Annotated in this window: 53 protein-coding genes, 1 tRNA gene and 1 pseudogene (1 of these 55 only partly in view); 27 read left to right on the top strand and 28 right to left on the bottom strand. The window is 70.5% G+C overall.

The window, feature by feature from the left end; all coding sequences use genetic code 11:
- The first annotated feature begins 115 nt into the window (after positions 1 to 115).
- Together SGFS_RS04175 and SGFS_RS04170 are read left to right on the top strand one after the other, a co-directional pair.
- Positions 116 to 733, top strand: coding sequence for a CGNR zinc finger domain-containing protein (locus SGFS_RS04175; protein WP_286247712.1), 618 nt, complete (start codon positions 116 to 118; stop codon positions 731 to 733).
- Positions 734 to 809: 76 nt separating this feature from the next.
- Positions 810 to 1307, top strand: coding sequence for a hypothetical protein (locus SGFS_RS04170; RefSeq protein WP_286247710.1), 498 nt, complete (start codon positions 810 to 812; stop codon positions 1305 to 1307).
- 60 nt (positions 1308 to 1367) lie between these two features.
- Here the strand turns inward: SGFS_RS04170 and SGFS_RS04165 are convergent, their stop codons facing one another.
- Together SGFS_RS04165 and SGFS_RS04160 are read right to left on the bottom strand one after the other, a co-directional pair.
- Positions 1368 to 3314: an N-acetylmuramoyl-L-alanine amidase gene (locus SGFS_RS04165; protein WP_434026180.1), complete on the bottom strand. Its 1947-nt coding sequence runs from the start codon at positions 3312 to 3314 to the stop codon at positions 1368 to 1370.
- A gap of 230 nt (positions 3315 to 3544) precedes the next feature.
- Positions 3545 to 4687, bottom strand: coding sequence for an aminoglycoside phosphotransferase family protein (locus tag SGFS_RS04160; RefSeq protein WP_286247706.1), 1143 nt, complete (start codon positions 4685 to 4687; stop codon positions 3545 to 3547).
- 234 nt (positions 4688 to 4921) lie between these two features.
- On the opposite strand from SGFS_RS04160, the gene SGFS_RS04155 reads away from it, so the two are divergent.
- A complete protein-coding gene (locus SGFS_RS04155; RefSeq protein ID WP_286247705.1) occupies positions 4922 to 6415 on the top strand; it encodes a DNA-binding protein NsdB in 1494 nt (497 codons plus the stop codon).
- A gap of 18 nt (positions 6416 to 6433) precedes the next feature.
- On the opposite strand, the gene SGFS_RS04150 is transcribed toward SGFS_RS04155, so the two are convergent.
- Entirely contained in the window at positions 6434 to 7870 is a 1437-nt protein-coding gene (locus SGFS_RS04150) for a PP2C family protein-serine/threonine phosphatase (RefSeq protein WP_286247704.1), read from the bottom strand.
- Positions 7871 to 8283: 413 nt separating this feature from the next.
- Between SGFS_RS04150 and SGFS_RS04145 the strand changes: the two genes are divergently transcribed.
- Positions 8284 to 8697: an SsgA family sporulation/cell division regulator gene (locus SGFS_RS04145; protein ID WP_286247703.1), complete on the top strand. Its 414-nt coding sequence runs from the start codon at positions 8284 to 8286 to the stop codon at positions 8695 to 8697.
- 38 nt (positions 8698 to 8735) lie between these two features.
- Here SGFS_RS04145 and SGFS_RS04140 read toward each other — a convergent pair whose 3' ends face one another.
- The 3 genes from SGFS_RS04140 to SGFS_RS04130 form a co-directional block, all read right to left on the bottom strand.
- On the bottom strand, positions 8736 to 9833 hold the full coding sequence (locus SGFS_RS04140; RefSeq protein ID WP_286247701.1) for a baeRF3 domain-containing protein: 1098 nt from the start codon (positions 9831 to 9833) through the stop codon (positions 8736 to 8738).
- A 241-nt stretch (positions 9834 to 10074) separates the two neighbouring features.
- Positions 10075 to 10614, bottom strand: coding sequence for a DUF4232 domain-containing protein (locus SGFS_RS04135; protein WP_286247699.1), 540 nt, complete (start codon positions 10612 to 10614; stop codon positions 10075 to 10077).
- 124 nt (positions 10615 to 10738) lie between these two features.
- Positions 10739 to 12340, bottom strand: coding sequence for an alpha/beta hydrolase (locus tag SGFS_RS04130; RefSeq protein WP_286247697.1), 1602 nt, complete (start codon positions 12338 to 12340; stop codon positions 10739 to 10741).
- Positions 12341 to 12757: 417 nt separating this feature from the next.
- On the opposite strand from SGFS_RS04130, the gene SGFS_RS04125 reads away from it, so the two are divergent.
- Positions 12758 to 13606 (top strand): GNAT family N-acetyltransferase, encoded by an 849-nt coding sequence (locus SGFS_RS04125; protein ID WP_286247695.1) that lies wholly within the window; start codon positions 12758 to 12760, stop codon positions 13604 to 13606.
- A 540-nt stretch (positions 13607 to 14146) separates the two neighbouring features.
- Here the strand turns inward: SGFS_RS04125 and SGFS_RS04120 are convergent.
- Complete coding sequence (locus SGFS_RS04120) at positions 14147 to 15328, bottom strand: MFS transporter (RefSeq protein WP_286247693.1); 1182 nt, start codon at positions 15326 to 15328, stop codon at positions 14147 to 14149.
- 60 nt (positions 15329 to 15388) lie between these two features.
- On the opposite strand from SGFS_RS04120, the gene SGFS_RS04115 reads away from it, so the two are divergent.
- Together SGFS_RS04115 and SGFS_RS04110 are read left to right on the top strand one after the other, a co-directional pair.
- Complete coding sequence (locus SGFS_RS04115) at positions 15389 to 15838, top strand: MerR family transcriptional regulator (protein ID WP_286247692.1); 450 nt, start codon at positions 15389 to 15391, stop codon at positions 15836 to 15838.
- A gap of 52 nt (positions 15839 to 15890) precedes the next feature.
- Positions 15891 to 16685, top strand: coding sequence for a GNAT family N-acetyltransferase (locus SGFS_RS04110; protein WP_286247690.1), 795 nt, complete (start codon positions 15891 to 15893; stop codon positions 16683 to 16685).
- Positions 16686 to 16700: 15 nt separating this feature from the next.
- Here the strand turns inward: SGFS_RS04110 and SGFS_RS04105 are convergent, their stop codons facing one another.
- The 6 genes from SGFS_RS04105 to SGFS_RS04080 form a co-directional block, all read right to left on the bottom strand.
- Positions 16701 to 17600 carry a GNAT family N-acetyltransferase gene (locus SGFS_RS04105; RefSeq protein ID WP_434026173.1) on the bottom strand — a complete coding sequence of 300 codons (900 nt, stop codon included), beginning with the start codon at positions 17598 to 17600 and terminating at the stop codon, positions 16701 to 16703.
- 69 nt (positions 17601 to 17669) lie between these two features.
- Positions 17670 to 17933, bottom strand: coding sequence for a GlsB/YeaQ/YmgE family stress response membrane protein (locus tag SGFS_RS04100; RefSeq protein WP_286247689.1), 264 nt, complete (start codon positions 17931 to 17933; stop codon positions 17670 to 17672).
- 162 nt (positions 17934 to 18095) lie between these two features.
- Positions 18096 to 18638 (bottom strand): nucleoside/nucleotide kinase family protein, encoded by a 543-nt coding sequence (locus SGFS_RS04095; protein WP_286247687.1) that lies wholly within the window; start codon positions 18636 to 18638, stop codon positions 18096 to 18098.
- Positions 18639 to 19859 carry an aminoglycoside phosphotransferase family protein gene (locus SGFS_RS04090; RefSeq protein WP_286247685.1) on the bottom strand — a complete coding sequence of 407 codons (1221 nt, stop codon included), beginning with the start codon at positions 19857 to 19859 and terminating at the stop codon, positions 18639 to 18641. It abuts the gene before it with no gap.
- 172 nt (positions 19860 to 20031) lie between these two features.
- Positions 20032 to 20487, bottom strand: coding sequence for an SPW repeat protein (locus SGFS_RS04085; protein WP_286247682.1), 456 nt, complete (start codon positions 20485 to 20487; stop codon positions 20032 to 20034).
- 211 nt (positions 20488 to 20698) lie between these two features.
- The gene (locus SGFS_RS04080) at positions 20699 to 21277 is read right to left on the bottom strand and encodes a sigma-70 family RNA polymerase sigma factor (RefSeq protein WP_286247680.1); all 579 of its coding nucleotides are present in this window, start codon (positions 21275 to 21277) and stop codon (positions 20699 to 20701) included.
- Positions 21278 to 21379: 102 nt separating this feature from the next.
- Between SGFS_RS04080 and SGFS_RS04075 the strand changes: the two genes are divergently transcribed.
- Complete coding sequence (locus SGFS_RS04075) at positions 21380 to 22384, top strand: MerR family transcriptional regulator (protein ID WP_286247678.1); 1005 nt, start codon at positions 21380 to 21382, stop codon at positions 22382 to 22384.
- A gap of 98 nt (positions 22385 to 22482) precedes the next feature.
- On the opposite strand, the gene SGFS_RS04070 is transcribed toward SGFS_RS04075, so the two are convergent.
- Entirely contained in the window at positions 22483 to 23853 is a 1371-nt protein-coding gene (locus SGFS_RS04070; protein WP_286247674.1) for a cryptochrome/photolyase family protein, read from the bottom strand.
- Positions 23854 to 24403: 550 nt separating this feature from the next.
- Here SGFS_RS04070 and SGFS_RS04065 point away from each other — a divergent pair.
- On the top strand, positions 24404 to 24991 hold the full coding sequence (locus tag SGFS_RS04065) for an RNA polymerase sigma factor (protein ID WP_286247672.1): 588 nt from the start codon (positions 24404 to 24406) through the stop codon (positions 24989 to 24991).
- Positions 24988 to 25620: a hypothetical protein gene (locus tag SGFS_RS04060; protein WP_286247668.1), complete on the top strand. Its 633-nt coding sequence runs from the start codon at positions 24988 to 24990 to the stop codon at positions 25618 to 25620. Before SGFS_RS04065 ends, SGFS_RS04060 begins: the two co-directional genes overlap by 4 nt.
- Positions 25621 to 26138: 518 nt before the next feature.
- On the opposite strand, the gene SGFS_RS04055 is transcribed toward SGFS_RS04060, so the two are convergent.
- On the bottom strand, positions 26139 to 27053 hold the full coding sequence (locus tag SGFS_RS04055) for a LysR family transcriptional regulator (protein ID WP_286247667.1): 915 nt from the start codon (positions 27051 to 27053) through the stop codon (positions 26139 to 26141).
- Positions 27054 to 27190: 137 nt separating this feature from the next.
- On the opposite strand from SGFS_RS04055, the gene SGFS_RS51275 reads away from it, so the two are divergent.
- The 6 genes from SGFS_RS51275 to SGFS_RS04030 all read left to right on the top strand — a co-directional run bounded on the left by SGFS_RS51275 (position 27191) and on the right by SGFS_RS04030 (position 32879).
- Positions 27191 to 27274: a putative leader peptide gene (locus SGFS_RS51275; protein ID WP_350284076.1), complete on the top strand. Its 84-nt coding sequence runs from the start codon at positions 27191 to 27193 to the stop codon at positions 27272 to 27274.
- A gap of 161 nt (positions 27275 to 27435) precedes the next feature.
- Positions 27436 to 28590, top strand: a complete 1155-nt coding sequence (gene sfnG / locus SGFS_RS04050) for a dimethylsulfone monooxygenase SfnG (RefSeq protein ID WP_286247665.1) — start codon at positions 27436 to 27438, stop codon at positions 28588 to 28590.
- A gap of 49 nt (positions 28591 to 28639) precedes the next feature.
- Positions 28640 to 29857: an acyl-CoA dehydrogenase family protein gene (locus SGFS_RS04045; protein WP_286247664.1), complete on the top strand. Its 1218-nt coding sequence runs from the start codon at positions 28640 to 28642 to the stop codon at positions 29855 to 29857.
- 54 nt (positions 29858 to 29911) lie between these two features.
- Positions 29912 to 30466: an NADPH-dependent FMN reductase gene (gene ssuE, locus SGFS_RS04040; protein ID WP_286247662.1), complete on the top strand. Its 555-nt coding sequence runs from the start codon at positions 29912 to 29914 to the stop codon at positions 30464 to 30466.
- A 4-nt stretch (positions 30467 to 30470) separates the two neighbouring features.
- Positions 30471 to 31712, top strand: a complete 1242-nt coding sequence (locus SGFS_RS04035; RefSeq protein ID WP_286247660.1) for an SfnB family sulfur acquisition oxidoreductase — start codon at positions 30471 to 30473, stop codon at positions 31710 to 31712.
- A gap of 24 nt (positions 31713 to 31736) precedes the next feature.
- Positions 31737 to 32879 (top strand): LLM class flavin-dependent oxidoreductase, encoded by a 1143-nt coding sequence (locus tag SGFS_RS04030; RefSeq protein WP_286247659.1) that lies wholly within the window; start codon positions 31737 to 31739, stop codon positions 32877 to 32879.
- A 9-nt stretch (positions 32880 to 32888) separates the two neighbouring features.
- Here the strand turns inward: SGFS_RS04030 and SGFS_RS51750 are convergent, their stop codons facing one another.
- Positions 32889 to 33191 (bottom strand): helix-turn-helix domain-containing protein, encoded by a 303-nt coding sequence (locus SGFS_RS51750; protein WP_434028182.1) that lies wholly within the window; start codon positions 33189 to 33191, stop codon positions 32889 to 32891.
- Between the two features lie 161 nt (positions 33192 to 33352).
- Between SGFS_RS51750 and SGFS_RS04015 the strand changes: the two genes are divergently transcribed.
- On the top strand, positions 33353 to 33943 hold the full coding sequence (locus SGFS_RS04015) for a hypothetical protein (protein ID WP_286260451.1): 591 nt from the start codon (positions 33353 to 33355) through the stop codon (positions 33941 to 33943).
- 25 nt (positions 33944 to 33968) lie between these two features.
- Positions 33969 to 34319 (top strand): hypothetical protein, encoded by a 351-nt coding sequence (locus tag SGFS_RS04010; protein ID WP_286247658.1) that lies wholly within the window; start codon positions 33969 to 33971, stop codon positions 34317 to 34319.
- A gap of 454 nt (positions 34320 to 34773) precedes the next feature.
- Here SGFS_RS04010 and SGFS_RS04005 read toward each other — a convergent pair whose 3' ends face one another.
- Together SGFS_RS04005 and SGFS_RS04000 are read right to left on the bottom strand one after the other, a co-directional pair.
- On the bottom strand, positions 34774 to 35823 hold the full coding sequence (locus SGFS_RS04005; protein ID WP_286247656.1) for a PP2C family protein-serine/threonine phosphatase: 1050 nt from the start codon (positions 35821 to 35823) through the stop codon (positions 34774 to 34776).
- An 827-nt stretch (positions 35824 to 36650) separates the two neighbouring features.
- The gene (locus SGFS_RS04000) at positions 36651 to 37685 is read right to left on the bottom strand and encodes a LacI family DNA-binding transcriptional regulator (protein ID WP_286247653.1); all 1035 of its coding nucleotides are present in this window, start codon (positions 37683 to 37685) and stop codon (positions 36651 to 36653) included.
- Between the two features lie 181 nt (positions 37686 to 37866).
- On the opposite strand from SGFS_RS04000, the gene SGFS_RS03995 reads away from it, so the two are divergent.
- The 5 genes from SGFS_RS03995 to SGFS_RS03975 all read left to right on the top strand — a co-directional run bounded on the left by SGFS_RS03995 (position 37867) and on the right by SGFS_RS03975 (position 41940).
- Positions 37867 to 38187 carry a hypothetical protein gene (locus tag SGFS_RS03995; RefSeq protein WP_286247651.1) on the top strand — a complete coding sequence of 107 codons (321 nt, stop codon included), beginning with the start codon at positions 37867 to 37869 and terminating at the stop codon, positions 38185 to 38187.
- On the top strand, positions 38097 to 38648 hold the full coding sequence (locus tag SGFS_RS03990) for a TIM barrel protein (RefSeq protein WP_350284075.1): 552 nt from the start codon (positions 38097 to 38099) through the stop codon (positions 38646 to 38648). Before SGFS_RS03995 ends, SGFS_RS03990 begins: the two co-directional genes overlap by 91 nt.
- Before the next feature lie 120 nt (positions 38649 to 38768).
- Complete coding sequence (locus SGFS_RS03985; RefSeq protein WP_286247650.1) at positions 38769 to 39788, top strand: sugar ABC transporter substrate-binding protein; 1020 nt, start codon at positions 38769 to 38771, stop codon at positions 39786 to 39788.
- Between the two features lie 95 nt (positions 39789 to 39883).
- On the top strand, positions 39884 to 40903 hold the full coding sequence (locus SGFS_RS03980) for a Gfo/Idh/MocA family protein (RefSeq protein WP_286247649.1): 1020 nt from the start codon (positions 39884 to 39886) through the stop codon (positions 40901 to 40903).
- A gap of 74 nt (positions 40904 to 40977) precedes the next feature.
- Positions 40978 to 41940 carry a sugar phosphate isomerase/epimerase family protein gene (locus SGFS_RS03975; protein WP_286247647.1) on the top strand — a complete coding sequence of 321 codons (963 nt, stop codon included), beginning with the start codon at positions 40978 to 40980 and terminating at the stop codon, positions 41938 to 41940.
- A gap of 235 nt (positions 41941 to 42175) precedes the next feature.
- On the opposite strand, the gene SGFS_RS51745 is transcribed toward SGFS_RS03975, so the two are convergent.
- Positions 42176 to 43021: a transposase family protein gene (locus tag SGFS_RS51745; protein WP_434028181.1), complete on the bottom strand. Its 846-nt coding sequence runs from the start codon at positions 43019 to 43021 to the stop codon at positions 42176 to 42178.
- A 579-nt stretch (positions 43022 to 43600) separates the two neighbouring features.
- Here SGFS_RS51745 and SGFS_RS03960 point away from each other — a divergent pair.
- Entirely contained in the window at positions 43601 to 44512 is a 912-nt protein-coding gene (locus SGFS_RS03960; protein ID WP_350284074.1) for a phosphotransferase family protein, read from the top strand.
- Between the two features lie 341 nt (positions 44513 to 44853).
- Here SGFS_RS03960 and SGFS_RS03955 read toward each other — a convergent pair whose 3' ends face one another.
- On the bottom strand, positions 44854 to 45057 hold the full coding sequence (locus SGFS_RS03955; RefSeq protein ID WP_286247643.1) for a hypothetical protein: 204 nt from the start codon (positions 45055 to 45057) through the stop codon (positions 44854 to 44856).
- A 22-nt stretch (positions 45058 to 45079) separates the two neighbouring features.
- Here SGFS_RS03955 and SGFS_RS03950 point away from each other — a divergent pair.
- A tRNA-Met gene (locus tag SGFS_RS03950) sits at positions 45080 to 45153 on the top strand.
- Between the two features lie 381 nt (positions 45154 to 45534).
- On the opposite strand, the gene SGFS_RS03945 is transcribed toward SGFS_RS03950, so the two are convergent.
- Positions 45535 to 45720, bottom strand: coding sequence for a hypothetical protein (locus SGFS_RS03945; RefSeq protein ID WP_286247642.1), 186 nt, complete (start codon positions 45718 to 45720; stop codon positions 45535 to 45537).
- Between the two features lie 230 nt (positions 45721 to 45950).
- Here SGFS_RS03945 and SGFS_RS03940 point away from each other — a divergent pair, with 230 nt between their 5' ends.
- Both SGFS_RS03940 and SGFS_RS03935 read left to right on the top strand, forming a co-directional pair.
- Positions 45951 to 46193 (top strand): hypothetical protein, encoded by a 243-nt coding sequence (locus SGFS_RS03940; protein ID WP_286247641.1) that lies wholly within the window; start codon positions 45951 to 45953, stop codon positions 46191 to 46193.
- 417 nt (positions 46194 to 46610) lie between these two features.
- A pseudogene (locus SGFS_RS03935) lies at positions 46611 to 46781 on the top strand (TetR/AcrR family transcriptional regulator); the annotation flags it as partial.
- Between the two features lie 579 nt (positions 46782 to 47360).
- Here the strand turns inward: SGFS_RS03935 and SGFS_RS03930 are convergent.
- The 7 genes in view from SGFS_RS03930 to SGFS_RS03900 are tightly spaced (at most 58 nt apart) and all read right to left on the bottom strand, a layout consistent with a single transcriptional unit that may run on beyond the window.
- A complete protein-coding gene (locus SGFS_RS03930) occupies positions 47361 to 49742 on the bottom strand; it encodes a carbohydrate binding domain-containing protein (protein WP_286247639.1) in 2382 nt (793 codons plus the stop codon).
- Entirely contained in the window at positions 49739 to 50299 is a 561-nt protein-coding gene (locus SGFS_RS03925) for a hypothetical protein (protein WP_286247638.1), read from the bottom strand. The genes SGFS_RS03930 and SGFS_RS03925 overlap by 4 nt, the downstream gene beginning before the upstream one ends.
- A gap of 20 nt (positions 50300 to 50319) precedes the next feature.
- Complete coding sequence (locus SGFS_RS03920; protein ID WP_286247637.1) at positions 50320 to 51273, bottom strand: glycoside hydrolase family protein; 954 nt, start codon at positions 51271 to 51273, stop codon at positions 50320 to 50322.
- Between the two features lie 11 nt (positions 51274 to 51284).
- The gene (gene arfA, locus SGFS_RS03915) at positions 51285 to 52814 is read right to left on the bottom strand and encodes an arabinosylfuranosidase ArfA (protein WP_286247635.1); all 1530 of its coding nucleotides are present in this window, start codon (positions 52812 to 52814) and stop codon (positions 51285 to 51287) included.
- A gap of 58 nt (positions 52815 to 52872) precedes the next feature.
- On the bottom strand, positions 52873 to 53946 hold the full coding sequence (locus SGFS_RS03910; protein WP_286247632.1) for a lactonase family protein: 1074 nt from the start codon (positions 53944 to 53946) through the stop codon (positions 52873 to 52875).
- Positions 53947 to 53987: 41 nt separating this feature from the next.
- The gene (locus SGFS_RS03905) at positions 53988 to 54956 is read right to left on the bottom strand and encodes a sugar kinase (RefSeq protein WP_350283970.1); all 969 of its coding nucleotides are present in this window, start codon (positions 54954 to 54956) and stop codon (positions 53988 to 53990) included.
- A protein-coding gene (locus tag SGFS_RS03900) for a bifunctional 4-hydroxy-2-oxoglutarate aldolase/2-dehydro-3-deoxy-phosphogluconate aldolase (RefSeq protein WP_286247631.1) crosses the window boundary here: on the bottom strand, positions 54953 to 55053 show its end. 559 nt of this gene lie beyond the right edge of the window; only the last 101 of its 660 coding nucleotides appear in the window; its start codon lies beyond the right edge, outside the window — the gene reads right to left on this strand; the stop codon is at positions 54953 to 54955. The genes SGFS_RS03905 and SGFS_RS03900 overlap by 4 nt, the downstream gene beginning before the upstream one ends.

Here is a 55053-nt window from a genome sequence, read left to right as displayed (position 1 = left end):
CTTGCACAAGTCATATGCCTCCCTCCGCTTCACCACGCATCCTGACGATCTCCGCGCGGTCCCTGATTCCTCGCAGCGCGAATTAATGGGTTTCCAGTCATCTATCATTAGCGCCATGGAGTACTCGATCAGCGGGGACGCACGACTCACCCTCGACCTCGCCCTGACCCTCCGCCACGACGGCCAGGGCGGCGTCACGGACGACCTGGCGACGCCCACAGGGCTCACGACCTGGGTCGAAGCCCACGCGGACACCCTCCCGGCGGCCACCGGCCTCACCGCCGACGCGACCACGCTCGCCGCCGTCACCGATCTCCGCGCCGCCGTCCGAGCCCTCTTCGCCCAGGCCGTCCGCCCCGGCGAGCCCAGCCCCGCCGACGCGGCCCGGCTGCTGCCCGTCCCCGAGGCCCTGGAACGCCTCAACGCGACCGCCGCCCTGACCCCCACCGTCCCGGTGCTGCTGTGGGCCCCGGCCGCCGACCCCGTCGTACGGCACGAGTCCGCGACCGGCGGCGAACCGCTCACCGCCGTGCTCGCCCGCGCGGCCATCGCCTTCCTCGCGAGCCCCGACCGGCAGCGACTGCGCGCCTGCCACGCGCCTCGCTGCGTGCGCTACTTCCTCAAGGAGCACCCGCGACAGGAGTGGTGCAAGCCGTCCTGCGGAAACCGCGCCCGGGTCGCCCGCCACCACGAACGACACAAGCAGCCGACCCTCCAACCCTCGGCCCGGTAACGGCCGAAACCGTCCCCCGGTCCGTACGGTCGGCCACCCTCGACACCGACCGCCGCCGGGCACGTACCATGGCGACATGTCCTTCCTCCGCCGCCGCAGCGCCACTCCTGCCGGGCCCGATTTCGACGTACTGGCCATGGACCCGGGCGACTGGCCGGGCAATCTCGGCGCGGGCCTGCTGCCCGCCCCCGACGGCAGCTGCCAGGGCGTCTTCCTGCGCTACGACCTGTACGGCGGCCGCGGCCCCGCAATGATCATCGGCAACCTCCCGGAGGGCTCCCCGGCGCGCGAGGTCGCCGAGGACGAGGTCCCCTTCGAGGTGGCCCAGCTGCTGGTGGCGCTGGAGAACGACGAGGAGATCACCGTCGTCGGCTCCGAGGACATGCCGGTGATGCAGGGCGACAATCTCCTGATCGTCCGCCGCCTCAAGCTCTCCGAGAGCCGGATCTCCTGCGTCCAGTTCGACCGCAGCGACAACGTCCTGGTGACCATCGCCGCCTGGGACCGCCCCATCACCGACGACCTGTACGCCCTGCTCAAGCCACTCCCGGCGGAGCTGTTCCAGCAGGGCTGACGAGAATCACCCAGACGAAAAGGGCCGGGCACACGCCCGGCCCTTTCGTTCGTTCCGCCGCTACGCGGCCGGCAGCACCCGTACGTCCGCCGCCCGCACGAACGCCACCCGGTGGCCGAACTGGATCTCGTAGTAGAGGTCCTCGCCGACCACGACCCGGTGCGAGGCCGTGTCGAAGGCGACGGCGTAGTAGTACTCGCCGGGCACCTTGTCGCCGATCACATATTTCTGGCCCTCCAGGAGCTTGTACGGCAGAGGGGAGACCGGCTGGGCGGGCACCCCCTCGGGGTACGCCTCCTTCTCCGGGTAGGCGCGGCCGTACACCGGGATCTCGGCGAGCCCCTTCTTCGGGGTCACGACCAGCCCGCGCGCCCCGACCGCCGTCGGCTGCCGCTGCGGGTTCCGGAACCAGGCCTTCTGGCCGAGGTACCAGATCGCCGTCCAGTCACCCCGGCGGTCCGCCACCGCGTACCGCTGGCCGGTGGAGACCCGTGAACCGATGTCGTTCACATCGATGGTCGACGCCGAGCCGTCCGGGCGCAGCCCGATGTCCTTGATGAGCGGCGAGGCCTCGTCGGGCTCGCTGTGGAGGCGTACGGCGCTGGAGCCGTGCACCGCACAGGGCTCACCGCCGGTGACGCAGCCCGTGAACTCCGGCCGGTTGTCCGCGTACTCGGGGAGGACGGTGACCAGGCTGCTGTACTTGCCGGACGTCGCGCCGAACGGTCTGCCCAGCAGCTCGAAGTAGTGCCGCCAGTCCCAGTACGGGCCCGGGTCGGTGTGCATGCCCGGGATCGTCGCCGTCGTCGTGCCCGGCACGGTGTCGTGGCCCAGGATGTGCTGACGGTCGAGCGGGATGCGGTACCGCTCGGAGAGGTAGCGCACGAGCCGCGCCGACGTGCGGTACATCGCCTCCGTGTACCAGGCGTCCGGCGAGGCCAGGAACCCCTCGTGCTCCAGGCCGATCGACTTGGCGTTGACGTACCAGTTGCCGGCGTGCCAGCCCACGTCCCTGGCCTTCACATGCTGGGCGATGCGGCCGTCCGTCGAGCGCAGCGAATAGTGCCAGGACACATAGGTCGGGTCCTGGACCAGCTTGAGCGTGGTGTCCCAGGTGGCCTCCGTGTCATGGATGACGATGTATTTGATCGACTGGGAGTTCGGCCGGTCCGCCAGGTCGTGGTTGCCGTAGTCCTTGTCCCCGAACTCCTCGTAGGGCGCCGGGATCCACTCGCAGGACACGGTCTTCGGACACTCGGTGCCGTCGGCCGCCGCCGCGCGCAGCCCCGCCCGGGTCAGCTGCGCGCGATCCGGTCGCAGTCCGGGTTCCGCGTCGAGCGTCACCCGCTGACCGGCGTCCGTGACCCGCCGCTCACCGGCGCGGATCACCGCGAAGACATCGTCCGCGTACGCCGCCGCCGTCGCCCGGTCGTCGGCACCGGAGAAGCGCGCCACCGCCCCGTACCAGTCCGCCGGATCGTCGCTCGGCCGCAGCCCGAGGTCCCGCTGCGCTGCGGCGAGCAGCGCGGCACCGCCGGCCACATTGGCCTCCGGGTCGGTGCGCAACCGCTCCGCCGGCAGACCGGTCAGCTCGGCGGCCTTCGGCAACGTCCGCAGCCTGGCGGGGAGTTCGGCGTTCTCGGGGAGGTCGTTCTCCGGCGCCAGGGCGGCCCGGGAGTCGTCGCCCCGGGCGTCCTCCCTGCCCTCGCCGTGGTGCGGGGCCTCGGCCAGGGCCGTACGCGCGTCGGTGAGATGCATGGGGCCGTAACCGCCCGAGACGCTCGGCGCACCGCCGTGCGCGTCCCAGCGGGACTGGAGGTACGACACCCCGAGCAGCACGCTCGCCGGCACGTCGTACGCGCTGGCCGCGGCCGCGAACGCGCTCTGCAGACGGGCGGCGGACGACTGACTCTGGGGCGGGGCGGCGCCGATCAGGGGCAGCAGCAGCGCCAGCGAGACGGCTGCCGTCCTGCGGACGCGCTTGCGGTCGGTGGGGGATCCTCGCAAAGCGGCCTCCTCGGGCATACGAACGTGGGGGGACGTACGGGGCCGAGCGTGCGTCAGTGCTATCGGTCGGCCGACGATCCGTCAATGATGCCCAGAGCAGGGTGCTTCGCCCGGGAAGCGGGAGGCGCGAGTGGCGAACGATTGGCCGGACGCAGGACCAGTGGCCGGACATGACGAAGGTCCGTGGTGTGCCGCTGTCCAGGGCACACCACGGACCTTCCTTTTTCCCCTCAGCGAGTACCGACCGCCGCGCGCACGGCCTTGCGGGCCATCTGGCAGTCGTCGTGCAGCCGCCTCAGCAGCAGCCGCTGTTCCTCGCCGGACGGCGCAGCACCCGGGTGGGCCGGTCCCGGTGCCGCCGGGGTCGTGTCGTGCATCGAACGCTGCACGGCCGTCTCGTAGGTACGGATCTCACGGGTCAGCACGAGCATCAGGTTCACCAGGAAGGCGTCGCGCGAGGCCGGGCCCGCCGACTGCGCCAGCTGACTGATCTGCCGCCGCGCCATCGGCGCGTCACCGAGCACCGCCCAGAGCGTCGCCAGGTCGTACCCCGGGAGATACCAGCCCGCGTGCTCCCAGTCCACCAGCACTGGACCGGCCGGTGACAGGAGGATGTTCGACAGCAGGGCGTCGCCGTGACAGAACTGGCCCATGCCCTGGCGGCCCGACGCATGCGCGATGCCGTGCAGCAGCTTCTGCAGATCGCCCATGTCCCGGTCGGTGAGCAGACCCAGCTCATGGAATCGGGAGATCCGCTCCGCGTAGTCCAGCGGTGCGTCGAACGTCCCCGCCGGTGGCCGCCACGCGTTCAGTCGGCAGACCGCGCCCAACGCCGCCCGGATGTCTGCGCGGGGTGGGGCCTCCACCGGATGCCGCTGCAGGGCGGCCACCCGGCCCGGCATTCGCTCGATGACCAACGTGCAGTTGTCCGGATCCGCTGCGATCAGTCGCGGCACCCGCACCGGAGGGCGGTGTCGCACGAACGAGCGGTACGCGGCTATTTCGTGCCTGAGCCGTTCCTCCCAGATGGAGGAATGGTCCAGTAAGCACTTCGCGACGGCCGTGCTGCGCCCTGTCGTACCGACGAGCAGCACCGAGCGGCCGCTGCGGCGCAGCACCTGCACCGGAGTGAACTCCGGACAGATGCGATGCACCGAGGCGATCGCCGTGCGCAGCTGCGCGCCCTGGGGGCCGGACAAGTCGAGTCTCCCGCTGAGCGGTTGGGTGCCGAGCCCCGGAACGCGCCGCGTCCGGCCGGCGCCGAGCACCGGAGCCGCCGTGCGGGTGGGGTCGAGGTAGGGGCCGCCGCTCCCCGGCTGGCGGGGGTGCAGCGACCGGGGAGGGGCGGACACGGAGGACGATGCTGCGTACATGGGCGATACAGATCCCTTCGTGTGCCTGCGATGTCACGCGCTACCCGCCCCGGCCGTCCAGGCGCACCCTGGGGAGTGCCCCTGGGGTCGACCGGGTCGGGGTGGCGCTTTCCTACCTGACACCCGCATGGCCGTGGCACACCATGTAGCGAGCCCTGGCGAAGCCTGGCGAATAGTCCCGCAGCAACTGACAGCGGGCTACTGTCAACTCAGCCGAGAACCTGGGGGCTTGACGTGAGCGGACAACCCAACACCCGACTCGCAGACCTGTTCGGCCTGGCCGGCTGGTCCAAGGGAGAGCTCGCGAGATCGGTCAACCGGCAGGCGGCGGCCATGGGCCACCCCCAGCTGGCGACCGACACCTCACGGGTGCGGCGCTGGATCGATATGGGAGAGATCCCGCGCGATCCCGTGCCGAGGGTGCTGGCGGCGCTGTTCACCGAGCGTCTCGGCCGTGTCGTGACCATCGAGGACCTCGGTCTGGTGCGGCACGGGCGCGCGGGGAAACGGCCCAGCGGCGGGAGCGCGGAAGCTCCCGACGGCGTGCCGTGGGCGCCCGAACGAACAGCCGCGGTCCTCACCGAATTCACGGGAATGGACCTCATGCTCAACCGACGCGGTTTGGTGGGCGCGGGTGCCGCGCTCGCCGCGGGTTCCGCACTCAGCAGTGCCATGCACGACTGGCTGCACACCGATCCGGCACTGCAGGCCGACGCCCCTGATATCGACAACCCTCTGCACGCCGACCCCGCCGGGTTCGACCGCTACGAAGCCGCCCCCATCGGGTTCCAGGAGATCGAGGAGCTGGAGCGCTCGGTCGAGGTGTTCCGGGCCTGGGACGCGGCTCGCGGCGGCGGGCTGCAGCGCAAGGCGGTCGTGGGACAGCTCAACGAGGTGGGAGGCATGCTCTCCTACCGCCACCCCGACCCTCTCCAGCGGCGCCTGTGGGGCGTCGCGGCCAACCTCGCCGTCCTCGCGGGCTGGATGTCGCACGACGTCGGCCTGGAGCCCACGGCCCAGAAGTACTTCATCATCGCCGCCCACGCGGCCAGAGAAGGCGGCGACCGGCCCCGTGCCGGGGAGGCACTCTCCCGGGCGGCCCGGCAACTGGTGCACCTCGGCAAGCCCGACGAGGCGCTAGACCTCATGAAGCTCGCCCAGTCCGGCTCCGGCGACGAGGTGCTGCCGCGCACCAAGGCCATGCTCTACACCGTCGAGGCCTGGGCACAGGCCTCCATGGGCAAGGGCCAGGCCATGCGGCGCACCCTCGGCCAGGCGGAGGACCTCTTCGTCTCCGACCGGGGCGACGTCCCCCCGCCGAGCTGGATGCAGATGTTCAACGAGGCGGACCTGTACGGCATGCAGGCCCTGGCCTACCGCACCTTGGCGGAGCACGAGCCGGCCGCGGCCAAGCACGCCCGGCACTACGCGGCGAAGGCCCTGGACCTCAGGAGCGGAGCCCAGGAAAGGTCGCAGATCTTCGACTACCTGTCGATGGCCTCGGCCTGCTTCATCGCCGACGACCCGGAACAGGCGACCGGGTACGCCCGCCTCGCCCTGGCGGCGATGGGCTCCAACTCCTCCCATCGCACCTGGGACCGGCTGCGCCAGATGTACCGGCTCACCGGGCAGTACTCCAGCTATCCGAAGATCCATGACCTCCGGGAGGAGATCAAGCTCGCCCTGCCCAACACCGCGAAGAACAAGGGAGACATCGCACGGGCGTGAAGCCCGTGCGGGCGGGGTTCACGAGCTGACCCGGGCGACGAGCACACACGCGTCGTCCGCGCGTTCCCGCTCGCCGAACTCCTCCACCACCGTGCGCACACACTCCTGGGCCGTACGTGCCGTGCCGAAACGCGGGGCCAGGTCCAGCAGCCGCTGGACGGCCTGCCGGGGGACCAGCCCGTCGGTGTACAGGAGCAGCAGGTCGCCCTGTTCGAGTGTCACTTCCGCCTGCCCGTAGGCGGCTCCGGAGGTCGCCCCGAGCAGGACGCCGTCCGGTGCCGCGAGGACGCGCCCTGTCCCGCCGCGGAACAGCAGCGGGGCGGGGTGCCCTGCCTGCGCCCAGACCAGGGTGCGGGTCGCGGGCCGGTAGCGGCAGCAGACGGCGCTGCCGAGGGCGGGCTGCACGGTGGCGTCGAGTAACTGGTTCAGACAGGCCATCAGCTTGCCCGGCTCGGTGCCGGCCATGGCCATGCCGCGCACGGCGCCGATCAGCGTCGCCATGCCGGAGGTGACGGTGACGCCGTGTCCGGTGAGGTCGCCGACGCTCAGCATGCTCTCGCCGCCGGGCAGTTCAAGGGCGTCGTACCAGTCGCCGCCGATCAGCGCGCTCGTCGAGGACGGCAGATAGTGGGCCGCCAGGTCCAGGGTCTCGGGGCCTTGGCGCGGGAGCCGCAGGGGACCGCCCCAGGGCGGCAGCACGGCCTCCTGCAGCTCGACCGCGAGCCTGTGCTCGGTCTGCGCGATGTGCCGCTGGCGCCTGAGCGAGTCACGGGTCTCGCTCACCGTTCGCTGGCTGCGCCGCAGTTCGCTGACGTCCCGCAGCACGGCCCACATCGAGGCGGTGCCACCGTCGGCGTCGAGCACGGGCTCGCCCATCATGTGCACGGTGCGCACACCGCCGTCGGGGAGCACGATCCGGAACTCGCCGTCGATGCGCTTGGCGTCGATAAGACAGTCGGTGACCATCGCCGCCAGCTCGGGCCGGTCCTCGTCCAGCACCAGCGACGGCAGTTCGTCGAGCGTCAGGGGTGGGGCGGCGGGGTCGCGGCCGAGGATCTCGTACAGCTCCCCGGACCAGGTGGCCTCGTCCGTGAGCAGATTCCACTCGGCGCTGCCGACCCGGCTGAGGAGTGAGTCGCGCCGGGGAGGGGCCGGCACGGTTCGTGGGCCGGGTGCCGTGGCCGGGCCGTCGGTGACCGTGTTGTCGGCCACCGGCGGGGGGCCTTCCCGCAGCTGGCCCAAGTGTTCGTGCAGGTCGTTGAGTTGATGCAGCGCCAGGTCGTACAGGGCGCGCTGCCACCGCTCCTCGGGGTCCGTGCCGTCGACGGGTGCGTCACGTCGTACGGCGTCGACGTCGCCGCGCAGTCGCCGCGTCTGCGAGATGAGCGCGTCGACCGTGCCGCGCGACGGCGGCTGGGCGGTTGGGCTGCGATCCGCAGAGAGAGGGGACGGCATCACGTACTCCGATGGGGGATGGTACGACCAACGCTGACGGAAGGGCCGTTACGACTGTTGCACAGCCCGAGACGCGCTGTAAGGGATTTGGCAAGACCCGATACGGCGGTGCTCCTGGCATATGCCGCAGTCCTTGCGGGTGGGGTGTGCCACGACAAGTGGGTGCGCGTCCGAAGGGGTCAAGTCGTAGAGATGGTACGTGAATTGACGGATAGTCGGAGGGGATCGTCGCCTCACTCAATCGTGTGTTCGAGGGTCATTTGTGCGGGACTGTTCGGCCGTCCGGACGGCCATCATGAGTGACATGGGTCACAGGGGTCAATCCAGGGAGTCGTGTCGCGCGAAAGCCCTTCGCGAGGTCGAAGAGGCATGTCGGCGCACCGGCCGACCTTCACCGAAAACGGAGACCGTTCATGACCGTCACGCTGGAACAACCCGCCCGCGCCGTTCTCGTCACGGCCGAGGACCAGGAAGTCCCCGTGACCGCCACCCTCCGCTACGCCTCCGACGACCCGCTGGCGGCGCACATCGACTTCCCGGCCGACATCTCCCTCAGCGGTGACGTGGTGTCCTGGACCTTCTCCCGTGGACTGCTGGAGGAGGGGCTGCGGGCGCCCGCCGGGGCGGGCGACGTGCACATCTGGCCCTGCGGCGGAGGCCGCACCGCGGTGGAACTCCACTCCCCGTACGGCATGGCCCTGCTCCAGTTCGAAGCCCCGGCCCTCCGCCGCTTCCTGCTGCGCACCTACGCCGTGGTCGCCTCCGGCAGGGAGAACCTGGGGCCAACCGTCGACCGGGGCCTCACGGCTCTGTTGGGCGGCGTCTGAATCAACCCCATGCCTCCCAAGCCCCAGGCCTCATGCCCTCAGTACCTCAGCACCCCCGCGATGCCCCGAGCCTCGCCCAGCGCGCCGTCCGGGACGAAGCGGACCTCGGCTCCCGTCTCCAGGCACTGCTCGACGATCTCGTCCACGATGTCCTCGCGGGTGTCGCGGTCGCCGCTCTCGGCCGGGACGAGGTGGTCCCCCGCGGTGTCGCGGACGGTCACGCGGTAGTTCTCCTCGACGGCGAGGAGGCTGATCCGGCCCTCGCCCGCGTTCTGCCACACCTCGTCGACACCGGCGGCGAACGCCTTGCGCCCCTGGGCGGCCTCCAGTCGCCGGGCCACGGAGTCGGCGTTCCTGCGGTCCTCGGCGGCGACCAGCGGCCGCACCGCCTGCCACACGGCGTCGGGGGTGCCGTTCGCGAGGCCGCCGTGCGGGATGTGGGTGGCGTCCTTGGAGACCGTGCCGATCTCGTCCAGGAGCGACAGCGCCGCCGTCTCGCCGGTGACGTACAGGGGGCGCGGCTGTTCGCGCAGGACCCTGGCCATCGCGGTGTCGGCGTCCCGCAGGAAGTGATGGGTGCCCTCGTCGCGGTAGGTGCTCGGCATGTCGCCGATCTGTTGCTGGCGCTCGGCGTCGAAGTTCTCGCGGGTCCTGGTGAGGGGAAACCCGTCGGAGCGCGACTCCGTCACGCGGTCGGCGCCGCCGTTCCACAGGGTGACCCGGTCGGGTGAGACCGACAGCACCCAGAAAGGGCGCTCGGCGGCCTGCGCGGCCACCAGGTTGCGGGTGAGGAACGTGTCCGACAGCACCACGCGCTCCGGCACCGAGCGGGCCAGCGACCAGACCTGGTGCTCACCGGGCGCCGCGAAGATCACCAGGCCTTCCTCGGTGTGCGCGAGGTCCACCTCGGCGAGTGCCTGGTCCAGTTGCCGGGCGACGTCGTTGCGCCGCTCACGGGTGACCGAGGGATCGGCCTCCAACTGCTTCTTCGCCTCGGCCACCACATTGCGCAGCCGCACCGGATCCTGGGCGTTCTCCGGCTCCCGGCGGTGCGTCGGCGCCAGCACCGAGACGGCCGGATACGGCCGGGGTCGGCGCAGTTCGGTCAGGGTCGCGGGACTCAGGGCATGCTCCATGTCTTCACGATAGGACCGAATCCCGTATCGGGCATTTGGGGTAACAAGCCGCGGGGGACACCGCGAGCAGCCGGCGCACACCCCGAGTCACACCCGCCGGGACGACTGCGAGAGTACGGTCCCGACGCCGGGTGACCTGGCGGCGTGCGCCGGAGCGCGGGGGCCCTGGGGCCTGTGTTTCGGATCTCGCCCGAGCCGCAGGCGCCGACGCCCGAAGCCGGCGAGATCCAAACGGCAGGCCCTAGCCGACGGCCTTCTGGAGCGCCTTGTCGGCGGCGGCCTGCGACGGCTTCCACCAGGTCGTCACGGGAATCCAGACCTTCACGACCTTGGCCGCGCCCATCTCCTTCGCGGTGAACGTACGGCCGTTGTAGGCCGGGTTGGCCGACACGGTGATCGTCTTCACGCGGCGGGCCTCGGGGTCCTTCAGGTCGGCGATCGTCCGCACCGACGCGTACACCGTCTTGCCGGCGCCGACCTTGTACGGGGCGCTGTCGCCCTGCGGCACCGGCAGCGCCGCGCCGTCCAGGTCGCCGAAGGTGACGGTGGGGATGCGGTCGACGGTGCAGGTGCGGGTGCTCGTGTTCTTGACGCTGATGTGCACGACCCTCGGGTCCTTGGACACCTTGGCCTTCAGCTTGAGGACCTTCGCCTTGCAGACCGGGACCTTGACGGCCGACTCGGCGGCGAGGCCCTGCGGCGCGGCCGTCAGCAGCAGCGCGGCACCGGCGGTAGCCGTGGTGGAGAGCACGAGAAAGGAACGGGCGGAACGGATGCGCATCGGTGGAATCCCCCAGTTTTGGTCATGTACGGGTGCGGCCCAGGCAAAGGCGACGCACACCCAGTGTGACGCGGCAAACGCTCAAGTGGTTGTACGGGAGAAGCCCGTGTTACACAGCCGATGCTCAATCGTCGGGTCCGCAGGAACTTCCGTCGGCCGGCAGCGATCCGTACAACAGGAACTCGTCGACCTTCTGGTGCACGCACTTCGACGATCCGTACCCCGTGTGCCCCTTGCCCTTGTTGTCGAGGACCACGACCGAGGACCCGAGCCGCTCGGCCGTCTCCACGGTCCAGCGGTACGGGGTCGCGGGGTCCCCCCGGGTGCCGACGAGCAGCATCTTGGGGGTGTCGAGGTCCCGCACCTTCTCACGGATGAAGTCCGTGCCCTTGGGACGGCCGTAGCACATCAGCACCTCGGTGAGGCGGTACTGCCCGAACACCGGGGAGGCCTTCTCGTACGTGGCGCGCAGCCTGTCGAGGTCCTCGGTGAGCTGCTCGGACGTGGGCCGGTCGGGGTCGTCCGCGCAGTTGATCGCCGTCAGCGCGGCCGGGAAGTTGTCGAGCGGGACGTCCTCCTCGTCGACGAGTCCGCCACTCGGGCTGGGTGTCGGAGTCCCGCGCTCGCTGTCGGGCCCGGTCGCCGATGCCCGAGGGAATGTGCCGGCGATGCCGCCGCCCGCCAGCGCCATCACGGCGCGGGTGTCACCGTCCAGGACGAGGGCGTTGAGCGCCTGGGTGAGCGCGGGCCACATCTGTTCGCTGTAGAGGGCCTGGCTGATGGCGCCCACGAGGTCCTGGCCCGTGAACTCCTGTCCGAAGTCCGTCGGCAGGGGGTACTCGTCCAGCGAGCGGACCAGATGGACGACCTGTTCACGGGCCGAGCGGGCGTCCTGGCCGAACGGGCAGGTCAGCTGCTCTGTGCAGGCGTCGAGATAGTCCTCCAGGGCCTTCTGCTGCCCCTTGGCGCCGACCAGGCCCTGCTCGGTCAGCGGCTCGGTGAGGGTGTCCACACCGTCGAGGACCATCCGCCCGACCTTCTTCGGGAACTGCGCCGCGTACACCGCGCCCAGCCGGGTGCCGTACGAGAAGCCGAGATAGTTGAGCTTCTTGTCACCGAGGGCCGCGCGCATCACGTCCATGTCGCGGGAGGCGTTCACCGTGCCGACGTGCGGCAGCACCGGGCCCGAGTGCTTCGTACAGAGGTGGGAGGCCTCCTCGAGCCGCGCGAGCGCGGCCTCGGGGTCGTCCGCGTCCGCGCCGTCGTCCGTCGCCTCCAGGGCCTCCTCGGTGCCGTCGCCACAGCTGACGGGGGAGGAGCGGCCGACACCGCGCGGGTCGAAGGTCACCACGTCGTAGCCGTTGGTGAGGTCCATGAAGTCCTTGGCGCCGTAGGACAGTTCGCCGACGCCCGGACCGCCGGGGCCGCCGAAGTTCAGCAGCACCGAACCGCGCGAGTCGCCCGTCGCCCGGAAGCGGGCCATCGCCAGGTCGAGCGTGCCGGCGCCGGGCCGGGAGTAGTCGACCGGCACGGTGACCTTTCCGCACCGCAGGTCCTTGGGGATCTCGGCGCCCTCGCACTTGGACCACTTGATCTTCTGCCGGTAGAAGCGGGAGAGGTCGGGCTCGTCGTCGGCCGCCGCCGTGGCCGGCAGAACGGCGCCGAGCAGGGCCAGCGCCGCGACCGCCGTTCCGGCGAGCGGGCGCCGTCTGTGCGTGGACCGCATGCGTGCCTCCAGGGACCCCGACGGGAACACGGGCTCCGGACACCTGACAGGACACCGGCTGTGCCCACCCGGCGCGAGCACCGGGCGAGGGCGCCGGCACGGATCACCCGGCAGGGACCGGCGGGGACTCCCGGCCACCGGCCGGGGCGCGCCCTCGGATCACCATAGGCGGGCCCATGCGGCCACGCCTCCCGGCGAGCGGACCGCGCCGAGGTGCCGTAGCCTGCGCGCCGCCGCCGTCGTCGCCGGGGACGCCTCTCACCCGTACGCGTGAACTGGGCGTTCCCGAACCCACTGTTGCCCGGCGAAGTCGTCCGCTTTCGGCGTCGCGGGCTCCTGCCGGCGTCCGTCAGGATGCTGCGGGTGCGGCCGACCACCGCGCCCTCGGCCTCATACACATCGACAGGGAGTGCACGCATGACCTCTCCGGGTACCCAGGACCTCGTCGTCGGCCGAGCCACGCTCGACGACTGGCGGGTGGTCGCCCGATGGGCGGGGGAGGAGGGGTGGAATCCGGGGCTGTCCGACGCCGCGTGCTTCTTCGCGCAGGACCCCGCCGGCTTCTTCATCGGAAGGCTCGACGGCGAACCGGTCTCCGCCGTCTCCGTGGTCAACTACGGCGACGACTACTCCTTCCTCGGCTTCTATCTCGTCCGCCCCGACCTGCGCGGCCACGGCTACGGCCTCACCACCTGGAAGACCGCACTCGCCCATGCCGACGGCCGTACGGTCGGCCTGGACGGCGTCCCCGCCCAGCAGGACAACTACCGGCAGTCCGGCTTCGAGCTCGCCTACCGCACCGCCCGGTTCACGGGCGTCGTCCCCGAGGCCGCCGTCCCCGCCGATGTCCGGCCGGTCGAGGACGCGGGAGCCGTCGCGGCGTACGACAGCGCCTGTCACCCCGCCGACCGTCCCCGATTCCTGCGGCGCTGGCTGACCACCGACGGACACCGGGCCCTCGCCCGCGTCGTCGACGGACGGCTCACCGGCTACGGTGTCGTCCGCCCCGGCCGCGACGCGCTGCGCGTCGGCCCGCTGTTCGCCGACACCGCCGAGGACGCCCGGGCACTCCTCCTCGGCCTGGCCGCCGAGGCCGCCGGACGGGAGCTGGCCATCGACGTCCCCCTGCCGAACACGGCGGCCGTCGCCCTGGTCGAGGAGTACGGCCTCGTCCCCTCCTTCGACACGGCCCGTATGTACACGGGCCCGATCCGGCCCTACACGAAGGAGCGGGTCTTCGGGGTGACGACCCTGGAACTCGGCTAGGGCGTGTTTCGAAAGTCCCGTCTGCCCCGTGACGTCTGGCACGGCACCTCGCCGCGTTGTCGGGGTCGTCCGCGTACGCCCAGTACGCGGACGACCCTCCGCCTTGCGATGCACCGCACCAGACGCCGCGGGCCCCGCCCTCCGGGCGGACGACGCCACTTTCGAAACACGCCCTGGGCGCCGCGGCCTGGAGCCCACCCAGGTGCGGGTTCGGAATGGTGCACTGCGGGCACCCTTGTGGCGTGCCCGCAGCCTGCGGCGGCAGCAGGTCCGTTCCGGGAGCCGTTGCCCCGCCGGGTTGGGTGCGGCCGGTTCGATCACCGGCGGGCGCTCGTCCCTTCGGTCCAGCCAGGTCAGCACCGGGTCGTCGGGGGAGTCCTGGCCCGACAGATGCACTTGCCGATGAACGGCACCGCTCGTTCCGCTACGACGGGGCACCGCCCTCGGCGACGAATCGGCGGGCGAGCAGGGCCCGGACTCCCCGCAGGCGATCGTCGCCGCCGCTACGGGAGGCGGCCGTCGGCTTCGCACGACCTTGCGTTAAGGAAAGGCTCGGCGGCGGCCCACCGCCACCACGGTCAGCGCCGCCGCGATCAGCGGGAGGGCCGTCCAGGGGAGCGCCGCCGCGCCCGTGCTCTCCAGGACGAGCCCGCCGGTGAGGGAACCGACGGCGATGCCCGCGTTGTAGACGGTGGTCTGGAGCGAGGTCGCCACATCCGCGTTCGCCGCGCCGGAGGCGTCCACGAGCGCCGTCTGGATGAGCGTCGGCGCCCCGCCGAACGCGGCTCCCCACAGCGCCACCGAGCCGAGCAGCAAGGCAGGGCTGTCGGCGGCCAGCCCCAGCGCGAGCATCGCGGCCACGACCAGGCCCAGGGCGACCAGCAGCGTCCACCGCAGCCGCCGGTCGACCAGCGCGCCCGTGACCCAGATCCCCACCACCGTGGAGGCACCGAAGACGAGCAGCACGACACCCGCACGGCCGAACCCCGCGTGCTCCGCGAAGGGAGCGACGTACGTGTACATCACCTGATGCCCCAGCAGCAGGCACAGCGTCACCGACAAGATCGCGGGGATCCCCGGCAGCACGGCGACCCGCCGCAGCGGCACACGCCCGCCCGCAGGCTCCCCGGGGAAACCCGGCACCCGCCACCACACGCACCCCACGAGCAGTGCCGCGAGCCCGGACAGCACCCCGAAGGCGGCACGCCAGCCGAGTGCGCCGGCCAGAGCCGTACCCGCCGGGACGCCCAGGGACAGGGCGAGCGTGATCCCGGCGAGGACGATCGCGATGGCCCGGCCGCGCCGCTCGGCGGGGACCATCCGGGCCGCGTAGCCGACGAGCATCGCCCAGAGCGTCCCGCCCATGACCCCGGCCGCGAGCCGCGCCGTGAAGATCAGCGCGTACGAGGACGACAGCGCGGTGACCGCGTTGCAACAGGCGAAACCGATCAGCGTGCCGATCAGCACCGGCCGACGCGGCAGCCCGCGCAACGCGGCCGTGAGAGGGACCGCGGCCAGGGTCGACGTGATCGCGTATCCGGAGACGAGAAACCCGACGCGCGCCTCCGGCACCCCCAGGGCGGACGCCATTCGGGGCAGCAACCCGGCGGGCAGCAGCTCGGTGACGACCGCGGTGAAGGCGGCCGTGGCGAGCGCCAGCAGACCGGGCAGTGGCAGGCGTGCGGGCATGGCGGTGCCCTTGACCAGGGATTCGGTGGACATGCGACCATGCTGAAACGTTCACATCAGTGAGAAGGCAAGCACGACCCCATGGGGGCGGTCATGAAGATCGGTGAGCTGTCCGACCGCACCGGCGTCCCCACCAGGATGCTCCGTTACTACGAGGAACAGGGCCTGCTCGCCCCCGACCGCGCGGCCAACGGCTACCGCAGTTACCCCGAGTCGGTCGTCCAGGACGTCCAGCAGATCCGCGGGCTGCTCGACTCCGGCCTCACCACGGAGATGATCCGCGGCATCCTGCCCTTCCTGAACGGCCCCGACGAGATCCACGTCCACCCCGACTGCCTCACCCCTGAGATGTCCGCGCTGCTCACCGGCACGATCGACCGCATCCAGGCCCGCATCGACTGCCTGGGCCGCAACCGGGACCGCCTCAAGGCGTACCTGGCCGCCGTGCGCCCGGCGGAAGCCGTCGGCCGACCGGAACAGGGCGTCTCGGAAGCGGAGCCGTCTGTACGGCCTGGTTCGGTGCGAAACAAGTCACGTGCGTGAGAAGCGGGCGAATTCCGTTGCCAGGGAGAACGTCTGATGATGGAGTGAGCGTATGGATCACGCTGCTGTGCTGGCACTGTTCGACCGGGACATGCGGGAGGGCGCTCGCCCCGACGGTCCCGGTGCCCGGATCGAGCGCGTCGGCGGGGTGGTGCGGCAGGTCGGCTCCGAGAAGGGTTGGAGCGGCATCGTCTGGTCCGACCTGGACGAGGCCCGCGCCGACGGGGCCATCGCCGAGCAGATCCGGTACTTCACGGGTCTCGGACGAGACTTCGAGTGGAAGCTGTACGGCCACGACCTGCCCGAAGACCTGGGGGAGCGGCTGCGGACGGCCGGGTTCAAGGCCGCGCCGGAGGAGACGCTGATGGTCGCCGAGGTCGCCGATCTGACCCTCGACGTCGAGCCGCCCGAAGGCGTACGGATCGTGCCCGTCACCGACCGCGAGGGCGTCGATCTGGTGGCCGACGTCCACGAGAAGGCCTTCGGCACGGACAGCACCCGTATGCGCCATCAACTCCTCGCCCAGGTCACCGGAGACCCCGAACACGTCGTCGCGGTGGTGGCCGTCGCCGACGGCGAACCCGTGAGCGCGGCCCGCATGGAGCTTGTCGCGGGCACGCGCTTCGCCGGTCTGTGGGGTGGCGGCACCGTCGAGAGCTGGCGTGGCCGAGGCGTCTACCGCGCCCTCGTCGCCCATCGCGCCCGCGTGGCCGCCGACCGCGGCTACCGCTATGTCCAGGTCGACGCCCTCGCCACCAGCCGCCCGATCCTGGCCCGCCTCGGCTTCGAGCTCCTGACCACGACGACCCCGTACGAGTACGCGGTGGAGGCCCGGGCGGCGGCGTGACGCCGCCCGGCTCGACTACAGGTCCAGCTGGTACTCGACCGCCCTGTGCGTGGGCCGGTAGCCGAGTGTGTCGTTGACGCGGAGCATGGGCGCGTTGGTCGACGCGGTGTCGGTGAGCAGGGCGCGACCGGGGTCGAGGCGGTGGGCGTGGCGGATGGCCCGCGCCTTCATCCAGAGGCCCAGCCCGTGGCCCCGGTGCTCGGGCAGGACGGCCGTACCGTAGTGCTGTCCGTCGCCCCGGGCCCGGAACACCAGCTCGGAGAAGCCGACGATCGTGCCGTCCGACGAGTCCACCGCGGCGACGGTGTACAGCGTGTCGCCCCGCTTCGCGATCGTCTCGGCAGCCGCCATGACCCGCTCGACGTCCCAGACCACCGTCCCGTAGTCGGTGTCGCCCATGGGCATGTCGTCCATCGCGCGCCGGGACGCGGCGAAGGTCTCCGCCAGTTCCCCGGGCACGACGCCGGTCCACTCCGTCAAGTGGTAGCCGGGGCGCGGATGTTCGGCGATGCGAGTGATGCCGTCGAGGTCGATGTCGGCCGGTCCGAGCCGGGCGTACACCAGCTCCAGCACCTCCCGGAAACCGCGTGCGGCGAGGAACGCGTCGCCGGGGGTGCCCCGTTCGGCCTGCGCGACGACCGCCCGACGCGCTTCGGCGCGGGCCGCGTCGACCGCCGTGCCGAGCAACGCGGTCCCGACACCCTGCCGTCGCTCCGCCGGGTGCACGGCGAGGTCCAGCTCCGCCAGATGCGTCTGCCCCTCCTTGGTGAACAGCCGCAGGAACGCGGAGCCGAGCGGCACACCGGCCGGTCCGGACGCCAGCCAGGCCAGGCGACGGCTCGACGGCGCGGGGTCGGGGTCGGTGAGGGCTGTGATGCGCGGGGGCAAGGCGACTCCGGGGCTGGTCGGTGGCATGGCCGACAGACGCTAGCCGCCGGATTCACCGACCCGCAACGAATTGGGCTCGGTAGGGCCCGTGAGGGCTCAGCGCCGCGCCCTTGTGCGGTCCAGTGCCGCGACGCCCAGAGCCGCCAGCCCGATCTGGATGACCCACTCGATCCAGTCGACCCCGTCCGTGTCGGCGACACCGAACGCCACGGCGATCCCGGAGCCGATGAACGCGGCCACGATGCCGACGAGGATCGTCAGCAGGATGCCGATGCGCTGACGCCCCGGCACGACGAGCCGCCCCAGTACGCCGATGACAATGCCGATGACGATGGCACTGATGATTCCGTCGATCTCCATCTCCGCCCCTTCTCCTCGGGTCCCCCGTATCCATGCGTGTGCCCGCTGAACGCGGGTGCAGTCCGTCCCGCTTCAGGGCGCCTTCGGAACGCCGGTCGGGTGGGACGGGAGAGGACAAGGGGAGACAGGTGCTGCGCACGGAGTGGCCCGGGGGTGGATTCGTCACCCGCCCCTCGTCGTCCAGCCGGTGACGGCCAGTACCTCGGCCGCGATGTCGACCACCGAGCGCCCGTCGGTCGCCACGCGTACGGTGTCGGCGGGTGCCCGCGCGTCGAGCAGGCGCGCCTTGCGGGCACTGCTCGCCAGCTCCCGTGCCAGCTCGGAGCCGATCTCCCGCCCTCTGAGCCGCCGCTCGGTGGTCTCGTCGGTGGCCGTGAGCAGCACCCGCACGATCCGTACGTCCGCGCCCATCGCCCGTCGGAACGTACCGGCGGTCTCGGTCAGCACACTCAGCGTGTTGGTGTAGACGAGCCGTCGGTAGCCGAGGGCCGCGTAATTGCCCCATACGGCCGTCAGGTTGCGCTCGGTGATCGCCGCCCGGTGCGGATCGCCCTCCGGCGCCGGATGCACCTGCCCCATGAAGTCGCCCTCGATGATCGCGTGCGCGAGCTCCGCGACCCGCAGCCGGTCCGAGATCTCCCAGCCCACCGTCGACTTGCCGACCCCGGCCCGGCCGCCGATGAGCAGTACCTCCGCGCGGTCCATCTAACCGGCCACCTCCAGCAGATCGATGCCCGGGCTCCCGGCGCGGCGCAGCGCCGCGCGGATCACCGCGACCGGGTCCCCTTCGTGATACGGCCGCTCCGACGCCTCGATGCCGTCGAGGAACTCCTGGTACCGCACGGCGTACGCCAGATGCGCCAGCGGCTCGGCCGACGCGAGCGCGCGGGCGGGATCGCTCGCCGGGACGTGCGCCTTCCAGGCGTCCACCCAGGCGCGGACGGCGGTCGCGCGCACCGGCTCGGGAAGGAAGTCGTACAGGCGCAGGCAGTCCAGGACCGGGTTGCCCCAGTGGGCGTCGGCGAAGTCCACGACGACCGGTGGTCCGCCGTCGCCGCGCCAGTTGCCGGGGTGGAAGTCGGCGTGTACGACCGTGTCGGGCAGCCCGCACTCGGCGAGCCGGTCCCAGCGGTATGTCAACTCTCGTGCCGCGGCACGCTCCTGTGCGCTGATGTACAAGTCGGTGGTGTTGTCGAGCAGTTCGCGCACCAGCCCGGCGAGGACCCGGTCCCGCCTGTCCCGGAGGCCGTGCGGGCCTCGACCGGCCAGTGCGGCCTGCGCGGCGACGAACCGGCGCACACCCGCCTCGACCGTGGCGGCGTCGGCATCCCAGCAGTCCTCTCCGGGGATGTGCTCCAGCAGCATCCTCCCCTCGCCACTGCCGAGAACGACCGGTACGAGCCCCGGGTCCACCTCGGCGAACGCGGCGATGACCGCGGCCTCGTCGGCGGCGAAGTGCGGCGTCGCCTTGAGCCAGACGGGACCGCTCTCCGTGGGCAGACGGAACAGCCCCGCCAGGTTCCATGTCCGCCGCTGTTCGACGGACCCGGTCACCGGCCGCCCCAAAGCCAGCAGGGTCCGGGAAGCCCAGTCGAGGAGCTCCCGCAGCCCGTCGGACCGGGCCCAGGGCGAACGGAGCGGGTCGTCCCCCGTCAACAGCCCTTGATCCGCGGACTCATGTCTGCACACACTCGGCCTGGGCGGCCCCAACGCCTCGACGTGATACGTCACATGCCCGTCCCGGGCACCCTGCCCACCGTCGACCGTCAGCAGCCGCAGCACCAGCACCGGCACGCCGAGCGCGTGCTGCAACCGACCGACCACCGGTTCGACTTCGGCCCACCATGGGACATCGACGGAGAAGGGGCCCGCGACACCGACGAAGTCCGCACCTGTCGTCACCCACGCGCTGAAAGTCCGAGTCACGGCGTCAGTGTGAGCGGCGCGAGGGCGCTTCGCGAACGAATTTAGGTGTTACGGCCATGGGGCGCGTTTCACGTGAAACGGATAATTCGACACCAAGGCAAACGTCGCCCGTTGCGGAGACGGCCGACCCGCCGGGGCGGGTCGGCCGTCATACCCCTCGCGGGCGTTTCGGTCAGACCGGAGGTGTGCGTGTCGTGCGTGACGTGCCCCTCGCGGAGGCGCCGGCGCACATCAGCCCCAGGATCAGCGCCAGGGCGCCGATGATGATGTTGTTGACGATGACGCCGGTGTCGGGGCTGTCCCCGACGATCCACGGCGAGACGATCATCCAGATTCCCACTGCGCACATGGCCCAGCTCAGGCCGTACATCCTCTCGGGTGCCGCGGTGAAGCCGAGGGCCAGCAGGCCGATCGAGATGCCCACGATCAGGTTGTGGGGCACCAGCGAGGGCTGGCTGGTCGTGTAATGGAGTATCCACGGGGATACGGCGCAGTACAGACCGAGCAGGAACACCGGTCCGTCCACGAGCGCCACATCGCGACCACCGAGCATGCGGGCGTACCGGTCCCGCATTTCGGTTACATCAGGGTGACTGGTGATGTCACTCCTGTGTGAGACGTTGGCCATGACTCGACTCCTTTGAACTCGGCAGGCCTGACCGCGTCTGGTGGGGTATGCGGTAAGCGCCGCGTACGTTCATTCTGCGCTTATTTTGCCTTTATGTGTAGAGGTGAGAGAGGGGGCGGGGCGGCTGTGGTCCCGTGTGTCGACCTTGCTGAGGGGAGCCCCCCGAAGAGCGCCGACTCCCAATCCGGTGTGTCTTCGTCGGTGCGCGCGGTCACGTGCGGCCTTCCTCGCCGAGGCGGCCGCGCAGTCGTCCCAGGCCCCGCCGGGTGTGGCTCTTGACCGTGCCCAGGGGCAGGCCTGTGCGTTCCGCGATCTGGGTCTGGGTGAGGTCCTCGTAGAAGGTCAGGCGCAGCACCCGCTGTTGGGGTGCCGGGAGCCGGGCGAGTTCGGTGCGGAGCAGTACGCGGTCCAGGGCGGCCTCGGGGTCGTCGCGGCCGGGGCCGGTGAGGGGGAGGGCGGTACCCGCCGAGGCGACCAGGTCAGCCCGGCGGGTCCGGGCGGAGAGGGCGTCGGCGATCCGGTGCCTGGCGATGCCGACGATCCAGGCGCCGATCGCACCCCGCTCGGGCCGGTAGCCGTGCCGCCCGCGCCATACGCCGAGGAACACCTGCTGGGTGACGTCCTCCGCCTCGCCGGCGTCGCCGAGACTGCGCCAGGCGAGCGTGTGCACCAGCGCCGACCAGCGGCGATAGGCGACGGCCAAGCTCGCCTCGTCACCCGCGGCCAGGCCCCGCGCCAGTTCGTCGTCGGCGGGCTCGGCACTTCGGCACGTGCTCGGACGCGGGGTCATGGCGTCTGCTCCTCACGATGGGCGGTGCGGACACCCTCATCGTGCGAGGCGACGCGTGAGCGCCTCAACACGCATCGCTTCTGCATCGTATAGTCGGAACTCATGGGTGCATTCACGGACGAAAACCCCGTCGAACCGGGGCTCACCACCGGTGCCCTGGCACGGCGGCTGGGCGTGTCGCCCACGACGCTGCGGTCCTGGGACCGCCGGTACGGCATCGGGCCCGCGGTGCGCCCCGAGGGGAGGCACCGGCGTTGGACCCCGCAGGACGCGACGGTGCTGGAGACCATGTGCCGGCTGACGTCCGCCGGGGTCCCGCCCGCGGAGGCGGCCCGCGCAGCGAAGGAGGGAGCCGGTGCGGGGGCAGGGCCTGAGGCGGACCGCCCCCGGCGTTCACCGGCCCCCGTCGGCCCGCCGCCCCCGGGCGACGTCCGCAAGGAGTGCCGCGGCCTCGCCCGTGCCGCCGGACGGCTCGACGTTCCGTCCGTCGAGGAGCAGTTGGCCGGGGCGGTGGAGAAGTACGGACTCATGGTCGCCTGGCAGGAGGTGATGGTGCCGACGCTGCACGCGGTGGGCCGTAAGTGGGAGTCGTCCGGGGACCGCTACGTCGAGGTCGAACACCTGCTGTCCTGGCACATCTCCACCGCCCTGCGCCGCCACACCCGACCACCCGAATCCCGGCGCGACGCCACCGCCCCCGGCCCGGTCGTCCTGGCCTGCGTCCCCGGCGAACAGCACACCCTCCCACTGGAGGCGCTCAACGCCGCACTGGGTGAACTCCGTCTGCCCACAAGGATGTTCGGCGCGGCGGTCCCCGCCGAGGCGCTCATCGCGGCGGTCGACCGGATCGGCCCCTCCGCCGTCGTCCTCTGGTCCCAGGCCCGTTCCTCCGCGAGCCTGCCCCTGGCCCGCCATGTCGCCGCCACACGGTGGGGAGTGAGGGGCGCGCGCCGACAGCCGGTCGTCGTCCTGGGCGGCCCGGGCTGGCACGGGCACCCCGCGCCCGGGATGGTGCGGCCGTCCGTGCTGAGCGAGGCGGTGGAGATCCTGTCCGGCATGCACGGAAGCGTGGCCCGGACACGGCAGGTGCCCGCGGCATCCGGGTGACCTTGCGCGGGTGGTCCTGAGGGGTGCGCCGACCTGCGGTGCGAGGGGGAGTTCCGCGGCCCCGAACCCTGGCGCTGATGCGGCCCCGGCCCCCGGCCCTACACCGCCATCCCACGCCCACGCAGGAACCGAGCCCGTCCCTCGCTCAACTCGACGATCGGCTCCGGATAGTCCGTCGCGGCGCGGTCCAGGCCCCGCAGCTTCCATGGTTCATGCACGCCGGGCCCCTCGACGTGCGCCAACTCCGGCACCCAGCGGCGTACGTATGTCCCGTCGGGGTCGTACCGCTTCGCCTGGGTGACCGGGTTGAGAACGCGGTTGGGGCGGCTGTCCGTGCCGGTGCCGGCCATCCACTGCCAGTTGAGCTGGTTGTTGGCCACATCGCCGTCGACGAGCAGGTCCAGGAAATGCCGGGCGCCGACCCGCCAGTCCACGTACAGCGTCTTGGTGAGGAAGCTCGCGGTCAGCAGTCGGCCACGGTTGTGCATCCAGCCCTCGTGGCGGAGCTGGCGCATCGCCGCGTCGACCACCGGGTAGCCGGTGCGGCCCTCCCGCCACGCCTCGACCTCGTCCGGCACCGACCGCCAACGGTCGTTCCTGGTGCGGTAGTCGACGGATGCCGCCTCCGGGCGGGCCGCCAGCACCTGCCGGTGGAAGTCCCGCCACGCGAGCTGCCGTACGAATGCCTCCGCGCCCGCGCCGCCGCCCGCCCGGCGGGCCCGGTTGACGAGTTCGACGGGCGAGAGGGTGCCGAAGTGCAGATGGGGCGAGAGGCGGGAGGTCGCGTCGCCCGCCAGGTCGTCGTGGCGGTCCTCGTACGCCGTGATTCCGTCGCGCAGCCACGCGGTCAGACGACTGCGGCCCGCCTGCTCGCCGCCCGGCGCGAGACCGTCCGACAGCCCCGTGACGGCCGTACGGGAAGGGAGCGGCTCTGAGCCGACTCCGTCCGGGACCGGCACGGCGCGGGGTGCCGCCAGGGTGTCGCGGATGGGCTCCCGAGACCACTGCCGGAAGTACGGGGTGAAGACGGCGAAGTGGTCCGACGCGGCGGGGGACAGCGCGCCCGGCGGAACGGCCGTGGTCACGGTGTCGTGGACGTGCAGTCGTACGCCCTGCTCCTCCAGTACCCGCCGCAGCCGTGTCTCCCGGTGACGTGCGTGGGCGCTGACGTCGGCCGCCAGGTGCACCTCGTCGGCGTCCGCCTCGGCCACCACCTTGAGCACCTGCTCGACGACGTCGCCCGAGCGCACCACGAGCCGCCCGCCGCGCTCGCGCAAGCCGGTGTCCAGGTCCCGCAGACAGTCGGCGAGAAAGGCGAGCCGGTTGGGGGCGGCGAAGCCGGCGCGGTCCACGGCAGGGTCACGTACGAACAGCGGGACGACCTGGCGGGAGCCGTCGAGGGCGGCCCGCAGCGGCGGATGGTCGTGCAGGCGCAGATCGGCGGTGAACAGGATGACCGAGACGTTCATGAAGCACTCCGGAGAGGGGTGACGGACGGCTGCCGCGCGTGCGCCGCCGCAGGCCGTGCCGCCGGGCACGACGGCAGGGGGGAGACGCCCCGGCCGGAGGCATGGGCGCGCAGCCCTCGCGTGCCCATGGGCCCTTCCTCCGTACCGGGTCCCTCACCAGTCACTTCCGCGGACGGGACCGGTTCGGATGCAGCGGTCTCAGCGGCCTCGGAAGCTGTGTCAGAACCGCTGATCTGTGACGTTCTGTGACTGGTACCGGTCGGCCGCGGGTCACAACATGGGGCAGGGGCCCGGCGAGCATCTCAAGGGCCGGGCCGTGGGCGGTGAGGTGGTCGGCGAGCGTGGTGAGCCCTTCCCTCTGGAGCAGGTGGCGATCGCGCACGGGCGACTCGCGCGGGGTGTGTACTCACGGCAGGCTCGTGCTCCGTGTCACGCCTGCCGAGACGGCCCGATCCCGAATCCGCCAGATGCTGTAAGAGATCCGGCCCGGCTGTACATCTCCCGGTTGACGGCCGTTGACGGCCGTTGATGGACCGAACATGGAGGTGCTGTGAGACGACGACGAACAACCGCCGGGGAGAACGGTGACCCGGCCGGACACCGGGCCCTGGAGGCACTCTATACGGCTCATGCTGATCGGGTCCTGGCGTATCTGCTGCACCGTACGGACCGGGACACAACACAGGACATCCTGTCGGAGACCTTCGTGCTGGCCTGGCGCAAGTCCGGGTCCGTACCCGACGATGCCCTGCCGTGGCTGCTCGCCTCGGCCCGGCGGCTGCTCGCCAACCGCGTGCGGTCCGACCAGCGGCACCGCGCACTGACCGAGCGCTTGGCGGTGATGGCCGACCGGACGGGGACCGCGGAGATCGGGGACGCGATAGGGACACGTGCCGAGGTGGCCGCCGCGCTGTCGGCGCTTTCCGAACAGGACCGGGAGGTACTCGTGCTGAGTGCCTGGTACGGCCTGACGGCCAAGCAGGCGGCCGTGGTCGCGGGCTGCACGGCCACTGCCTTCGCTGTGCGCCTGCACCGGGCGCGCAAACGGTTCAGGGCGGCGCTGCCCCGTGCAGGCCATGCACAGCCGGTCCATGGCGCTCTTGCCCAGCCCCACTTCACCCAACGGGAGTCAGCATGAAGCAGACCGTCACCAAGCACAGCCAGGCGCCCGACCTCGCCGCCGTCCGCGCCCTGCGCCCCACCGGCGACGGCACCGAAGGCTGGGCGGCGTCCGAAGACGGCCAGGCCGTCCTGCGGGAGATCCTGCGACGAACCGAGCAGCCGCGTGGCACGGCCGGTTCCGGGAGACGCCGGCACCTGTTCATGGTGGGTGCGGTCACGGCCGTCCTCCTCGGGGGCGCCACCACGGCTGCCGTAGCCACATTCGGGCCATGGGGCGAGGACGGGCGCAATGTCATGTGCGCTCGCACGCTGTCGCCCGAGGCGGACCTGAGCCAGCTGCCGCTCAAGGCCATGAAGGATTTCGATCCGCAGGACGCGGCGCGTTCCTGCGCGGCGTCCTGGGACCGGATGTGGAACCAGCCCGCACAGGGCACAGTGCCACAGACTCCCAAGCCGACCCGGTTCGCGGCCTGCTATTTCCCCAACCCGCAGCCCGACAGCGGCGAGTCCTCCGACAGCGGCGAGTCCTCGGCCACCGACGACCATGGGGAACTCGGCGGGCCGGTGATCTACCCGGCGGACGGCTACCCCACGAATAAGGCGGCCTGCGCAGCCATCGGCTCCAGGCCCGTGGCAGGCGGTTGAGGCCGGCTGGGGACGGCTGACGCAGGTCGTTTCGAAACAGCCCAGGAGTCTCCTGGAGATAGGGGAACCCCGGACATCGGACTTGCCCGTCCAGGACAAGGCGGTGGGGGCCAGGCGGATCGTCTGTGGCTGCACCCGGATGCGTACGGGCTTGGGCTTGTCCAGGTGGCGTGGGCCTCGCTGTGGGAGTCAAGCCTCTCGTGGTCACGCACGTTTCTCCTGGCTCTCGTGATCCACGGGATCGCCCGCTCGACTCGCCACGGCTTGGCCAGGACGGCGAAGCCGTCCTGGGCCTTGGGGCGGAGCACCGTCTTGAGAGTGATACCGAGGAAGGAGTGGGAGCAGTCGACGAGGGTCCCGCCGTAGGCGGAGTCCGCCCAGGCGACGCCGAGTCCGGGATCACCGCGACGGACGGTGCGGGATTGAGGCCGTCGTGAACACGGACCAGCTGGTGCAGCGCCTCAGCGGCCTCAGCGGCTGTGCGCCGGCCCGGCGGACCCGATGACACCCTGGAGCCGCTAGGAGCACTGGCTCAGCGCCCGCGCCCTGCGGACGAACGTCTCGTGCAGGTCCCGCGCGGCCCGTGGCACGGACTCCGCCTTCCTGCGCTGGAGCATCAGCAGGACCTCGGTGGAGTCGTCGGAGATCGGGCGATACGTGATCGCGCCCCGCCGCTCCAGCGGATCGCCGATCACACTGAAGTCGGGCAGGAGCGTGGCGCCCAGTCCCTCCGCGACCATCAGCTTGCCCATTTCCGCCCCGTCGGTGGAGAAGGAGAAGTCGGGGGAGCGGCCCCGCAGCAGCCGGTGGGCGTACCGGTGCATGACGTAGCCGGAGCGCATCGCGATCACCGGCTCCGGCCCGTCGAGAACGTCGTCGACCGTGACGGCGGACAGCCGGGCCAGCGGACTGTCCGGGCGAAGACACAACACCGGGCGCCCCCGCAGCAGTTCGGTACTCTCGAAGTCGGCGGGCAGATCGTCGCCGTCCAGATGGTTCACCAGACCGAGGTCGAACCCGCCCTCCAGCAGGGCCCGGTGGATCTCGGACTGCTGGGCGCCGACCACCTCGACCTGCGTCGTCGGATGGGCCGCCCGGAACTCCCGGACCGCCGGGATGAGCAACGGCACGGTCGCCGCGTTCACCGTGCCGACCCTCACCATGCGGCTGATCCTATGGTGCTCGCCCGCCGCGCCACGCAGGCGGTCGACGGCGTCCAGCACGTTGATGATGTGCGGCAGCAGCTCCCGGCCCTCCGCGCTCATCCGTGCCCCGGACCGCTTGCGCTCCAGCAGATCGACACCCAGCTCCCGCTCCAGATTCCGTACGGTCTCGCTCAACGCGGGCTGCGACAGACGGAGTTCCTCGGCGGCCCGGCGCAGCGAACCGAGGCGGGTGACCGCCGCAATGTATTCCAGCTGCTCTATTCGCACGCACGCACAATGCGGCGTTCCCGACGCGCGGTTCAAGGGTTTCCCTGTCACGCCTTCGTGAAATTCAATGGTCCGCGATACGAGACCGGTCGGGTTGTCCTTGACCGTGGCGCACGGCGACTGTCACGATCGAGGGCATGAAGATGCGACTGGACCTCACGCGGCGACGCCACGTCGACCTCGCGCGCGTCTCCAGCGCCTCCTGTCGCGCCGCGGCCTGATTCCCCGGATCCGCCGCCCTTCCGCACTTCTTCCCCGCCGCACCTGCTCCTTCGGGCAGCCGTGCGTCGTGTTTCCCCGCACCGCCCGAATTCCCGTTCGCTCATTTGCCGGGCATGGAATTCGGCGTGCCGTAAAACCCTCTCCGCGACAGGAGTCCGCCATGCCCGCAGAACCCGTGAAATTCGCCTACTGGGTCCCCAATGTCAGCGGGGGCCTCGTCACCAGCAGGATCGAGCAGCGCACCGACTGGGGCTACGACTACAACCGTGAACTCGCCGTCCTCGCCGAGAACAACGGCTTCGACTACGCCCTCAGCCAGGTCCGCTACATGGCGAGCTACGGCGCCGAGTACCAGCACGAGTCCACCAGTTTCAGCCTCGCCCTGCTGCTGGCCACCGAGCGCCTGAAGGTCATCGCCGCCATCCACCCCGGCCTGTGGCACCCCGGCGTACTCGCCAAGTTCGGCGCGACAGCCGACCACCTGTCGGACGGCCGGTTCGCCGTGAACGTCGTCTCCGGCTGGTTCAAGGGCGAGTTCACCGCCCTCGGCGAACCCTGGCTCGAACACGACGAACGCTACCGCCGCTCCGAGGAGTTCATCCGCGCCCTGCGCCAGATCTGGACCGAGGACCACACCGAACTCGCCGGCGACTTCTACCGGCTGCGCGACTTCTCCCTCAAGCCCAAGCCCCTCAACACCCCCGAGCGCCCCCACCCGGAGATCTTCCAGGGCGGCAACTCCACCGCCGCCCGTGCCATGGCCGGGCGGGTCTCCGACTGGTACTTCTCCAACGGCAAGGACTTCGACGGAGTCGTCGAGCAGATCGCGGACGTACGCGCCTCCGCCGCCCAAGTCGGCCGTACGGCGCCGAAGTTCGGCCTCAACGGATTCCTCATCGCCCGCGACACCGAGGCCGAGGCCCGCGACACCCTCCGTGAGATCGTCGCCCAGGCCGACCACGAGGCCGTCGAGGGCTTCGGCGCCGCCGTCAAGCAGGCCGGGCAGTCCACCGCCGACGGCAAGGGCATGTGGCAGGACTCCTCCTTCGAGGATCTCGTGCAGTACAACGACGGCTTCAGGACCGGCCTGATCGGCACCCCGGAGCAGATCGCCGAACGGATCGTCGCCTACAAGAGGCTGGGCGTCGACCTCTTCCTGCTCGGCTTCCTCCACTACCACGAGGAGGTCGAGTACTTCGGCCGCCGGGTGCTGCCCCTCGTACGGGAGCTGGAGGCCCGACTGCCCGACGACGAGACCGATCCCGGGGCCGCTTTCCAGGCGACGTCCGCCGCCTCCGTCCCGGCTCATGCCTGACCACCGTCCGCACTCCTTCCGCCCCGCACCGCGAAAGAGGTCATTACGCATGAGCACAGCCACTTCCACCGACTGGCAGACCCGGCCCGCCCCCGAGACCGCCGAGGAGTGGATCGCCCGCGCTGCCGAGGTCGCGGCCGTCCTCGCCGCCGACGCCGCCGAGCGTGACCGCGCGGGCCGAACCCCGTACACCGAGGTCCAGCTGCTGAAGGACGCCGGCCTCGTCACCCTGCTCGGCCCCACGGAGCACGGCGGCGGAGGCCACGACTGGCCGACCGCCTACCGCGTCGTCCGTGAAATCGCCAAGGCCGACGGCTCGATCGGACAGCTCCTCGGCTACCACTACCTGTGGAACCGGGCTGCCCGCCTCGTCGGCACCCGCGAGCAGTGGGAGCACATCGAGGCCGAGGCCGCCCGCAACCGCTGGTTCTTCGGCGGGGCCGTCAACCCCCGCGACAAGGACGTCGTGGTCACCGAGGACGGCGACGACCTGCTTTTCACCGGCCGCAAGTCCTTCTCCACCGGCAGCAAGGTCTCCGACGTCACCGTCCTCGAAGGCGTCCTGGAGGGCACCGACCAGCACGTCTTCGCGATCGTGCCGTCCGACGCCGATGGCCTCACCTTCCACGACGACTGGGACAACATCGGCCAGCGGCTCACCGAGAGCGGCGGCGTCACCATCGACCGGGTCCGCACCCCGTGGTCCTCGGCGGCCGGCTACGTCGACAAGGTGTTCCAGCCGCGCACGTACAACACGCTCAACGTCCCCACCATCCAACTGGTCTTCGTCAGCTTCTATCTGGGCATCGCGGGCGGCGCCCTGGAGACGGCGGCGACCTACACCCGCACCAAGACCCGGTCGTGGCTCCACGGCGGTCACGAGCGGGCGGTCGACGAGCCGTACGTCATCGACATCTACGGCGATCTGACCGCGAAACTGTGGGCGGTCGAGGCCCTCACCGACGCCGTCGCCGCCGAGGGCCAGAAGCTGCACGACCACCCCGACGCGGTCACCGAGCAGGCCCGCGGCGACTTCGAGGTGCGGGTGGCCGCGGCGAAGGCCCGCGCCACCGAAGTCGCCCTGGAGATCTCCAGCCGGATCTTCGAGGTGACCGGCGCCCGCTCCACCGCCACCGCCGAGGGCCTCGACCGGTTCTGGCGCAACGTCCGCACCCACACCCTCCACGACCCCGTCGCCTACAAGCGCCGCGAGGTCGGCCGCTGGGTCCTCGAAGGCGAACTACCCGAACCCACCTGGTACTCCTGACCACCCCGGGGCGCCTCCCGAGCGGAGGCGCCCCTCCTTCCCGAAAGAGAACACATGGCCACCGTCCTGTCCGTCTCCGGCAGTCCCTCCGTGTCCTCCCGCACCGCCAAGCTCCTGCGCCACCTGGACACCCGACTGGCCGCCCAGGGCCACGAGGTCGTCCCGCTCGACGTCCGCACGATCCCCGCCGAGGCCCTGCTCGGCGCGGACTTCAAGCACCCGGCCATCGTCGAGGCCACCGAACTCTTCGCACGCGCCGACGGCGTCGTCATCGGCACCCCCGTCTACAAGGCGGCCTACTCCGGCGTCCTCAAGGCCCTGCTCGACCTGCTCCCGCAGTACGCCCTCACCGGCAAGGCCGTGCTGCCGCTGGCCACCGGCGGCAGCACCGCCCATGTCCTCGCCCTCGACTACGCCCTGCGCCCGGTGCTCAGCTCCATGGGCGCCCGGCACATCGTTCCCGGCTGGTTCACCCTCGACAAGGACATCACCGTCGGGGACGACGGCAAGGTCACCGTCGCCCCGCCCACCGCCGAGGCGCTCGGCCAGGTCGTCGAGCAGTTCCTCGCCGCCCTCGGCCACGCGCCGTTGCTCGCCGCCGTGAGCTGACACCATGACCGACGCCCCCATCGACGACGCTTCCCAGGCCCCGACACACCGACTTCCGGGTGCGAAGGTCATCGCCGACGACGTCGAGGCCCTGACCGTCGCCGCCGCGCTCGCCGAGGAGTTCCGCGCCGGGGCCTCGCGGCGGGACGCCGAACGCCGACTGCCCCACGCCGAGCTGGACCGGCTCTCGGCCTCCGGGCTGCTCGCCGTCACCGTGCCCGCCGAGTACGGGGGAGCGGACGTACGGCAGGAGACCCTGGCCGAGATCTTCCGGCTGCTCGCCTCCGCCGACGCCAGCCTCGCCCAGATCCCGCAGAACCACTTCGTCTACGTGAATGTGATTCGTCGTCAGGGAACCCGGAAACAGCGGGAATTCTTTTTCGGTGAGGTCCTCGCCGGGCGCCGTTTCGGCAACGCGCAGTCCGAGGCGGGTACCAAACACATCCAGGACATCCGCACTCGGCTCGAACGCCGGCCCGACGGCTCGTACAGCCTGACCGGCGTCAAGCACTACTCCACGGGCGCCCTGTTCGCCGACTGGATCCCGGTGCTGGCCCGCGCCGAGGACGACAACGACAACCCGCACGTCGCGTATGTCCCGTGGGACGCGCCCGGGCTCACGGTCGTCGACGACTGGGACGGGATGGGGCAGCGTACGACGGCCAGCGGCACGGTCAGGCTGGCGGAGGTCCACGTCCCCGCCGACCGGGTCGTCCCGCACCACCTCACCTTCCAGGGGCCCCAACTTCACGGGTCCGTAGCGCAGTTGATCCATGCGGCGATCGACGTCGGGATCGCCGAAGGGGCGCTCGTCGAGGCCGTAGGGTTCGTGCGCACCAAGAGCCGGCCCTGGTTCGAGGCAGGGGTCGAGACGGCGGCCGAGGACCCCCTCCTCATCCAGCGCTTCGGTGAACTCGCCATCCAGGCGAGGGCATCGGGTGCGCTGTTGCGTGAGGCCGCCCGTGCCGTCGACACGGCCCGGGCCGACCTCACCGACGACACGGCCGCCGAGGCGTCCATCGCCGTGGCCGCCGCCAAGGTGCAGGCCGCACAGGCCGCCCTCGACGTGGCGAGCGCCCTGTTCGAGGTGTCGGGCACCCGCTCGGCACTGGGCTCCCTCAATCTGCACCGGCATTGGCGCGACGCACGCACCCACACACTGCACGACCCGGCCCGCTGGAAGATCCAGCACATCGGCCGGTACGTGCTCAACGGCACCCGCCCGCCCCGTCATGGGCTCCTCTAGCGACACCTCGGATCGGAGACCTCCATGCCCCTCACCTTCCACTGGTTCCTGCCCACCAACGGCGACAGCCGCCATGTCGTCGGCGGCGGCCACGGCACCCCGGCCACCGCGTCCGGCCGTGACCGGCCTCCGACGGTCGCCTATCTGAGCCAGATCGCCCGCGCCGCCGAGGACCTCGGCTTCGTCGGCGCGCTCACCCCCACCGGCGCCTGGTGCGAGGACGCCTGGCTGACCACCGCGATGGTCAGCCAGAACACCGAACGGCTGAAGTTCCTGGTCGCCTTCCGCCCCGGCTTCGTCTCGCCCACGCTCGCCGCCCAGATGGCCTCCACGTTCCAGCGGCAGACCGGCGGACGGCTTCTCCTCAACGTCGTCACCGGCGGCGAGAGCCACGAGCAGCGCGCCTACGGGGACTTTCTCGACAAGGACGCCCGGTATCGCCGTACGGGCGAATTCCTGCACGTCGTACGAGAGTTGTGGGAGGGCAAGACCGTCGACCTGAAGGGCGAACACGTCCAGGTCGAGGACGCGAAGCTGGCCCGGGTGCCCGACCCGGTGCCCGAGGTGTACTTCGGCGGTTCCTCGCCCATCGCCGGTGAGGTGGCCGCCCGGCATGTCGACGTCTACCTCACCTGGGGCGAGCCGCCCGCCAAGGTCGCCGAGAAGATCGCCTGGCTCAGGTCGCTCGCGGCGAAGGAGGGCCGCACGCTCCGCTTCGGCATCCGTCTGCACGTCATCACGCGCGACACGTCGGCACAGGCGTGGGCCGAGGCGAACCGGCTGCTCGACGGCTTCGACCCGGAGACCGTACGAGCCGTCCAGGCCGGCCTCGCGCGCAGCGAGTCCGAGGGCCAGCAGCGCATGCTCGAACTTCACGGCGGCAGCCGCGACGCCCTGGAGATCCACCCCAACCTGTGGGCGGGTATCGGCCTGGTCCGCGGCGGCGCGGGCACCGCCCTGGTCGGCAGCCACGACGAAGTCGCCGAGCGGATCAAGGAGTACCACTCCCTCGGCATCGACGAATTCGTACTCTCCGGCTATCCGCACCTGGAGGAGGCGTACTGGTTCGGCGAGGGCGTCCTGCCGCGCCTGGCCGCCCAGGGCCTCTGGCACCACCCCTTCGCCAGGCCCACCGCACCCGCGACCCAGGTGCCCTTCGCGAGCTAGGTCCTGTCGTCAAATTCCCGTCGTTCGCCCGGAGGGCGGGCCGCACGGCGGCGTGGGGGTACCTCTCGCTCGAGCGGATTCGAGAGTGGGGGGAGCGTGCAAGTTTGACGACAGGCCCTGGCCCGCAGCAGTGGCCACCGGCTCGGCCTCCATCAGATCGGCCACCGTGCACGCCAACGCGGCGCAGATCTTGTCCAGGTCGTCCAGTCGCACCGTCACCGGGGTGCCGCCCCACATGGCAGCGACCTTGCTCGGCGACGGGGGGAACCCCACCTTCGCGAAGGTCGCCTGCGGATCGACCGGCCGCCAGATGTCGCGACGTGCTGTACAGCGTCTTCGGCGCCTTCGACTTCGCCGGCCCGCGCGAGCTGCTGCCGACGGCGGCCGCCGCCCTCAAGCCGGGCGGGCGCCGGTGTTCGCAACTCTCGCCAAATTTCCGCGACGGTTCTCGGTGGGCGTGCCAGTGTGGGGGAGTGGCGGAGATCGAGATGGCAGATGTGTTCGCGGCCGGACGTCGCGGTAGGCGTGGGAGTCTCCATGCGTATCGGGTGCGTGGACTCGGGCGCAGCGCGGTAGTGCTGTGGATCGGTGGCGAGGGCGACGAACTTGATCAGGTGCTGGCGTTGCCAGGAGCTGATCGCTGTCAGGTACCGGCGTTCAGGACTGTTCGGCAGGCGAGGGTGTATGTGAGCCGACGCGGGTGGAGGCTGGCCACTGCTGAGGCCAACACTCTGGAGCTCACCCGTGTCCAGCATTGGCTGGAGGACCCGGTGCGTCGGCGTGTCCCCTCAGGGGCGGTGTTGGAGGCGTGGAATTTCGTCGAGGATCTGGCCCGAGGACTCGGCGAGGTCCACCGGCTGCCCCAGCAGAGCGCGGTGCATAACAGCGCCTACGAGAAGCTGTTCGGAGGCGAGTGCGCCGCATGGACCCCCGCGGAGCAACGCGCGGTACTGGAACTGATCACGGCCGGGGTGGAGCTGTGGAACTCCTGCCCAGTGATCGTAAAGCCCCCCTCGAGCGTCGTCCTCTTCGACAGTGGACGGGGCGTCCCCCGGGGCCTGTGATTCCTGCGTCGGTTGGCTTGCCGAGGTGCTTCTCCACTCGCAGGGCGACTGGAACAGCTGGGGTGGCTTCCACTCCTACGGCGGGAAGATGCCGATCGTGGCGACGACGCTGGAGCGGCTGCGCGAGCACGGCCCGGCCGGGCCCGCGTTCCGGCGCTTCGGCCGCGAGGACCGCCAGAACCTCTGGGACGCGATCGGCAACGCCCGCCGGGATGGCGCCCTCGCCCGCCGCGCCGAAGACGCGCAGGAGGCAGCCGAACGTGAGGCCTGGTTTCGTCACGGCCCCACGGGTATGCCGGAACACAAATCACCGTTCGGGCAGCTTGCGGCGGAGGTTGTCCGTTGCCTTCTTCACGGTCCCCCGGCCCTCCCATAGATCAACAGGACTTCCCGTTGTACCGACCGCCTCGCCAGTACGTGTGCCTGGCGAGGAATGTGGGCCTGAACGTTTCGAGTGCCAACTTCGTCACGTCTCTCCACAGCTCTGTCGGCGATCGGGCAGAGCAGCTTGCTTCCCAGCGGAATCTGTCCACAAGGAGATCGGCCAACGTCCTGTTCGGCGTGGGTGTCCGCTTCTGGTTGGCACCGTCGCGCCCCATCACATCCGTACGCGAAGGGCGTTGGCGACGAAGGACCCAGAAACGACCAGGGCGCTGAACTTTGAGGCAGACCAACCGGTAACCGGGTTGAGGGGACAGCGGGCGCTGATCAAAGCCGTTCTTGGCGCGAGTAGTGCCGACGAGACGCGCTGCGCGGCTCGTTCCATGCCGAATCGGCTGATTACCGACGGGGTTCTCACTGACGGCGAGGGTCCTGCGGGTCGGGTGAGGTCAGGGCCCGCTGCTCGCCTCAAGGGGGCGGGACTTCGGGTACCGCACGGCGAGGGCCGCGATGTCGTCGTCCAGCCTTCCGCCGCTGAAGCGGAGCAGGTCCTGGTGAAGTCGGTCGAGCAGTCTGTGGGGTGACATCGGCTTCTGGTGTCGCATCCACTCCTGCAGCGGGAAGAACTCGCCCGTGTGGTCCCGGGTCTCCGTCACGCCGTCGGTGTAGAGCAGGAGCTGGTCGCCCGGGGCGAAGCGCACGGTGTCGGTGTGGTAGTGGTCTTCGACGAGGGCCGCGAGGTTGAGAGGCGGCGAGGGTTCGCTGGGCTCCAGGACGCGCATCTCCCCTTGGCACACGAGCAGCGGCGGGGGGTGTCCGCAGTTGAGAAGCCTGACGTGGCCGCCGCCGCGGGGGATCTCGGCGAGCAGAGCGGTGGCGAATCGCTCCGGGAGGTCCTGCGAGGGATAGGCGGCGCTGTGGCGGCCGATGCTGATCTCCAGGCGCTGGATGACGCCCGTCAGGTCGGGTTCGTCGTACGCGGCCTCTCGGAAGCAGCTGATCAGCGCCGAGGCCGCCCCCACCGCGGAGAGGCCCTTGCCTCGTACGTCTCCCAGGAGCAGCCGGACGCCGTGAGGCGTCTCGGCCGCCTCGTAGAAATCGCCGCCGATCCGCGCCTGGGCCTGGGCCGCGACGTACAGCGACTCGATCTCGATGCCCCCAAGGCGGCTCGGCAACGGTCGCAACAGGACCTGCTGGGCCGTGTCGGCCACGAGTCGGATCTGCAGGAGGGCCTCCTCCCGCCGGAGCCGGACGTGGCTCGCGTAGGCGGCCGCCAGGGTGACGGCGGCGATCGCACCCGCCGTGTAGGGAGTCCCCAGGTCGGTGTAGACGAGACTCAGGCCGAGCATGACCAGCGCGCAGAACGCGCCCAGGAGGATCGTGGGGAGCACGGGCCACATCGAGGCGGCCAGAGCCGGCGCTGCAGGCAGGAGGCGGCTGATGGCGATGTCCCTCGGTGTCGCGAACGCCAGCGCGCTGATGAGGATGGTGAGGATCACCGGTGACAGCCGGACAGCGTCCCATCGGCCACCGTCCCATCGGCCACCGTGCGGACGACGGCGCCGCTGTCGCCTCAAAGTAGGCACAAAATGAATCATAACTACAACAAAGCGGTCGTCGAGCCAGGCGGGAACGCGTGTTCACGCCCGGCTCGATGACATGATCGCCGGACTCCGCTTCACTCAGGCGGCGCACTCCGACCTGCACTGGGATAGCGTCACCTCACCCCTGCGGCTTCTGGGCGGGGAGGGCTGGGGGCGAGCTCCAGAGGGGTTCGGCGCCGCCACGCTCTACACGTACTCACTGCTGCAACCGGACACCGCCGCCCACGTCCGCGACGCCTTCCCCGTCCTGGGCAGCCTGGCCGGCCTCCTCGCCGAAGCGACCGTGTGCGTGCGCCCAACTCCAGACCGTGGCCCGCGGCGACAACCTTGTCCTGGAAGAGCAGCTTCGGAACTGGTCCGGGGAACTCCGCCACCGCTGACCGAGTCCCCGGTCCTCACGTGCCGAGTTGATCAGCCCGCCCACCCGATGCCCCGGATTTCGACCGCTCCGGGGTGCGGTACGTACTGGATCCGGCACTGCCGTCCGAACGCCTCCCGGATCTCCTGCACGGAGCCGGGGCCCGCGGACATCGGGCCCGGCGCGCGGATCCATCCGCGCGACCTCTACGAGCGCCGCCACCTCCTGCCGGGCCTGGTCGTGTGGCGGTTGCGCCATGACCTCGACCGCGAGTTCCTCCACCACCACGCCGTACCGCATCCAGCGCACCATGGTGTCGTGGTGGAACTTCGACCAGAACGAGCCGGGACTGGAGCAGCGCGGGTCAGGAGCGGCAAGGTGCCCTCGTGGTGCTTCGTATGACGAGGTGTGGTGTGACGACGACTTCTCGTTCGTCGTCCGTTGCCCCGCCCTCCAGCCGGGCGACGACCCGGCTCACGGCCCGGCGCGCCAGCTGGCGGGCTTCTTGTCCGACCGTGGTGAGTTGGACGTGGGCGAGGCGGGCGAGGTGGCTGTCGTCGAAGCCGACGACCGAGATCTCGTCGGGCACCGGGATCTGTGCGCGCAGGAAGGTGTCGAGGACGCCGATGGCGCAGTGATCGTTGAAGGCGAGGACGGCGGTGGGGCGGGAGGAGTCGGTGAGGAGTGTCCGGGCGGCTGCGGCGCCGTGGTCCTCGGTCAGCCCGCCCGGCACGAGGCGGACGTGGTTGGTAAGGCCGTGGTGCTTCATGGCCGACTTGTAGCCGCGGCGCCGGTCGGCCGCGCCCGGCGCCCTGCCCCCGTCGATGTGGACGATGTCGCGGTGGCCCAGTGCCACGAGGTGGTCGACCGCCTGGCGGGCGCCCTCGTCGTCGGCCGCGCGGACGACGTCGACGCTCTCGGCGAGCGGACGCAGCCGGCGGGCCACGGAGACGACGGGCAGCTGTGCCGCGAGTTCCGCCAACCGGGCCGCCGGGGCATGGGGGCTGAGCAGGATCAACGCCTCGCAGCGGTCGGCGAGCAGCGTCTCCACCGCCTCCTGTTCGCTGCGGCTCGCGGCGACGACGCTGAGCGCGATCTGATAGCCGGCCGCCCCCGCCGCGGCGTAGAGCGCCTCAACCATGTCGGCGTGGAAGGGCTGTCGCAGGTCGAACTGCACTCCCACCAGGTGCGAGCGGCTGCTGCGCAGGAGGCGGGCCCTGCTGTCCGGCCGGTAGCCGATTTCCTGCGCGGCCCGCAGCACCCGCTCGCGACTTGCCGCGCTGGGCCCCTTGGCGCCGCGCATGACCATGGAAGCAAGCGGCACGGAGACACCTGCCCGCGCCGCTAGGTCGCTGAGCGTCGGCCGCTTTCCGTCCGGGACGGCAGAGCGCGATGGCACCGTCGGCCTTCCTGATCGAGGGTCTTCTCCGAGGTGATCGTAGACCGAGCCAAGCAGGACACACACTGGTCAACGTTGTTACAACGTTATAAATCAAATGTCCGCACAAACCCTTGACAGGCTGCCCGGCGCCTGGCGTACTGCTCCTGTTCTCTTAGAACGTTATAAGTCTGGAGTTGCGATGTACACGTTGGCGGTCTGTGCCGAGATGGTCTACCGCGACCTGCCGATCGAGGAACGGGCCCGGCGCATCCACGAGGCCGGCTTCCAGGCGGAGATCTGGGACTGGACCCGGCACGACCTGAACGCACTGGCCCAGACCCCCGCCGAGTTCTCCTCGATGACCGGCTACATCCGCGGCACCCTGACCGACCCGGACGGCGCAGCCGAACTCCTGCGCACAGCCGAGGAATCGATCAAGGCCGCCAGCATCTCGGCTGCCCCCGGCTCAACCTGCACGGCACCGGCCTGGACGGCGAGGGCCTGCCCGTGGTGCCGGTGACCGGCGAGGCCACCGGCGAGATGTGGATCACCGCCCACCGCACGCTCACCCGCCTGGCCGAACTGGGCGAAAGCGCGGGCGTCACCTTCACTCTGGAGAACCTCAACACCTCCGTCGACCACCCGGGTGTCCCGTTCGCCACGGCCGCCGACGCCTTCTCCCTGGTCGCTGCAGTTGATCGGCCCGGTGTGCGGATGAATCTGGACCTGTACCACGCCCAGATCGGCGAGGGAAACCTCATCGAACTGATCCGCCGCGCGCACGGCGCCGGCCTGATCGGAGAGATCCAGGTCGCCGACGTGCCCGGCCGCTGCGAACCCGGCACCGGAGAGATCAACTATCCGGCCGTCGCCCGCGCCCTCACCGACCTCGGCTACGACGGCACGGTCGCCTTGGAGGCATGGCCCTCCGGCGACAGTCACATCGCCATGGAGCGGTTCCGCGCCGCGTTCACCCTCTGATCCCATCCCGAGTCGCACAGCAGGCCACCCGATAGCTCCCCGCCCGACCCGCAACGGGATGTGTTGCGTCCCACCGGTGGATCACCCCTTCCCGCAAGTCAGCACAGTTGAGGTGCCGAAATGAACCGCTCGCTTCCCTCCCGCTCCCGCAGATTCACCGTCTTGGTGGCCATGGCCGCCAGTACAGTCCTGGCACTCGCCGGCTGCTCCAGCAGCTCGGGCGGCAAGAAGTCGGATGAGAGCGCCGGTGGCGTCTCCGCAGGTAAGGCCACCACGCCCCGCATGACCATCGCGATGATCACCCACGCCGTCCCCGGTGACACGTTCTGGGACACCATCCGCAAGGGCGCCCAGGCCGCGGCCGCCAAGGACAACATCAAGCTGGTCTACTCCTCCGACCCGAACGGGGGCAACCAGGCCAACCTGGTGCAGAACGCGATCGACCAGAAGGTCGACGGCATCGCCGTCACCCTCGCCAAGCCCGACGCCATGAAGGACACCGTGGCCAAGGCGGTGCAGGCCGGCATACCCGTGATCGGCTTCAACTCCGGTGTGGACGACTGGAAGAAGCAGGGCCTGCTCGAGTACTTCGGCCAGGACGAGACCGTCGCGGGCGAGGCGGTCGGCAAGAAGCTGAGTTCCCTCGGCGCCAAGAAGGTTGCCTGTGTCATTCAGGAACAGGGCCAGGTCGCCCTCGAGGCACGCTGCGCGGGCGTCAAGAAGGGCTTCTCGGGCACGACGGAAAACCTGTTCGTCAACGGCGCCGACATGCCGTCCGTGAAGTCGACCATCACCGCCAAGCTCAAGCAGGACCCCTCCATCGACTACGTCGTCACCCTCGCCGCCCCGGTCGCGCTGACCGCCACGCAGGCGGTGTCCGACAGCGGCAGCAAGGCCAAGGTCGCCACCTTCGACCTCAACAAGGAACTCGTGAAGGCGATCCAGGGCGGCAGCATCGAGTTCGCCGTCGACCAGCAGCCTTATCTGCAGGGCTACCTGGCGGTCGACTCCCTCTGGCTCTACAAGAACAACGGCAACTACAGCGGCGGTGGCGTGGCGCCCGTGCTGACCGGCCCGGCCTTCGTCGACAAGTCCAACGTCGCAAAAGTCGCCACGTTCGCCGCCAAGGGAACACGGTGACGCGTACGACCCGGGTCACGGCCGGACCCGTGTGGGTTCGGCCGGCCCTCTGCTGACCGTCACTGCCATCGCCCACCCTCAAGTCAAGGAACCACATGACCTACCGCACCTCCCTCGGAGTCGCCGTGATCGGCGCCGGCCGCATGGGAGCCGACCACGTGCGCCGGATCAGCGAGGTGACCAGCGGCGCCCATGTGGCCGCCGTCGTCGACGTCGACATCGATCGCGCCAAGACGGTCGCCGCCGACGTCGAAGAATGCGCGGCCTACGGCGACATCGCCGAAGCGATGGCCTCACCCGACATTGACGCGGTGCTGCTGGCCTCCCCGGGCGTCGCCCACGAGGCGGCACTGCTCACCGCGTTCGAGCACGACCTGCCCGTCCTGTGCGAGAAGCCCCTCACCCCCGACGCCGCCTCCGCCCTGCGCGTGCTGGAGGCCGAGCAGCGGCTCGGGCACCGCCGGGTGCAGGTGGGCTTCATGCGCCGTTACGACCACGAGTACATCAAGCTCAAAGCGCTGCTGGACAGCGGGGAACTGGGCCGGCCGCTGATGCTGCACAACCGGCACCGCAACCCGTCCTGCCCGCCGGACTTCACCAGCGCCATGCTCATCAACGACTCCGTGACCCACGAGATGGACATCACCCGCTGGCTGCTCGGCCAGGAGATCACGTCCGTCACGGTGCTGCGGCCGCGGCCCTCCGGCAACGCGCCCGAAGGGCTGGCCGATCCGCAGTTCGTCGTCTTCGAAACCGACGGCGGCGCCCTGGTCGACGTCGAGATCTACGTCAACGCCCGCTACGGCTACCAAGTCCAGGCCGAGGCGGTGTGCGAGCACGGCACCGCCCGCATCGGCGACCGGCACGACATGCTCGTCAGCACCGGCGGACGTTGGGGCGGCACGGTCACCCCCGGCTTCGTCGAGCGGTTCGAGGAAGCGTACGACCGCGAGGTCCAGGCATGGATCGACGCCACCCGGCGCGGCGAGGTCACCGGCCCCAGCGCCTGGGACGGCTACGCCGTGGCCGCGGTCTGCGAGGCGGGCATCCGCGCCCAGACCGAGGGCCGCCGCGTCGAGGTGGAACTCGCCGACCGCCCAGCCCTCTACATCTGACCCCCACCGCCGGCACACCGAACCAGCGGGGAACGACCCCTCCCCGCCCGACCACACCGCAGACGGGACGCATCATGAAGATCGGTCTGAACACCGACAGCGTCGGGCACCTCACGCTCGACGAGACCCTGGACCTGGCCGCCGAACTCGGCCTGGACCACGTGGAGTTCGCCACCGGCGCCTGGTCCACCGCCCCGCACATCGACATCGACCGGCTTCTCGACAGCGACGGCGCGCGCCGCGAACTGCTGGCCAAGGTCGCCGACCGAGGGCTCACGATCAGCGCCCTCACCTGCTCAGGCAACCCCCTGCACCCCGGGCCCAGCGGCCGCGAGCACGACCAGGTCGCGCGCAGGACGATCGCTCTCGCCCCGCTCCTCGGCGTCGACCGCGTGGTGATGATGTCCGGGCTGCCGGGCGGGCCGGGCGACGCCAACCCCAACTGGATCACGGTCTCCTGGCCGCCGGAGACCACACAGATCCTCGACTGGCAATGGACCGAGGTCGTACTCCCGTACTGGCGAGACCTCGTCGCCCACTCCCGTGACCGGGGCGTACCCAAGCTCGCTCTGGAGATGCACGCCCACCAGGTGGTCTACAACGTCCCTACCCTCCTGCGCCTGCGCGAGGAGGTCGGGCCCGTGGTCGGAGCCAACTTCGACCCCAGCCACCTGATGTGGATGGGCGCCGACCCGCTCGCCGCCATCGAGACCCTGGGCGAGGCGATCTACCACGTACACGCCAAGGACACCCGGCTGGAACCCTCCCGCCAGGCCCTGACCAGCAGGCTGGAGACCCTCCCGGTCATGGCCGCCAAGGACCGCTCCTGGAACTACGTCACCCTCGGCTACGGCCACGACGACGCGTTCTGGCGCGCTTTCTGCCTCGCCCTGCGCCGAGCCGGCTACGACGACGTCCTGAGCATCGAGCACGAGGACGTTCTTGTGGCCCCCGTCGAGGGCGTCACCAAAACCGTCGACCTCCTAGGTCGCGTCGCCCTGCGCGAACCCAGCTCCTACAAGCCCCAGGAGATCTGAGCCGTCCGAAGCCGCACGGACACGAGTTCCGCGCTGCTGGGCCCACCAGCCCGAGGCCGACCGCGACGAGCGGGACGGCCGGCTGACCACCGCCGAACACGACGAACGAGAAGTCGTCGTCACACCACACCTCGTCATACGAAGCACCACCAGGGCACCTTGCCGCTCCTGACCCGCGCTGCTCCAGTCCCGGCTCGTTCCGGTCGAAGTTCCACCGCGACACCATGAGGAAGTTTCATCGTGATTCGTACAGGTCAACGGTTCTGGTGTGATGAGCCGTTGGGGTGCTCGCGCAGTTCATCACGGTGATCATTGCGGGGAGATCACCGGTTACCGAGCCACCTGGTGGTGCGTCAGCACCAGCAGGGCTCGCATCAGCGCGGTCGCGCGCCGCGGATGCATGCGCACCTTGGTCAGGATCCGGAAGGTCTTCAGGCTCGCGAAGCCGTGCTCGACCGGCGCCCGCAGGCTGCTGACCAGCCGGTTCACGACCTCCTTCGGTGACGACAGGCGCTTGCCGCCGCTCGCCTTGAACCCCCGTGATGACCGCCGGCTGTTCCTCGGTCCCCTCGTCCAGACCGACGAACCCCAGGTCGGCCACCGCGGCAAGCTCCAGCTCGCGCAGTCGCGCGCACAGCTTCTCGTAGCGGGCCGCCATGATCTCGCTGCAGGCGCCGCGGCGGGCCGAGGAGATCCACAAAAGCCGCCCTTTCGCATCGGTCAGGGCGAGAAACAGCAGGCCATGCGCCTTGTGCTTTCCCGAGTAGCTCTTCCGGTTCGCCCGCCCACTGCGCCGCCGGGTGCACATCAGCGTCCCGTCCAGCAGGACCACGCAGCCGCTGTCCTTGGCCACCTTGGCCAGCGCGCGGTCCAGGCGGGGGGAACGTGCGGCCAGCAGGCCGAGCACCTCCAGCACCCAGCGCCGCACCGTGGAGGCCGAGACCGCGTTCCCGCCGGCCAGGTCGGCCACGCGCTCGTCGTTGCGCAGGTGGGCCAGCACGATCAGCGCTGTCTGCCCGGCGTCGAGCTTGCGCCACCGGGAGCTGATCTGTCTGCGGTGGGCGCGGATCAGGTCGGCCACGCGGTTGACGGTCGCGCTGGACAGCGGCAGGCGGACGGAGTGTGGACAAGGCCGGTGTCGCCCTCGGCGGGGCTGGTCTTCTTGTTCACGCATGGACCAACAACCCGCCGGGGGCGCTTGCGTTGCGGCCCGAATCGGCCGTTGTGGCAGTCGGCCGCAGGCCAACGGGGCAGGTAGCGTCCGGCGGGGGTGCGGGTGATCCAGCCGCGCTCGGCCAGCTTGCGCAGCTTCCCGCGCACCGGCTCCACCTTCGCCGGCACCGCATCCAGTCCCAGCTCGCGGGCCACGTCCTTGGCCTGCAGCGGGCTGTCGCCGCCCGCGACGATCTCCAGAAGATGGGGGTTCGTGCGGGATGACAGGCGGCAGATTCAGATTCTTGGCGATCCGCCCGTCGTGCGCGATCGCGTCGCCGAGCGGGGTGGGGCGTCCGTCGCGAGAGAGCATGCGGATGACGTCGTACGCGCGCACGGCTCCGGTGTTCCGTCGGCGCTCTCCGCACCGCCCATATTTCGCTCGCGACGTCCACCCCGGCGCATTTACGGTTTCAGCGTGTCTGCTACCACAGCGCTGCCGCCGGCGATGGCCGAGGAACTCCTGCATCCCGTCCTTCCCGCTGCGTCCGTCAGGGAGATCATCCTGCGTACTGGCGGGGAGCTGAGCACGATCTTCGAGATCCGGTTCGTCGGGGCGGCCGAGCCGGTCGTAATCAAGATCTATGACGATCAATGGCGCTGGAAACAGGAGAAGGAGATCTACGTCTACCAGCTGCTTCAGCAACACGGTGTCGGGCCGGTGCCTGATGTGCTGCACCATGGGGACGCCGACAACGCGCTCGGGCGCTGCTACACGGTGATGACGATGCTCAGGGGCCAGCCGTTGTCCGCCGTCAGCCACGCCCTCGACAGGGCATCGCTGCGGGAGATCTACCGCCAGATCGGGGGCTGCATGGCTGCAGTCCACCAGATCCCGCAGGACGCCTACGGATACCTCACCACGCGGGTTCTGGATCCCGAGCCGACGAACACCGCCTATATGACACGGCAGTTCCACAAGAAGCTCAGGGAGTACGCCGATCACGGGGGCGATGCGGAGCTCGCGACGGCCATCGAAGCGAAGGCCGCTCGGCAGGCTGACCTGCTCGGCGCGTGCCGGCATGCCGTGTTGTGCCACAACGACTTGCACGAGGGCAACGTCCTGGTCGCCGAGGAAGGCGGCGGATGGCAGGTCAGCGGCTTCATCGACGTGGAGAACGCGATTGCTGCGGATCCACTGATGGACGTGGCCAAGACCGACTACTACTCCGTCCACGACGACAAGGACAAGCGCGAAGCGCTCTGCGACGGCTATGGCACGCTGCCCGCCGACTGGAGCGAGCGGGTCGGCCTCTACCGCCTCTACCACGCTCTGGAGCTGTGGGACTGGTTCGCCTCCATCGGCAACACGGCGCCGTTGGAGGACATCACCGGAGACATCCGGCGGATGACGGCCTGATCTTGGGTACTGAATTCACGTTCTGAACCACCGGCACCTGGCCGAAGAAAACGACACCGTGCCGACGACCGCCCCACCCGAACACCTAACGGTGGGGCGTCGGCGTCAGAGATCATGGGCATCGTGAACGCCGCCTTCGTCGGCATTTTCAACGTCGGGCACAAACGACTCGACCAGCATGCGATCACCGCTCTCCACAAATGGGCCATGCTCCGGTCCCCCAACTCTGAGGACCGCTCATGTGCACCTGCCCAAACATCCAGCGAAACCCACACCGTCCGATCCCGCTTCGAAGTAGCCGAGAGAGTCCTCCCACCCGGTGTCGGTGGAGGGCGGTACTCCTAGGCTGGGCGCAGGGTCCGGCGGCGGGTGATGAAGGCGCGGCGGGCTTCGATGGGCTCGGCGGGGTAGATGGCGTTGACGATGACGTAGGCATCGTGGCGGTGCCCGGTGCCCGGTGCCCGGTGCCCGGTGCCCGGTGCCCGGTGCCCGGTGCCCGGTGCCCGGTGCCCGGCAGAGAAGTGGTCTTCAGCGCCTGCCGTCATGGCGTAGCGTGGTGCGAACCGACGCGGGGTGGAGCAGCTCGGTAGCTCGCTGGGCTCATAACCCAGAGGTCGCAGGTTCAAATCCTGTCCCCGCTACTGGAGAGTGAGGGGCTCTGAACCATACGGTTCGGAGCCCCTCGCCCGTGTGCGGCCTGCATTTCGGCAGCCGTGATGCCCAACTGCCAAGTCAAGCAGGAGTGTTGGTCCGCAGATCCGGTCCGGGGCGCGATCCGTTCGTGCCCCGACGCCGGCATCAGGCGACACCCGTCGGCGGGACGGGACGCACCGGGCACTCCCATACGGTGGCGCCTCGGCCATACCAGCAGCGCCTGACGCCCCCTTCAGTCACGTCCACCCCCCACCCGGCCATCAACCGCTCCATGCCCGCGAGCCATCGGGTCCGGTCCGCCGTATCCCGCTGCCCGCCCGTTCGAAGCCCGGCATGGCCCGCGCGAGCTCCGCGATTTTCCGGATAGATCACCGGCGGGCCGCCCGCATCTCCCGCGCGTCCAGCCCGGCCGTCAAGGCCCGCCGCACCCAGCACACCGTGTCCGGCATCCGCGTCCTCCAGTACACCGCCACCTGGAGGGCATCGGCGAAGAGTTCCTCACCGGCTCGCCCCGACCGTACGGCCGGCTCCTGCCGCGCGCGGTGCGCCGTCATTGTCTCGGGAGTTCGGCCAGCCGCACGAAGTCCGGACCACGACCGTGGGAGTCGTCCGACCAGGAACCGTGCCGCGGACAGACCTGCCAGTTGTCCGGCGACATCAGTCACACCGCCTCCCCGGCACCCAGGTCATCGCCGCACGGCGGGCAGTACCGCACGAGATGCCCCGTCTGCGGCTGGCCCCGACCGCCACCGCACTGCCCTTTGCGAGGCAGATGAGTCCTCCTGTGGCGAAGCGGCCCTGCCGTTCCTTGGAGCAGACCGCGCAGATCCTCCGGGTCTTCGTCGAGCACTGCAACCGCCCGCCCGGTGCCCGGGAATGGGGTGAGGCCGACGGAGAACGCGTCATGATCGGACCGTGGCTCTGCGAGGCGCGTTCCCAACGGAACGTCGGCCGGCTCACCGAAGAGCAGAGCCACTTGATGGCAGAGATCCTCCAGACGCACCGGAGTGTCTGCGAACCCGAGTAGGGGCGTCCGGCCTCACGGCGAAGAAGCGACCCCGTGCGGAAGTCTCCTCCGGCTCCGGTCGGCGAACAGGCCGTGCACCTCCCGGCCGACGGCAACCGTCGTCGTCGGCCGGGGTGGTTGCGCGAGCATGCCCGTGCGGCCTTGCCGCAACGGTGGGGTGGTGTGCGAGGGATGAGCGCCCCGAGCCCGGACTGATCTGTGCGGCTTCCCGGCCCCAGGAGACGACGCCGGGCAGGCATCTGGCGAGAGATTGTGGCGGTGTGTCTGCGTCACGGCGCGTGGAGGCGGATCTCGCTGGGGGTGCGGCTTGCGTCACTGGCGGGCGGCCCGGTGTCTTGGGGTATGGACAGTCTCTCGACTTGGATTTGGAAACGGATCGGTTTACGATGACGGGAAACCGGCCGGTTTCCCTTTGTTTTCCGTGCCGAGGCCGAGCGCGGCGGCGCGAGCGATCCCGGCCCGCTGGCCCGGCAGCTCATCCTGGTCTTCGACGGCGCCGGCGCCCGCGCGGGGAACGGAGCCGACACCATCACGGGACTCATCGCCCCCACGGTGGTCACCCTGCTCGACACGGCAGGCGTGCGCTGACGCCTCGTCCTTCCCGTGTTTCCCGGATCCTCGTCCGGCCCGCCCGGACGACCTCGCCGATCAGGTCGTCGGCCTGTGTCTCGGCGGCCGCCACGGCGGCACATCCCTGCATCTGCATTTGCATCAGAAGCGTTTCGGGGCGTGTCGAGACCACCCGCGTGTGAGCGTTCGCCATGGCCCGAAGGGCTGGCGCTCCCCTCTCCATCCCGTTGGCCGCCCTCTCGAAGCAGGCGCGTGTCTTCCGCGCTCCGCGCCAGTGCGGCGGCGAAGACCGCCCCTTCGAGTGATCCTTTTGCTGCCGTCCGGTGAGGTGGCGGTCATGGCGGCGTCGGCCGCGTGGGCCTCTGTCGAACCGACGAGGCCCAGCCGAGGCGGCCCCCGCCGATACCGCCGCCGTCTTGAGGATTCCACGCCGGGGATCAGTACAGCTCTCCCTGGAGTCAGTCGCGTGCGAGGACTGGCGTGGGGGAGCAGGCGGAGAGCGTGGGCCCCCGGCACGGACTCGGTCCGTGTTCAGTCGGGCACGCCCACGCTCACCAGTTGGCCCTGGACGGCGTCACCTGCCGTCGGCGGAGTCGATCACTGCTCGGTCAGGGTGACCTCGTCGCAGTAGCCGTCGCCCGTTCCGGAGACGAGGTGACAGTAGATGCGGGCGGTCGTCACACCTGCCCCCGTCGTGAAGGTCGTCGACTGCTTGGAGTAGGTGCTCGACGTGGTCGAGGCACTTGTGACGGCGGAACCGTTGTAGAGCTTGGCCTCCAGTGCCGTCGTGGTGCCGGCGGTCTGACTCGCGATCGCGCCGCTCAGCCGGTAGGTGGTGTTCGACTTGAGGGTGTAGACGAGTTGCCACAGGGCGCCACCGCTCAGGGAGGAGTTCGTCAGTGCGGCGGCGTTGCCGTTGGACGACGTACCCGTGAGCGAGAAGTCACCGTTGCGCCAGGGCACGGTGTGGCCGGACTCGAAGTTGCCGTTGATCACGTGGTTCTTGACGGGGGTGACGGCGAGATCGTCGCAGTAACCGTTCCCGCTGCCGGAGCTCTTGTAGCAGTACAGGCGCACGGTGCTGTTGGCCGCCCCGGTGGTGAAGTCGGCGGAGACGAAGGTCCACCCGGTGCCCGAGGCGCTCGCCGTCGTTTCGAGGCCGCCGGTGTTCTTGACACCGACGTTCATGACCTCACCGGCGACGGCGGACTTCACCCAGCCCGAGACCCGGTACGTCGTGCGGGGCGCGACGGGGACGTACTGCTCGACGGAGGCCGGCGAGGGCCCGATGCGGGCCGTGTAGGTGCCGCTGTGGGCGCCCGAGTTCACCACCGAGGCGGAGTTCCACGCGCTCCACGCCGTGAGGGATCCCTTCTCGAAGCCGAGGTTCTGGTTCGCGAGGCAGGTCGCGTCGGACGGCGTGCTGAACTGGTCGGCGCCGATGTCGGGTGCGCAGACCGCGGGAACGGTCGATCCCCAGTAGTCCTTGCCGCCGTTGCCGGGGATGACGACTCCCGCGCCGATGGCCGGGGACGAGGCGGTGAGCTGGTAGCCCGCGACGCTGCCGATGCCCGTGCCGCCGCTGCCGGGCGAGGCCAGCAGGGGATCGGCGGTGATGTTGCCGTTGCCGGTCGGCTCACTGGCCGGGTGGTTGCCGTAGAAGAGGTTGTTCCGCCAGGCGAAGTTCGAGGCCGGTTGACCGGTGGTGTAGACGTAGCCACCGCTGCCCAGGTTGTAGATGAGGTTGTTGGCGAGGGTGAGGTCGTTCCAGGCGCCCGAGACCTCGAAGACGTTCGCGGTCGAACCCGAGGGGATGTAGATGGTGTTGTTGTAGAACTGCGAGTCCTGCGAGCCGAGCATGTTGACGACCCGGAGACGGTCGTCCTCGCTGACGTTGTAGCGGACCACGGCGTTGCTGCTGAGACGTGACCCTCCGCCGCAGCCGCAGAAGAGGATGAACCCGCCCTCGTTGTCGTGGCTGTAGTTGTACTGGACGATCGTGCCGTCCTGCCCGTAGTCGACATCGAAGCCCTGGCCGTCGGGGTTCCCGGTGTTCTTCTTGGTCCCGTACGCCTCGTTGTACTGGATCACGGTCCCGTCGGAGTCCCAGGCCCAGATGCCCGCGTTCGCCGCGTTGGCGGCCTTCGCCGCGTTGTAGACGACGTTGTGCTCGATGAGGGCGTCCTTCGACATCTGCACCACGATGCCGTCGCCGTCGGTGTCGTGGACGGTGTTGTTCCTGACGACGACGCCGGTCCACGGGGTCCAGGCGGGGTTGTTGCAGCCGATGGACGGCCGGCACAGCCATGTGCTCGACATGTTGATGCCGCTGCGGGCGATGTCGGCGACGGTGTTGCCGTCGATGACGACATCGTTGAAGGCGCTGGGCGTCGTGGTCCCGAGAACGGCGAAGAGGATGCCGGCGCTGCCGTCGACTTCCTTCGAGTTGTTTCCGTTCACGTCATGGATGTTGAGGTTGCTGACCTTGTAGTGGTTGCCGGTGCCGTAGTTCTCGAGCACCACATAGACACCGCGCCGCGCGTTCGCGCCCTTCACCGCGCCGGTGTTCGTGATCTCCAGGTTGGAGATCTCCCAGTACTCCTGGTTGTGCAGGTAGATCGCGTCCGTGCCGCCGCCTCCGGCGATGACCGGCAGGGCGCCCGTGCCGTAGGCGTCGATGGAGATCGACCCGCCTGCCGCGCTGCCCGAGCCCAGCGGGTGCAGGGTGCCGGTGCAGGTCGTCCCTCTCTTCAGCAGCAGTTGGTCCCCCGGCGCGAAGGTCTTCGCGTTCGGGCCGGCCAGCGAGTTCCACGGCGAGCCGGAGGTGCCGGTCCCGTTCGCCGCGGCCGAGCAGTCCACGTAGTAGGAGGTGCCCGCCGCCTGGGCTTGCACCGCCGGCGTGAGCACTACCGCGGCGCAGGCGACCAGCATGGTGACGAGGCCTGCGACGAACCGTCTTATGTCGGTGACATGTCTCATGGTGCTTCTCCCCGCACAACATTGTCGGGATGGGTGGTTGGGCTCGCCGTGCTCTTGCGGAGCGCGGCGACGATCGCCTGCGTCGGAGCGGGCTGGTTCGCCCAATCGGCGGCCACGTGTCCGTCGGCGCCGATCAGGAGTGTGTGGAGCTGTCCGTCCTTGGACAGCCGGGTGCCGGCGGAGGGCGAGTCCGCGGCGACCACGAGGTCAGGCGGGATGGACCAGTTCGCCGCGAAGTTCTTGAGTGCGCCGTCGGTCGTGTGGCCGTCGGAGTCGGTGATGAGGACCCGGACGTCGGGGTACTGCAGCGCCACGCTCTTGAGCGACGGGATCTGGCTCCGTGCGTGCGCGGCGTCGACGTCTCCCTGGGCGTCCACGGGCAGTGCGGCGATGAGGGTCGGGCCGGAGACGGCGATCCGGTTCCCGTCGAGCAGGGCCACCCCGGAGCCGGCCGGTTGTTCTTCGGCCTGGCATGAGGTGACGAGCAGGAGCGCGGGAACCAGGAGGAGCGCGGCGACGAACGGGATCACCGCCGCGCGACGGGTCCCAGCCCTCATTCCCGCCTGCCGGATGCCTGTCACCGGACCGGCCCTTCGAGAGGAAGGACGGGGGCCTCAAGGACTTCGTCGCGGTCGCACACGAGGGTGTCTCCGCTCACCCGCAGGCGGGCCACCTGGACCGAGCTCCGACGGTCGTTGTCGCCGCCGTGGTGCACGGCGGCGTCATCGGACCGCCCCGGATGCGTGAAGTAGAAGACGTACGCGCCGAGTTCACTGGTGACGACATCGGCGTGGTAGCCGTACCCCCCGTCGTCCGGGCCCTGCCCGGGCAGGTCGAGGATGAGTCCTCGCGGTTCCCATGTCTGCAGGTCACGCGAGTGAAGAACCCGCTGTCCCCGCCATTCGTCGACGAGCATCCAGTAACTGCCGTCGAGCTCGAAGACGTTCGGGCCTTCGTGCTCCGAGCACTCGACGGCCGGCCCCCGGACGGTCCACCGCGCCAGGTCGTCGCTGTCCGCAGCGTAAGTGTGGGCGTGGTCGGCCTCGTCCTTGTACCACATGCGGTAGCCGCCGGTGGGGAGCCGCAGGACGCAGGCGTCGATCACCCTCTCGGACGAGAGCGACAAGGTGGAACGGTAGGTCCACGAGAAGAGGTCGTGGCTCGTGTAGTGACGGATCACGCGCGCGTGGCCCGCCCACCGGGTCGGAACACCGCGGATCACACTGACGTACATGTGGTACTCGGTACCGTCGTCGACGATCTCGGGCGCCCAGTAGGTGTGCCGCCCGGGCTCGATGTCCAGCCCTTCGGCGATTCCCTGGTACAGCCAGGTGGCGCCGCCGTCCGCGGAGGACGCGATCCCGATGTCGGTCCCGTGGACCCAGCTCACGTCGTTCATCGGCGGCGCGTCGGCGCGCCGGCTCGTGTAGAACATCCACCACTCGCCGGCGTGCCGGTTGAACACAAGAGTGGGGTCGGCCGCGCCGTCGTGAACGGGGTCGCGGAACAGGGGGCGGGCAATGGCTGTCATCGGTTCTCCCCTCAGTCCTGACGGGGTGTCAGGCGGATCATGTTCCAGGACAGCGGTTCGAGTTCGGCGTGCAGGACGCCGTCGGTGACGGTGGTGCCGGTGGCGATGCGCGGGGTGACACGGTCGGGGCTGTCCGCGGTGTTGCTGGCCTCCGGGTCGGTGTCCGCCAGGACCAGGTGCTCCACGAGGGTGTGGGCGTCGACGCCGCGCAGGTCGATCGACAGGGGCAGCGCCTCCGACTGGCCGCGGTTGACCGCGAAGACGGTGACGGCGCCCGTCTCGTCGTCGGTCACCGCGGTGGCGTGCAGCAGCGGTACGTCACCGAAGCGGGCGGTCGGGTAGGTCGGGCTGTCCACCTCGACGCGCAGCACCCGGCCGCGTCCGTACGCCGACGCCTGGGCGAAGGGGTAGAACGTGGTCTGCCGCCACGCGGAGCCGCCCGGCTCGGTCATGATCGGCGCGATGACGTTGACGAGCTGCGCGAGGGAGGCCGCGGTGACCCGGTCGGCGTGCCGCAGCAGGGCGATGAGCAGCGAGCCGAAGACCACGGAGTCGGTGACGGTGTAGACGTCCTCCAGCAGGCGCGGCGCCTGCTGCCAGTCCTCGACCTGGTGCGGGTTGGGCCGCTTCTGGTACCAGACGTTCCACTCGTCGAAGGAGAGGTTGATGCGCTTGTCCGCCTTGAGACGGGCGCGGACGTGGTCGCAGGTGGCGACGACCGACTCGATGAAGTGCTCCATGTCCACGGCGGACGCCAGGAAGGAGTCGCGGTCACCGTCGATCTCCTCGTAGTAGGCGTGCAGGGAGACGTAGTCCACGAGGTCGTACGTGGCCTGGAGGACGGTCGACTCCCAGGAGGCGAAGGTCGGCATGGAGGAACTGGAGCTGCCGCAGGCGACCAGCTCCAGATCGGGGTCGACCTGTCGCATGGCGCGGGCGGTCTCGGCGGCGAGGCGGCCGTACTCCTCGGGGGTCTTGTGCCCGGTCTGCCAGGGGCCGTCCATCTCGTTGCCCAGGCACCACATCCGGATGCCGTACGGCTCCTTGGCGCCGTCGGCGACGCGGCGGTCGGACAGTTCGGTGCCGCCGGGGTGGTTCGCGTACTCCAGCAGCCGTACCGCGTCCTCGACGCCTCGTGTGCCGAGGTTGACGGCCATCATGGGCTCCATGCCGGTCTTGCCGCAGAAGCCCATGAATTCGCCGAGGCCGAACTCGTTGGTCTCGGTGGACTTCCACGCCAGGTCCAGCCGGGCCGGGCGCTCCTCGCGCGGGCCCACGCTGTCCTCCCAGCGGTAGCCCGAGACGAAGTTGCCGCCGGGGTAGCGGACGGTGGTGACGCCGAGTTCCCGGACCAGCGCCAGGACGTCCTGGCGCAGGCCGTCCGCGTCGGCGGCGGGGTGGCCGGGCTCGTAGATGCCGGTGTAGACGCAGCGGCCCATGTGCTCGACGAAGGATCCGTACAGACGCGGGTTGACACTGCCGACGTCGAACGCCGAGTCGAGGGTGAAGCGTGCGGCGGGGGTGGTGCCGGGCTCGGACATGACTGCCTTTCGGATGTGACAAGGAAGGAGGGCTGGAGGGGGCGGAGGGACAGGGAGGTCAGAGCGCCAGTGCGCAGACCACCGAGGGGGCGGGGACCGGCGGGTGGGACTGGGTGAGAGTGCCGTCGGTGAGGACCCGCAGGGCGGCGAGCGTGCCGCTGTGCTGGTTGGCGACGAGCAGATGACCGGCCGCCAGGGTCAGGCCGCGGGGCCATGTGCCGCCGGCGGGGACCTCGCCGAGCGGTTCCAGGGTGGTGCCGGTGAGGCGGAACGCGGCGACCGTGTCGGCACCCCGGTTGGTCACCCACACGAAGCGTCCGCAGGCTGAGGCGACGATTCCGCCGGGCTGGTTGACGACGTCCTCGGCTGCCGTGGCGGGAGCGCGGGAGAGTTCTGTCAGGGTGCCGTCGGTGGCGTCGTAGCGGTGGCAGGTGACGGTCGAGGACAGTTCGTCGGCGCTGAACACCAGGTCACCACCGGGGGCGAAGGCGAGGTGGCGGGGGCCGGATCCCGCGCGCACCGCATTCACCGCGACCCGCTCCAGGGTGCCGGTGAGGGTGTCGAGCCGGTACGTGAACACCGCGTCCGCCCCCAGGTCGGTGGCCAGCACGAAACGGCCCGCCGGGTCGACGAGTACCTGGTGGGCGTGGCTGCCCTCCTGACGTCCGGTGACCGGGCCCGAGCCCTGGTGGATGACGAGGTCGGTCGGTTCCAGCAGGCGTCCGTCGGGTCCGAGCCGGTGCACCGCGACGGTGCCCGGGGCGGTGTCGCTGCCGTAGTTCGCGGTCAGCAGCCACGCTCCGTCCGGGTGGACGGTGAGGTGGCACGGGTTCGCCCCGCCGCAGCTCACCGGGTCTCCCAGCGGTGACAGGGTGCCGTCGCCGTCGCGGGCGACGGCACTGACGGTCCCCGCCTCGGTCTCGTTCGTGCTGTAGACGACGTCGAGCGAGGGGTGAGCGGCCAGGAAGGAGGCCCCGCTGACGGGCAGCGGCTTCACCCGGTCGTCGTACGTCGTGCGGCCGGTGGCGGGATCGAGGAGCAGCGCGGCGACGCCGGGGCCGTCCCCGCCGGAGTCCGGTGTGTAGGAGCCGGTGAGGAGGGCGATCGCGTCGGTGGAGGGGCTTGTGAGCATGGGTGGTCCTGGAAGTAGCTGTGCCGGGGCGGAAGGAGGTGTCAGCGGACGATGTCGTCGTGGTGGTCGAGCAGTCCGAGTTCGGAGCGCCGGGGCAGGCCCTCCCAGTCGCCGGCGGTGCTCACCGCGAAGGCGCCGAGCAGGGCCGCCGTCCGCAACCGCCGCTCCGGGGGCTCTCCCGCGAGCAGTTCGGCGAGGTATCCGGCGGCGAACGCGTCTCCCGCGCCCACCGAGTCGTGGACGTGGACGGGTACGGCGGGCTGCCGGTGTGGCCGTCCGTCGAGGAGGGCGTACGCCCCCTCGGCGCCGAGCTTGATCACGGCCCCGCCGGGTCCGAGGTCACAGATGCCCTGGGCGAGTTCCTCCGGTCCGTCGGCACCGGGCACCACGAGAGCGGCCTCGTGCGGGCCGGCGAAGACCAGGTCGCTCCTGCGCAGCAGGGGCAGCAGGGCGTGCCGGGCCTCGGCCTCGCTCCACAGCAGCGAGCGGAAGTTGACGTCGAGGGAGATGGTCACGCCCGCGTCGGCGGCGATGTCCACGGCCCGGGTCACGGCCTGGGCGGGGCCTTCCCCGAGCGCGGGGGTGATGCCCGTGATGTGGAGGACCGCCGCCCCGGCGACGACCCGTTCGGGGATGTCGTCGGCGGTGAGCCGGGCGCCGGCCGTGTGGGTGCGGTAGTAGCGCGTGCGGCTGTGGGTGGAGGTGCGGCGTTCCTTCAGCAGCAGGGAGGTGGTGGCGGGATCACGCGTGGCGACGGTGGTGACCCCTTCGGCCCGTAGTTCCCGCAGCACGAGGTCGCCCAGTTCGTCGTCGCCCACCCGGCCGATCCAGGTCGCGGATCCGCCGAGCCGGCTGACCCCGACGGCGACGTTGGACTCGGCGCCGGCGATCCCCAGGCGCAGTGTCGTGCCGAGCGCGAACGGGCCGGGATCGCGGGCCCCCATGACGGCGAGCACGTCGCCGAGGGTGACGAGGTAGGGCTCGCCGGACGGAGGTGAGGATGTGTTCACGGTCTCGCCTCCCCGGCTCGTACCGCGTCCAGCAGGGTGCGTGCCCTCGTGGTGAGGGCGTCCAGTGCCTGCGCAGTGGGGTCCCGGTCCGCCCCGC

This window comes from Streptomyces graminofaciens (assembly GCF_030294945.1).
GTDB lineage: Bacteria > Actinomycetota > Actinomycetes > Streptomycetales > Streptomycetaceae > Streptomyces > Streptomyces graminofaciens.
Note: the sequence above shows the minus strand (reverse complement) of the source record. Positions and strands in the feature narration are given on the sequence as shown.

What these genes read in the sequence shown, in the direction of transcription:
- SGFS_RS04130 (WP_286247697.1), bottom strand. Translation starts at nt 12,340, where the DNA reads ATGCGGTCCACGCACAGACGGCGCCCGCTCGCCGGAACGGCGGTCGCG.
- SGFS_RS04030 (WP_286247659.1), top strand. Translation starts at nt 31,737, where the DNA reads ATGCCCCTCACCTTCCACTGGTTCCTGCCCACCAACGGCGACAGCCGC.
- SGFS_RS04150 (WP_286247704.1), bottom strand. Translation starts at nt 7,870, where the DNA reads ATGCCGTCCCCTCTCTCTGCGGATCGCAGCCCAACCGCCCAGCCGCCG.
- SGFS_RS03955 (WP_286247643.1), bottom strand. Translation starts at nt 45,057, where the DNA reads ATGACGGCAGGCGCTGAAGACCACTTCTCTGCCGGGCACCGGGCACCG.
- ssuE (WP_286247662.1), top strand. Translation starts at nt 29,912, where the DNA reads ATGGCCACCGTCCTGTCCGTCTCCGGCAGTCCCTCCGTGTCCTCCCGC.
- SGFS_RS04110 (WP_286247690.1), top strand. Translation starts at nt 15,891, where the DNA reads ATGGATCACGCTGCTGTGCTGGCACTGTTCGACCGGGACATGCGGGAG.
- SGFS_RS04160 (WP_286247706.1), bottom strand. Translation starts at nt 4,687, where the DNA reads ATGTACGCAGCATCGTCCTCCGTGTCCGCCCCTCCCCGGTCGCTGCAC.
- SGFS_RS04140 (WP_286247701.1), bottom strand. Translation starts at nt 9,833, where the DNA reads ATGGAGCATGCCCTGAGTCCCGCGACCCTGACCGAACTGCGCCGACCC.
- SGFS_RS04035 (WP_286247660.1), top strand. Translation starts at nt 30,471, where the DNA reads ATGACCGACGCCCCCATCGACGACGCTTCCCAGGCCCCGACACACCGA.
- SGFS_RS04120 (WP_286247693.1), bottom strand. Translation starts at nt 15,328, where the DNA reads ATGTCCACCGAATCCCTGGTCAAGGGCACCGCCATGCCCGCACGCCTG.
- SGFS_RS04125 (WP_286247695.1), top strand. Translation starts at nt 12,758, where the DNA reads ATGACCTCTCCGGGTACCCAGGACCTCGTCGTCGGCCGAGCCACGCTC.
- SGFS_RS03925 (WP_286247638.1), bottom strand. Translation starts at nt 50,299, where the DNA reads ATGAGGGCTGGGACCCGTCGCGCGGCGGTGATCCCGTTCGTCGCCGCG.
- SGFS_RS04105 (WP_434026173.1), bottom strand. Translation starts at nt 17,600, where the DNA reads ATGCCACCGACCAGCCCCGGAGTCGCCTTGCCCCCGCGCATCACAGCC.
- SGFS_RS03930 (WP_286247639.1), bottom strand. Translation starts at nt 49,742, where the DNA reads ATGAGACATGTCACCGACATAAGACGGTTCGTCGCAGGCCTCGTCACC.
- SGFS_RS03985 (WP_286247650.1), top strand. Translation starts at nt 38,769, where the DNA reads ATGAACCGCTCGCTTCCCTCCCGCTCCCGCAGATTCACCGTCTTGGTG.
- SGFS_RS04070 (WP_286247674.1), bottom strand. Translation starts at nt 23,853, where the DNA reads ATGAACGTCTCGGTCATCCTGTTCACCGCCGATCTGCGCCTGCACGAC.
- SGFS_RS03920 (WP_286247637.1), bottom strand. Translation starts at nt 51,273, where the DNA reads ATGACAGCCATTGCCCGCCCCCTGTTCCGCGACCCCGTTCACGACGGC.
- SGFS_RS04080 (WP_286247680.1), bottom strand. Translation starts at nt 21,277, where the DNA reads ATGACCCCGCGTCCGAGCACGTGCCGAAGTGCCGAGCCCGCCGACGAC.
- SGFS_RS04045 (WP_286247664.1), top strand. Translation starts at nt 28,640, where the DNA reads ATGAGCACAGCCACTTCCACCGACTGGCAGACCCGGCCCGCCCCCGAG.
- arfA (WP_286247635.1), bottom strand. Translation starts at nt 52,814, where the DNA reads ATGTCCGAGCCCGGCACCACCCCCGCCGCACGCTTCACCCTCGACTCG.
- SGFS_RS03945 (WP_286247642.1), bottom strand. Translation starts at nt 45,720, where the DNA reads ATGACGGCGCACCGCGCGCGGCAGGAGCCGGCCGTACGGTCGGGGCGA.
- SGFS_RS04170 (WP_286247710.1), top strand. Translation starts at nt 810, where the DNA reads ATGTCCTTCCTCCGCCGCCGCAGCGCCACTCCTGCCGGGCCCGATTTC.
- SGFS_RS04175 (WP_286247712.1), top strand. Translation starts at nt 116, where the DNA reads ATGGAGTACTCGATCAGCGGGGACGCACGACTCACCCTCGACCTCGCC.
- SGFS_RS04100 (WP_286247689.1), bottom strand. Translation starts at nt 17,933, where the DNA reads ATGGAGATCGACGGAATCATCAGTGCCATCGTCATCGGCATTGTCATC.
- SGFS_RS04060 (WP_286247668.1), top strand. Translation starts at nt 24,988, where the DNA reads ATGAAGCAGACCGTCACCAAGCACAGCCAGGCGCCCGACCTCGCCGCC.
- SGFS_RS03910 (WP_286247632.1), bottom strand. Translation starts at nt 53,946, where the DNA reads ATGCTCACAAGCCCCTCCACCGACGCGATCGCCCTCCTCACCGGCTCC.
- sfnG (WP_286247665.1), top strand. Translation starts at nt 27,436, where the DNA reads ATGCCCGCAGAACCCGTGAAATTCGCCTACTGGGTCCCCAATGTCAGC.
- SGFS_RS04095 (WP_286247687.1), bottom strand. Translation starts at nt 18,638, where the DNA reads ATGGACCGCGCGGAGGTACTGCTCATCGGCGGCCGGGCCGGGGTCGGC.
- SGFS_RS04145 (WP_286247703.1), top strand. Translation starts at nt 8,284, where the DNA reads ATGACCGTCACGCTGGAACAACCCGCCCGCGCCGTTCTCGTCACGGCC.
- SGFS_RS04135 (WP_286247699.1), bottom strand. Translation starts at nt 10,614, where the DNA reads ATGCGCATCCGTTCCGCCCGTTCCTTTCTCGTGCTCTCCACCACGGCT.
- SGFS_RS04115 (WP_286247692.1), top strand. Translation starts at nt 15,389, where the DNA reads ATGAAGATCGGTGAGCTGTCCGACCGCACCGGCGTCCCCACCAGGATG.
- SGFS_RS03980 (WP_286247649.1), top strand. Translation starts at nt 39,884, where the DNA reads ATGACCTACCGCACCTCCCTCGGAGTCGCCGTGATCGGCGCCGGCCGC.
- SGFS_RS03995 (WP_286247651.1), top strand. Translation starts at nt 37,867, where the DNA reads ATGTACACGTTGGCGGTCTGTGCCGAGATGGTCTACCGCGACCTGCCG.
- SGFS_RS03975 (WP_286247647.1), top strand. Translation starts at nt 40,978, where the DNA reads ATGAAGATCGGTCTGAACACCGACAGCGTCGGGCACCTCACGCTCGAC.
- SGFS_RS51275 (WP_350284076.1), top strand. Translation starts at nt 27,191, where the DNA reads ATGAAGATGCGACTGGACCTCACGCGGCGACGCCACGTCGACCTCGCG.
- SGFS_RS04075 (WP_286247678.1), top strand. Translation starts at nt 21,380, where the DNA reads ATGGGTGCATTCACGGACGAAAACCCCGTCGAACCGGGGCTCACCACC.
- SGFS_RS03960 (WP_350284074.1), top strand. Translation starts at nt 43,601, where the DNA reads ATGGCCGAGGAACTCCTGCATCCCGTCCTTCCCGCTGCGTCCGTCAGG.
- SGFS_RS04085 (WP_286247682.1), bottom strand. Translation starts at nt 20,487, where the DNA reads ATGGCCAACGTCTCACACAGGAGTGACATCACCAGTCACCCTGATGTA.